Annotated in this window: 56 protein-coding genes and 1 pseudogene (1 of these 57 running past the window's edge); 56 read left to right on the top strand and 1 reads right to left on the bottom strand. The window is 51.3% G+C overall.

Features of this window, described 5'->3' with window-relative positions; genetic code table 11:
- From HMPREF1246_RS05865 to HMPREF1246_RS05655, 43 genes are all read left to right on the top strand, one after another.
- A protein-coding gene (locus tag HMPREF1246_RS05865; RefSeq protein ID WP_021736977.1) for a beta-ketoacyl-ACP synthase III crosses the window boundary here: on the top strand, positions 1 to 20 show its end. The gene continues 991 nt to the left of window position 1, outside the view; the window shows 20 of its 1,011 coding nt (coding positions 992-1,011); its start codon lies off the left edge, out of view; it ends in the stop codon at positions 18 to 20.
- Positions 17 to 964, top strand: a complete 948-nt coding sequence (gene fabD / locus HMPREF1246_RS05860) for an ACP S-malonyltransferase (RefSeq protein ID WP_009015763.1) — start codon at positions 17 to 19, stop codon at positions 962 to 964. The genes HMPREF1246_RS05865 and fabD overlap by 4 nt, the downstream gene beginning before the upstream one ends.
- Position 965: 1 nt before the next feature.
- Positions 966 to 1,709 carry a 3-oxoacyl-ACP reductase FabG gene (gene fabG, locus HMPREF1246_RS05855; protein ID WP_009015762.1) on the top strand — a complete coding sequence of 248 codons (744 nt, stop codon included), beginning with the start codon at positions 966 to 968 and terminating at the stop codon, positions 1,707 to 1,709.
- A 36-nt stretch (positions 1,710 to 1,745) separates the two neighbouring features.
- Positions 1,746 to 1,988 (top strand): acyl carrier protein, encoded by a 243-nt coding sequence (locus HMPREF1246_RS05850; protein WP_016459446.1) that lies wholly within the window; start codon positions 1,746 to 1,748, stop codon positions 1,986 to 1,988.
- A gap of 102 nt (positions 1,989 to 2,090) precedes the next feature.
- A complete protein-coding gene (locus HMPREF1246_RS05845; RefSeq protein WP_009015760.1) occupies positions 2,091 to 3,044 on the top strand; it encodes a nitronate monooxygenase family protein in 954 nt (317 codons plus the stop codon).
- Positions 3,045 to 3,056: 12 nt separating this feature from the next.
- Positions 3,057 to 4,304 (top strand): beta-ketoacyl-ACP synthase II, encoded by a 1,248-nt coding sequence (fabF, locus tag HMPREF1246_RS05840; protein WP_009015759.1) that lies wholly within the window; start codon positions 3,057 to 3,059, stop codon positions 4,302 to 4,304.
- Positions 4,305 to 4,310: 6 nt separating this feature from the next.
- Positions 4,311 to 5,027, top strand: a complete 717-nt coding sequence (gene rnc / locus HMPREF1246_RS05835) for a ribonuclease III (protein WP_009015758.1) — start codon at positions 4,311 to 4,313, stop codon at positions 5,025 to 5,027.
- 66 nt (positions 5,028 to 5,093) lie between these two features.
- The gene (locus HMPREF1246_RS05830) at positions 5,094 to 6,092 is read left to right on the top strand and encodes an elongator complex protein 3 (protein ID WP_021736949.1); all 999 of its coding nucleotides are present in this window, start codon (positions 5,094 to 5,096) and stop codon (positions 6,090 to 6,092) included.
- Positions 6,073 to 7,281 carry an alanyl-tRNA editing protein gene (locus HMPREF1246_RS05825; RefSeq protein WP_021736953.1) on the top strand — a complete coding sequence of 403 codons (1,209 nt, stop codon included), beginning with the start codon at positions 6,073 to 6,075 and terminating at the stop codon, positions 7,279 to 7,281. The genes HMPREF1246_RS05830 and HMPREF1246_RS05825 overlap by 20 nt, the downstream gene beginning before the upstream one ends.
- Before the next feature lie 148 nt (positions 7,282 to 7,429).
- Entirely contained in the window at positions 7,430 to 8,161 is a 732-nt protein-coding gene (gene rpsB, locus HMPREF1246_RS05820) for a 30S ribosomal protein S2 (RefSeq protein ID WP_009015755.1), read from the top strand.
- A gap of 39 nt (positions 8,162 to 8,200) precedes the next feature.
- Positions 8,201 to 9,082 carry a translation elongation factor Ts gene (gene tsf / locus HMPREF1246_RS05815; RefSeq protein ID WP_021736966.1) on the top strand — a complete coding sequence of 294 codons (882 nt, stop codon included), beginning with the start codon at positions 8,201 to 8,203 and terminating at the stop codon, positions 9,080 to 9,082.
- 280 nt (positions 9,083 to 9,362) lie between these two features.
- Positions 9,363 to 10,088, top strand: a complete 726-nt coding sequence (gene pyrH, locus HMPREF1246_RS05810) for a UMP kinase (RefSeq protein ID WP_021736968.1) — start codon at positions 9,363 to 9,365, stop codon at positions 10,086 to 10,088.
- On the top strand, positions 10,088 to 10,651 hold the full coding sequence (gene frr, locus HMPREF1246_RS05805; protein WP_009015752.1) for a ribosome recycling factor: 564 nt from the start codon (positions 10,088 to 10,090) through the stop codon (positions 10,649 to 10,651). Before pyrH ends, frr begins: the two co-directional genes overlap by 1 nt.
- A complete protein-coding gene (locus tag HMPREF1246_RS05800; RefSeq protein WP_009015751.1) occupies positions 10,651 to 10,899 on the top strand; it encodes a hypothetical protein in 249 nt (82 codons plus the stop codon). Before frr ends, HMPREF1246_RS05800 begins: the two co-directional genes overlap by 1 nt.
- On the top strand, positions 10,883 to 11,056 hold the full coding sequence (locus HMPREF1246_RS05795; protein WP_009015750.1) for a 4Fe-4S binding protein: 174 nt from the start codon (positions 10,883 to 10,885) through the stop codon (positions 11,054 to 11,056). The genes HMPREF1246_RS05800 and HMPREF1246_RS05795 overlap by 17 nt, the downstream gene beginning before the upstream one ends.
- 66 nt (positions 11,057 to 11,122) lie before the next feature.
- A complete protein-coding gene (locus HMPREF1246_RS05790) occupies positions 11,123 to 11,911 on the top strand; it encodes an isoprenyl transferase (protein ID WP_009015749.1) in 789 nt (262 codons plus the stop codon).
- A gap of 3 nt (positions 11,912 to 11,914) precedes the next feature.
- Entirely contained in the window at positions 11,915 to 12,715 is an 801-nt protein-coding gene (locus tag HMPREF1246_RS05785) for a phosphatidate cytidylyltransferase (RefSeq protein WP_009015748.1), read from the top strand.
- Between the two features lie 34 nt (positions 12,716 to 12,749).
- Positions 12,750 to 13,910, top strand: coding sequence for a 1-deoxy-D-xylulose-5-phosphate reductoisomerase (locus HMPREF1246_RS05780; protein WP_021736957.1), 1,161 nt, complete (start codon positions 12,750 to 12,752; stop codon positions 13,908 to 13,910).
- On the top strand, positions 13,911 to 14,927 hold the full coding sequence (rseP, locus tag HMPREF1246_RS05775; RefSeq protein WP_009015746.1) for an RIP metalloprotease RseP: 1,017 nt from the start codon (positions 13,911 to 13,913) through the stop codon (positions 14,925 to 14,927). It abuts the gene before it with no gap.
- Between the two features lie 11 nt (positions 14,928 to 14,938).
- Positions 14,939 to 16,009: a flavodoxin-dependent (E)-4-hydroxy-3-methylbut-2-enyl-diphosphate synthase gene (gene ispG / locus HMPREF1246_RS05770; protein WP_014128721.1), complete on the top strand. Its 1,071-nt coding sequence runs from the start codon at positions 14,939 to 14,941 to the stop codon at positions 16,007 to 16,009.
- A complete protein-coding gene (locus tag HMPREF1246_RS05765; RefSeq protein ID WP_021736975.1) occupies positions 16,009 to 17,724 on the top strand; it encodes a proline--tRNA ligase in 1,716 nt (571 codons plus the stop codon). The genes ispG and HMPREF1246_RS05765 overlap by 1 nt, the downstream gene beginning before the upstream one ends.
- 25 nt (positions 17,725 to 17,749) lie before the next feature.
- Positions 17,750 to 18,436: an MgtC/SapB family protein gene (locus HMPREF1246_RS05760; protein ID WP_016459447.1), complete on the top strand. Its 687-nt coding sequence runs from the start codon at positions 17,750 to 17,752 to the stop codon at positions 18,434 to 18,436.
- 8 nt (positions 18,437 to 18,444) lie between these two features.
- Complete coding sequence (locus tag HMPREF1246_RS05755) at positions 18,445 to 22,077, top strand: PolC-type DNA polymerase III (protein ID WP_021736971.1); 3,633 nt, start codon at positions 18,445 to 18,447, stop codon at positions 22,075 to 22,077.
- A gap of 152 nt (positions 22,078 to 22,229) precedes the next feature.
- A complete protein-coding gene (locus HMPREF1246_RS05750) occupies positions 22,230 to 23,837 on the top strand; it encodes an MBL fold metallo-hydrolase RNA specificity domain-containing protein (RefSeq protein ID WP_021736969.1) in 1,608 nt (535 codons plus the stop codon).
- A 218-nt stretch (positions 23,838 to 24,055) separates the two neighbouring features.
- Positions 24,056 to 25,876 carry a translational GTPase TypA gene (gene typA, locus HMPREF1246_RS05745; RefSeq protein WP_009015245.1) on the top strand — a complete coding sequence of 607 codons (1,821 nt, stop codon included), beginning with the start codon at positions 24,056 to 24,058 and terminating at the stop codon, positions 25,874 to 25,876.
- A gap of 156 nt (positions 25,877 to 26,032) precedes the next feature.
- Complete coding sequence (locus HMPREF1246_RS05740) at positions 26,033 to 27,331, top strand: metallophosphoesterase family protein (RefSeq protein ID WP_035224435.1); 1,299 nt, start codon at positions 26,033 to 26,035, stop codon at positions 27,329 to 27,331.
- A 127-nt stretch (positions 27,332 to 27,458) separates the two neighbouring features.
- Positions 27,459 to 28,403, top strand: coding sequence for a hypothetical protein (locus tag HMPREF1246_RS05735; protein ID WP_009015243.1), 945 nt, complete (start codon positions 27,459 to 27,461; stop codon positions 28,401 to 28,403).
- A gap of 259 nt (positions 28,404 to 28,662) precedes the next feature.
- Positions 28,663 to 29,124 carry a ribosome maturation factor RimP gene (gene rimP, locus HMPREF1246_RS05730; RefSeq protein WP_009015242.1) on the top strand — a complete coding sequence of 154 codons (462 nt, stop codon included), beginning with the start codon at positions 28,663 to 28,665 and terminating at the stop codon, positions 29,122 to 29,124.
- A 15-nt stretch (positions 29,125 to 29,139) separates the two neighbouring features.
- The gene (gene nusA, locus HMPREF1246_RS05725; RefSeq protein ID WP_009015241.1) at positions 29,140 to 30,219 is read left to right on the top strand and encodes a transcription termination factor NusA; all 1,080 of its coding nucleotides are present in this window, start codon (positions 29,140 to 29,142) and stop codon (positions 30,217 to 30,219) included.
- Entirely contained in the window at positions 30,216 to 30,482 is a 267-nt protein-coding gene (gene rnpM / locus HMPREF1246_RS05720) for an RNase P modulator RnpM (RefSeq protein WP_014128714.1), read from the top strand. The genes nusA and rnpM overlap by 4 nt, the downstream gene beginning before the upstream one ends.
- Positions 30,479 to 30,772, top strand: coding sequence for a ribosomal L7Ae/L30e/S12e/Gadd45 family protein (locus HMPREF1246_RS05715; protein ID WP_014128713.1), 294 nt, complete (start codon positions 30,479 to 30,481; stop codon positions 30,770 to 30,772). Before rnpM ends, HMPREF1246_RS05715 begins: the two co-directional genes overlap by 4 nt.
- 22 nt (positions 30,773 to 30,794) lie before the next feature.
- Positions 30,795 to 33,359, top strand: a complete 2,565-nt coding sequence (infB, locus tag HMPREF1246_RS05710) for a translation initiation factor IF-2 (protein ID WP_021736960.1) — start codon at positions 30,795 to 30,797, stop codon at positions 33,357 to 33,359.
- An 11-nt stretch (positions 33,360 to 33,370) separates the two neighbouring features.
- On the top strand, positions 33,371 to 33,730 hold the full coding sequence (rbfA, locus tag HMPREF1246_RS05705) for a 30S ribosome-binding factor RbfA (RefSeq protein WP_009015238.1): 360 nt from the start codon (positions 33,371 to 33,373) through the stop codon (positions 33,728 to 33,730).
- A complete protein-coding gene (locus HMPREF1246_RS05700) occupies positions 33,723 to 34,679 on the top strand; it encodes a bifunctional oligoribonuclease/PAP phosphatase NrnA (protein ID WP_021736955.1) in 957 nt (318 codons plus the stop codon). Before rbfA ends, HMPREF1246_RS05700 begins: the two co-directional genes overlap by 8 nt.
- Position 34,680: 1 nt before the next feature.
- Positions 34,681 to 35,547, top strand: a complete 867-nt coding sequence (truB, locus tag HMPREF1246_RS05695) for a tRNA pseudouridine(55) synthase TruB (protein WP_021736972.1) — start codon at positions 34,681 to 34,683, stop codon at positions 35,545 to 35,547.
- Positions 35,548 to 35,556: 9 nt separating this feature from the next.
- Positions 35,557 to 36,495 carry a bifunctional riboflavin kinase/FAD synthetase gene (locus HMPREF1246_RS05690; protein WP_021736973.1) on the top strand — a complete coding sequence of 313 codons (939 nt, stop codon included), beginning with the start codon at positions 35,557 to 35,559 and terminating at the stop codon, positions 36,493 to 36,495.
- Positions 36,496 to 36,604: 109 nt separating this feature from the next.
- Complete coding sequence (gene rpsO / locus HMPREF1246_RS05685) at positions 36,605 to 36,871, top strand: 30S ribosomal protein S15 (protein WP_009015234.1); 267 nt, start codon at positions 36,605 to 36,607, stop codon at positions 36,869 to 36,871.
- Between the two features lie 132 nt (positions 36,872 to 37,003).
- Positions 37,004 to 38,182: a M20 family metallopeptidase gene (locus HMPREF1246_RS05680; protein WP_021736959.1), complete on the top strand. Its 1,179-nt coding sequence runs from the start codon at positions 37,004 to 37,006 to the stop codon at positions 38,180 to 38,182.
- Entirely contained in the window at positions 38,179 to 38,919 is a 741-nt protein-coding gene (locus HMPREF1246_RS05675; protein WP_021736967.1) for a YoaK family protein, read from the top strand. The genes HMPREF1246_RS05680 and HMPREF1246_RS05675 overlap by 4 nt, the downstream gene beginning before the upstream one ends.
- Before the next feature lie 106 nt (positions 38,920 to 39,025).
- Positions 39,026 to 39,631: an ATP-binding cassette domain-containing protein gene (locus HMPREF1246_RS05670; protein ID WP_231368248.1), complete on the top strand. Its 606-nt coding sequence runs from the start codon at positions 39,026 to 39,028 to the stop codon at positions 39,629 to 39,631.
- On the top strand, positions 39,628 to 40,419 hold the full coding sequence (locus HMPREF1246_RS05665) for an ABC transporter permease (protein ID WP_021736952.1): 792 nt from the start codon (positions 39,628 to 39,630) through the stop codon (positions 40,417 to 40,419). Before HMPREF1246_RS05670 ends, HMPREF1246_RS05665 begins: the two co-directional genes overlap by 4 nt.
- A 209-nt stretch (positions 40,420 to 40,628) precedes the next feature.
- Positions 40,629 to 42,086, top strand: coding sequence for a nicotinate phosphoribosyltransferase (locus HMPREF1246_RS05660; protein WP_021736965.1), 1,458 nt, complete (start codon positions 40,629 to 40,631; stop codon positions 42,084 to 42,086).
- 721 nt (positions 42,087 to 42,807) lie between these two features.
- Positions 42,808 to 43,791, top strand: coding sequence for a gamma-glutamyl-gamma-aminobutyrate hydrolase family protein (locus tag HMPREF1246_RS05655; protein WP_009015228.1), 984 nt, complete (start codon positions 42,808 to 42,810; stop codon positions 43,789 to 43,791).
- 70 nt (positions 43,792 to 43,861) lie between these two features.
- On the opposite strand, the gene HMPREF1246_RS05650 is transcribed toward HMPREF1246_RS05655, so the two are convergent.
- On the bottom strand, positions 43,862 to 44,812 hold the full coding sequence (locus HMPREF1246_RS05650) for a LysR family transcriptional regulator (RefSeq protein WP_021736974.1): 951 nt from the start codon (positions 44,810 to 44,812) through the stop codon (positions 43,862 to 43,864).
- Positions 44,813 to 45,089: 277 nt separating this feature from the next.
- Between HMPREF1246_RS05650 and HMPREF1246_RS05645 the strand changes: the two genes are divergently transcribed.
- From HMPREF1246_RS05645 to HMPREF1246_RS05585, 13 genes and pseudogenes are all read left to right on the top strand, one after another.
- Positions 45,090 to 46,418: an enolase C-terminal domain-like protein gene (locus HMPREF1246_RS05645; RefSeq protein ID WP_021736956.1), complete on the top strand. Its 1,329-nt coding sequence runs from the start codon at positions 45,090 to 45,092 to the stop codon at positions 46,416 to 46,418.
- A gap of 106 nt (positions 46,419 to 46,524) precedes the next feature.
- Entirely contained in the window at positions 46,525 to 47,940 is a 1,416-nt protein-coding gene (locus tag HMPREF1246_RS05640) for a GntP family permease (protein WP_009015225.1), read from the top strand.
- Positions 47,941 to 48,003: 63 nt separating this feature from the next.
- A complete protein-coding gene (locus tag HMPREF1246_RS05635; RefSeq protein WP_009015224.1) occupies positions 48,004 to 48,960 on the top strand; it encodes a hydroxyacid dehydrogenase in 957 nt (318 codons plus the stop codon).
- A gap of 50 nt (positions 48,961 to 49,010) precedes the next feature.
- Positions 49,011 to 49,214, top strand: a complete 204-nt coding sequence (locus HMPREF1246_RS05630) for a ferredoxin family protein (RefSeq protein ID WP_026385389.1) — start codon at positions 49,011 to 49,013, stop codon at positions 49,212 to 49,214.
- The gene (locus tag HMPREF1246_RS05625) at positions 49,215 to 50,363 is read left to right on the top strand and encodes a 2-oxoacid:acceptor oxidoreductase subunit alpha (protein ID WP_021736978.1); all 1,149 of its coding nucleotides are present in this window, start codon (positions 49,215 to 49,217) and stop codon (positions 50,361 to 50,363) included.
- A complete protein-coding gene (locus tag HMPREF1246_RS05620) occupies positions 50,363 to 51,178 on the top strand; it encodes a thiamine pyrophosphate-dependent enzyme (protein WP_009015221.1) in 816 nt (271 codons plus the stop codon). Before HMPREF1246_RS05625 ends, HMPREF1246_RS05620 begins: the two co-directional genes overlap by 1 nt.
- Positions 51,179 to 51,180: 2 nt before the next feature.
- Entirely contained in the window at positions 51,181 to 51,711 is a 531-nt protein-coding gene (locus HMPREF1246_RS05615) for a 2-oxoacid:acceptor oxidoreductase family protein (RefSeq protein WP_016459453.1), read from the top strand.
- A gap of 83 nt (positions 51,712 to 51,794) precedes the next feature.
- Positions 51,795 to 53,489, top strand: coding sequence for a dihydroxy-acid dehydratase (gene ilvD, locus HMPREF1246_RS05610; protein WP_014128704.1), 1,695 nt, complete (start codon positions 51,795 to 51,797; stop codon positions 53,487 to 53,489).
- Between the two features lie 100 nt (positions 53,490 to 53,589).
- On the top strand, positions 53,590 to 53,937 hold the full coding sequence (locus HMPREF1246_RS05605) for a VOC family protein (RefSeq protein WP_016459454.1): 348 nt from the start codon (positions 53,590 to 53,592) through the stop codon (positions 53,935 to 53,937).
- A 111-nt stretch (positions 53,938 to 54,048) separates the two neighbouring features.
- Positions 54,049 to 54,282: a nitroreductase family protein gene (locus HMPREF1246_RS11095; protein ID WP_016459455.1), complete on the top strand. Its 234-nt coding sequence runs from the start codon at positions 54,049 to 54,051 to the stop codon at positions 54,280 to 54,282.
- Positions 54,243 to 54,542 (top strand): annotated as a pseudogene (locus HMPREF1246_RS05595) (nitroreductase family protein); the annotation flags it as partial. The gene HMPREF1246_RS11095 and the pseudogene HMPREF1246_RS05595, both read left to right, overlap by 40 nt.
- Positions 54,543 to 54,568: 26 nt before the next feature.
- Entirely contained in the window at positions 54,569 to 55,888 is a 1,320-nt protein-coding gene (locus HMPREF1246_RS05590; protein ID WP_009015216.1) for an acetyl-CoA hydrolase/transferase family protein, read from the top strand.
- 355 nt (positions 55,889 to 56,243) lie between these two features.
- Positions 56,244 to 56,789, top strand: coding sequence for a flavodoxin family protein (locus HMPREF1246_RS05585; RefSeq protein WP_009015215.1), 546 nt, complete (start codon positions 56,244 to 56,246; stop codon positions 56,787 to 56,789).
- The last annotated feature ends 882 nt before the right edge of the window (positions 56,790 to 57,671 follow it).

Below are 57,671 nucleotides of genomic sequence, written 5' to 3'. Positions count from 1 at the left end.
CAGAGGAGGCCAAAAAATGAGTAAGATTGCGTTCATGTTCCCTGGTCAGGGTTCCCAGAAAGTAGGGATGATGAAAGACCTTTATGATAATTACAGTGTCGTAAAGGACGTTTTCAAGGAAGCTGACGAAGCCCTTGGCTTTTCCATGACGGACCTTTGCTTCAAAGGCCCGGAAGAACAGCTGCGCCTGACCTATAATACACAGCCTGCAATTTTGACGTGCAGTGTCGCTGCGATGAAAGTCCTGGAAGAAAATGAAATTATTCCCTCCGTTGTAGCCGGTCATTCCTTGGGTGAATATTCTGCCCTTGTCTGTGCCGGTGCCATGAGCTTTGCCGATGCGGTCCGCACGGTCCGCAAGAGAGGCCAGTTCATGCAGGAAGCCGTCCCCGTTGGGGAAGGTGCCATGGCTGCCATCATTGGCCTTGATACAGATAAAATCAAGGAAATCTGTGCAGAAACGGCAAACATGACGAATCAGTGTGTCCAGGCAGTCAACTTCAACTGCCCTGGCCAGATTGTCATCGCTGGTGCGACGGAAGCTGTCCATAAAGCCTGTGACAGGCTGAAGGAAGCCGGTGCCAAACGCGCCATCCTCCTTCCTGTCAGTGCTCCCTTCCACAGCACGCTCATGCAGCCTGCTGCAGATCGTCTGAAGGAAGTCCTTGACAGCGTAGAGATCGTGGATGCCAAGATTCCCGTGGTGGCAAACGTCAATGCCAAGCCGGAAACAAAGGCGGATGAAATCCGCTCCCAGCTCGTCCTGCAGGCCGCAAGCCCTGTATTATGGGAAGATTCGGTCCGCCGTATGATGAATGACGGCGTCGATACCTTTGTGGAAGTTGGCCCTGGCAAAGTCCTCTGCGGCTTCATCAAGAAAGTGGACCGTTCCTATGCACCGCTCAATGTGGAAGACATGGAATCTTTGGAAAAATCGCTTGCTTATTTAAAGGAGGTTCGATAAAATGACGTTATTCGGCAAGGTAGCGCTTGTAACCGGCGGTTCTCGCGGCATTGGCCGTGCCATTGTCCTGACGCTGGCAAAAGCAGGGGCTGACGTGGCCATCAATTATGCCGGCAATACAGCCGCCGCTGAAGAAACCGCAGAAGCTGTCAAGGCAATGGGCCGCAAGGCCATTGTCCTTAAAGGGGATGTTGCCGATACAGCTGTCTGCGAAGACATGATCAAGCAGGCAGTCGCTGAATTGGGACGCCTCGATATCCTTGTCAACAACGCCGGAATCACCCGTGATGGGCTTCTGATGCGTATGAAGGAAGAAGATTGGGATGCCGTTATTGCAACGAATCTCAAGAGCATGTATAACTGTTCCAAAGCCGTTATGCGCACCATGATGAAGCAAAAGGCAGGCCGAATCATCAATATGGCCTCCGTGGTGGGCGAGACGGGCAATGCCGGTCAGGCCAACTATGCCGCTGCCAAAGCGGGCGTCATTGGCTTTACCAAGGCTCTTGCCAAGGAAGTGAGTTCTCGCGGCATTACAGCAAACGTCATTGCACCGGGCTTTATTGCTACGGACATGACGAAAGTCCTCGGAGAGTCCGTTCAGGAGGAAATGCTCAAGACCATTCCTCTGGGACGCCCTGGGGATCCGCAAGATGTTGCCAATGCAGTCTTATTCTTCGCCAGCGAAGAAGCTGCTTATATAACCGGCCAAGTTTTAAATGTGGACGGTGGCATGGTAATGTAGTATGATTGTATGAAGAAGGGGAAGGAGGTGAAAGGTATGAGCGAACAGAGCACTTTCGAAAAAGTAAAGGCAATCACCGTTGACCAGCTGAGCGTTGCTCCGGAAGACGTAAAGATGGACTCTACTTTCATCGATGACTTGGGAGCTGACTCTCTCGACATTGTTGAGCTGATCATGGCATTTGAAGAGGAATTCAACACGGAAATCCCCGATGATGTTGCTGAAAAGATCCGCACCGTAAGAGATGCAGTAGAACTCCTGGATAAAGCTGACAAATAATCGGATATCCATCCAGTCGGAAGGTCCCTTTTCGGGACTTTCCGAGCTTTATCCTATTTTTTATTGATTTGATTTCCATGATCCTGAAATGGGGGATTTTAGTTGAAATTGCCAGAACTGAAGATTGGTGAAAAAGTTGCCACTGTGCCGATTGTGCAGGGTGGTATGGCGATCCGTCTTTCAACGGCCCGCCTGGCAGCTTCAGTAGCCAATGAAGGCGGTGTAGGCCTCATTGCTGCTTCCGGCCTGCCGTTTGATGAACTGCGCAAAGAAATCCGCCTTGCCCGGAAACTTTCCAATGGCAAGGGTATGATTGGCATCAATGCTATGGTAGCCGCTCGTGAATTCAAGGGGCTCATTACTACGGCAGCACAGGAAAAAGTCGATTTGATAGTGGCCGGCGCCGGCTTTTCCCGAGATATGTTTTCCGTCGGCAAGGAATATGGGGTTCCCATTGTTCCAATTGTTTCCTATGCCAAACTTGCGAAAATTGCTGAACGCTTGGGCGCTTCCGCTATTGTTGTGGAAGGAACAGAGGCCGGTGGCCATCTGGGGACCCAACGTTCGATTAAAGATATTCTGCCGGAAATCCTTTCGGTTGTTAAGATCCCGGTCATTGCGGCCGGCGGCGCCATCACGGGCAGTGATGTAGCCGATCTCCTTCATATGGGTGCCAGCGGCGTCCAGATGGGGAGCCGTTTTGCTGCGAGCGAGGAATCCAATGGAGCACCTCAGCTTAAGGAATTTTACTTGAAGATGACGAAAGATGATGTGATCCAGATTGATAGTCCCGTGGGATTCAAGGGTCGCGCCGTCCTCAGTCCGTTTTCCAAGGCTGCCTTGGAAGGGCATCCGCCAAAGCCGCTTACTTGTGACAGCTGCCTCAAGCACTGTTCTCGAAGCTTCTGCATCATCAAGGCCCTGACACGGGCCCAGCAGGGAGATCTTGAAACAGGTCTCGTCTTTACGGGCGCCAATATGTGGAAAATCAAGGAAATATTACCTGTTCATGAAATTTTCAGGAGACTGAAAGAAGAATTAAGCAAATCTTACTAAGAGGTGATCCCTTTGAAACGAAGAGTCGTCGTAACAGGCGTCAGTGCCATTACCCCGATTGGTATCGGTAAAGACGAATTTTGGAAGAACCTGACGGCAGGTAAAAGCGGTATTGGCCGCATTACCCTGTTTGATCCGTCCCGTCTGAACTGTCAGATTGCTGGGGAAGTCAAGGACTTTGATTTCGGTCAGTATGGGGATAAGAAAGAAGCCAAGCGGATGGACCGCGTGACCCAGTTTGCCGTAGCCTGCGGCAACATGGCATTTGCTGATTCAGGGCTCAAGCTCGAGGACGAAAATCCCAAGCGCATCGGTGTCTGCGTTGGCTCCGGTATCGGCGGTATGCAGACTTTTGTTGATGTGGCCATGAAGTACGCTGAAAAGGGTCCAAGCCGCATCAGTCCTTTCTTCATCCCGATGGAAATCCCCAATATGCCGGCCGCCCAGATTGCCATTGCCCTTGGCCTTAAAGGACCGAATACGGCCATCGTTACGGCTTGCGCAACAGGGACCAACTGCATTGGTGATGCCCTGCGCACCATTCAATACGGTGATGCCGATGTCATGCTTGCCGGGGGCAGTGAGGCTGCCATTACTGAAATGGCCATCGCTGGCTTTGATAACATGAAGGCATTGTCCCGCAATAATGAGGAACCGGAAAAGGCATCTTGCCCCTTTGATAAAAAAAGAAGCGGTTTTGTTATGGGCGAAGGCGCGGGTGTCATTGTCCTTGAAGAATTGGAACACGCCAAAAAACGCGGTGCCCATATCTATGCCGAAGTCATCGGCTACGGCTATAACAGTGATGCCTATCACATCACGGCTCCGGATCCGAGCGGGGAGATGCCGGCAGAATGCATGCTTGCTGCCATTTCTGACGGCGGAATCACGCCGGACGATGTCAGCTATGTCAATGCCCATGGGACATCGACCCATCGCAATGACCTTAATGAAACGCTGGCCTGCAAAAAGATTTTTGGGGACCGTGCCAAACAGGTGCCCATCAGCTCCAATAAATCCATGACGGGTCATCTGCTTGGGGCTGCCGGCGGCATGGAAGCCGTTGCTTCCGTCCTCACTATTGAAACCGGCATCATTCCTCCGACCATCAATTACGAAGATCCGGATACAGAAGATGAAATGGATCTTGACTACGTCCCCAATGTTGCCCGCAAGGCAGATGTGGACGTTGTCCTTTCCAATAATTTCGGCTTTGGCGGCCATAATGCCTGTGTCGCCTTCCGGAAATACAAGGACTGACCTTACATGCGCAAGGAACGTAAAGAGGCCCTGGAAAGCTTCCTTGTCCGTCTGGGCGTCACGATGCAGGATCTGTCCCTCATGGATACGGCCCTGACCCATTCTTCCTATGCCTATGAGTGCAAGGAAAAAGTGGTTCCGGAGTTCAACCAGCGCCTTGAGTTTTTGGGTGATTCCGTTCTCAGCCTTGTTGTCAGTACCCATCTGTACCTTGCCTACCCGGAGATGGATGAAGGAGCGCTTTCCAAGTTTAGGGCATTCCTTGTTTGCGAAGAGACCTTGGCGGAACTGGCTCAAGACCTTGCCATTGGAGACTATCTCCTCCTTGGCCGAGGGGAATGTCACATGGGTGGCCGTTACAATCCTTCCATCCTGGCAGATGCCTTTGAATCCGTTATGGGAGCGTACTACCTTGATGCAGGATATGAAAAGGTGAGGGATCTCCTTACAAGGGTCCTCATCGACAAGATCCCGGAACTGACCGCGGATGGGATCGATCGGGACTATAAGACCCGCTTCCAGGAACTCATCCAGGCACAAGGACAGACGGATATCCATTATGAAGAAGCGGGCTTTGACGGACCGCCCCATAACCGGACCTTTTTTATGAAGGTCATTGTAGGGGAAAAAACCTACGGAACCGGTTCGGGAAGGACGAAGAAGCTTGCTGAGCAGCGCGCTGCCCGTGAGGCACTGCGCCTAGTAAAGAAAAAGCAGGGGTGACCCTGTAAGAAACCTGTCACAAGGAGATTCTCCTTATGGCGGGTTTTTCTTGTACGAGGAGAGGCTATGATCATTCCCCTTTTTGTTTCCTTTAAAGGCTGTCCCCATCGCTGCCTTTTCTGCAATCAGCCCATCATCAACGGTACTGCCTATCATGGCGTGGAAGATGTCAAGAGTCAGCTCAGGACCCTTGCCGGCTGGGTCAGAAAGGACCATCGCAATGAGCTTGCTTTTTATGGCGGTTCCTTCACAGCCCTTCCGTTGGCGGAACAGGAAGCCCTGCTGGAACTTGTCATGCCTTATCGTAAGGCTGGCTATTTTACGGACCTACGCCTTTCCACCCGGCCTGATGCCATAAGTCCAGCCAGCTTAAGTCTGCTTAGAGACTACGGCGTCCGCACAGTTGAACTGGGCGTCCAGTCTCTTGACGATGTAACGTTGACGCTTCTTGACAGGGGACATGACGCGCACTGCGTCTATGAGGCCACGGCACAGCTTCAAGCAGCAGGCTTTGCTGTCATCCATCAGCTTATGGTCAATTTGCCTGGGGAAACGGAAGAAACCCTGAAAAAGACCCTTCGCGGTGTTACGGCCATGCATCCAGAGGGATGCCGTATCTATCCGCTCCTTGTGATTGAGGGAACCAAACTTGCCGATTGGTACCGCAAGGGGTGTTATACGCCCCTTGACCTTGCTGAAACGGTTCGCCGCTGCGCCTATCTTTACGAAGGGCTCACAGCAGCTGGCATCCCCGTCATCCGGATGGGGCTTCAGCCCGATGAGGATCTTAGGGCGCCGGGCAGGATTCTCGCCGGTCCCTTCCACCCCTCTTTTGGGGAACTCGTCCATTCCTATGTCTGGCAAAAAAAGATTGACGCCCTTATTGCAGAGCAGAAAAGGGGGAATTATAATATGGTTATTACGGTGCCAGACCGCCTTTCTTCTATTGTACGGGGGCAGCATCGTTCCAATATTCGGCACTGGGAAGCTTCCGGAAGGATCAAGGTCCAAGTGGAAGCTGGGTGCCAATTCGAGGTGACCTTCCATGACCAAAAAATGGTATGAAAATGATTCACTCCGCAAGGAGTGCAGCGCGACGGTTCTGTCGACAAAGGAAGTGGGGGACCATTTTGAAATCGTCCTCGATGGAACCGTGATCTTCCCCGAAGGGGGCGGGCAGCTTTCCGACCGGGGCTGGATTGATGATATTCCCGTCTATTACGCGGCTGAATCAGGAGATGACGTGCGCCATTTTACCCACAAGGCCCTGCCGGTGGGGAAAAAAGTGACCGTTCGCCTCGATTGGGATGTCAGGCTTGACCGCATGCAGCAGCACTGCGGAGAGCATATGTTGAGTTATGCTTTTTGGAAGACCTGCGGCGCCAATAATGTAGGGTTTCATATGAATGAAGAGAGCGTGTTCATTGACCTTGATAAGGAAGTAGACGAAAAAACCGTCAAAGAAGCGGAACTTTCAGCCAATGCCGCGGTTTGGGAAAATCATCCCATTACCCTTCATTATGTTCCTTACACGGAACTCGGAAAGTATGGCCTTCGTAAGAAAAACGATAAGCTGCGGGGCATCGTCCGCCTCGTCGATATCAAAGAGGGCGATACCTGTACCTGCTGCGGGACCCATCCGCCCTTTACGGGCATGGTGGGGCTCATCAAGGTCATCCGCTTCAGCCGCTATAAAGGCGGCAGCCGCATAGAGTTCCTCTGCGGCAAACGAGCCGTGGAAGCCATCCATGAACGCAGTCGCATCCTGGAAGAAACGAGCAATCTCCTTTCTGTCAAAAGTGAAGAAGTCCTGCCAGCTGTGGAAAAACTCCATCAGGAAGTCCTAGACCTCAAGGCTAGCCTGCGGGAAAGGACCCAGGACCTTTTCCAGGCTGAGCTGCCTGCCCTTTTGGAAAAGGCACCTCTTCTTGCGTCAGGTACACGTTTTGTCTTCGTCCTGACCGAAGGAACCCCAAGGGACGGGAAGAGCCTCATGAAACTATTGACAGGAAAGGAAAAGATCTTGGCGGCCCTTATCCTTAAAAATGGCGATAAGGTCATGTACCAATTTGCCGCGACAAAAGGGGCAGAAGAGCGCTGCCGTGACTTGTGTACCATGGCAGGAAACGTCTTTCATGGCCGCGGTGGGGGCAGCCCGACATCGAGCCAAGGCGGGGGTATAGCCGGGTCTGATTGGAAGGCACAGGCAAAGGCTCTTGAAAAGGCCATGCTGGAAGCGCTTAACAGCAAATAACAAAAAGCTTGCTTAATCAGACATTGGTATGCTATAATGCTATCCGGTGCGCACAGCACCCCTAACAACACACGTAGCGTTTGACGTACCTGTCCTTTTTAGGAGATTCGGAAAATAGCTGCGGAGGAAAAAACAGGAGGAAATAAAAATGGCTATTGTATCGATGAAACAACTTCTTGAAGCAGGCGTACACTTCGGTCATCAGACTCGCCGCTGGAACCCTAAGATGGCTCCTTACATCTTCACGGAACGCAACGGAATCTATATCATTGACCTGCAGAAGACCGTCAAGAAAGTAGAAGAATGCTACAACTTCCTGCGTGAACTGGCGGCCCAGGGCGGTAAGGTTCTCTTCGTTGGAACGAAGAAACAGGCCCAGAGCGCAATCAAGGAAGAATCCACCCGTGCTGGCATGTTCTATGTCAACGAAAGATGGCTCGGCGGTATGCTGACCAACTTCAAGACCATCCAGACCCGTATCAAACGGCTCCATGAACTCGAAAAAATGGAAGAAGACGGCACCTTTGCCCTGCTTCCTAAGAAAGAAGTCATTGTGCTTCGTCATGAAATGGCGAAACTTGAAAAATACCTCGGCGGTATCAAGGAAATGAAGAAACTTCCGGATGCCATCTTTGTTATCGATCCCCGCAAGGAACACAACACAATCCTGGAAGCCCGCAAGCTCCATATCCCTGTTGTTGCCACGGTTGATACCAACTGCGATCCGGATGAAGTGGATTACCTGATGCCGGCTAACGACGACGCTATCCGTGCCGTCAGACTGCTCACCAGCAAAATGGCTGATGCAATCCTCGAAGGCAAGGCCAGTGCTGTCGACGAAGAAGCTGCTGAAGCAAAAGCAGAAGACGCTGCTGAATAATCATCAGCATTAGCAACATCACTTGAGGAGGAAAAACACATGGCAATTACTGCAAGTCAAGTCAAGGAACTGCGTGAACGCACCGGCGCTGGCATGATGGACTGCAAAAAAGCCCTGACTGCTACCGACGGCGATATGGATAAAGCCATCGACTACCTGAGAGAAAAAGGCCTGTCCAAGGCGGCTAAGAAAGCCAGCCGCGTTGCTGCTGAAGGTCTTGTTGATATCTATCTGGACGAAGCAAACAAAGTGGCAGCCCTCGTAGAAGTCAACTGCGAAACTGACTTTGTCGCCAACACCGATGATTACAAGAACCTTGTTCATTCCATTACCAAACATGTTGCCCTGACGATACCGGCTGATATGCAGGCCCTGCTCGATTCCACTTTCACTGGTTCTGATAAGAAGGTCAGTGAAATCGTGACGGAAGCCATCGCTAAGATTGGTGAAAAAGTTGATATCCGCCGTTTCTCTGTCTATGAATATGGCAGCCATACCCTGGGTCACTATATCCATGGCGCAGGCAAGATTGGCGTCCTCGTTGAACTCGAAGGCGGCGATGAAGAACTGGCCAAACATGTTGCCATGCACATTGCAGCTGCTAACCCTGGCTACATGGATCGCACTGTTGTGCCGGCTGATGTTCTGGACCATGAAAAGGAAGTCCTTGCTGAACAGGCCCGCAACGAAGGCAAACCGGAAAAGATCATCGAAAAGATGGTCATGGGCCGCATCCAAAAATTCTATAAGGAAAACTGCTTGGTTGATCAGGAATTCGTCATGGATCCTGATAAGACCATCAGCGGTCTCCTGAAAGAAAAGAATGCCAAAGCCATTCGCTTTGTCCGCTATCAGCTTGGCGAAGGCATTGAAAAGAAGCAGGAAGATTTTGCTTCTGAAGTCCAGAGCTTCATTAAATAAGAAATAAAGTATGGAAAAGGAGGAGGCTGTACCGAAAATTGCGCCATGCGTTTTTTGGGCAGCTTCCTTTTTTGCGGCCTGAAATGGTGTAGGAGGCAGAATCCGTGACAAATTTGGATTCTGTCTTGCATGTACCCTTTTTTTTCATATAATGAATGGAAGTGGATAAAGGGGGAAGTGCCCCCCTTTTGCTGAGAAGGAGCCCGCATCCATCCTTTGGGTTGGGATGCCTTCTTGCTTCTTCCAAATGATAGATGACTCATGGGAGGAATGTAAGCAGATGTCAGCAAAACGAAAATTCAAACGCGTCATTCTTAAACTCAGTGGAGAAGCCTTAGCAGGAGAAAAAGGCTATGGTATCGATCCTGTAACGGTAGACAGCATTGCCGGTCAGATCCAAGCCGTCCGTGAAAGCGGATTGGATGTCGCCATCGTCAACGGCGGCGGCAACATCTGGAGAGGTCTTTCAGGCAGCTCCAAGGGTATGGACCGCGCGACTGCTGACTATATGGGAATGCTCGCAACGGTCATCAACTCCTTGGCTCTCCAGGACGCCTTGGAAAACCGCGGCGTGCCGACTCGGGTACAAACGGCCATTGAAATGCGTCAAATTGCTGAACCCTACATTCGCCGCCGTGCTGTACGGCACCTTGAAAAGGGCCGTGTCGTGATCTTTGCGGCTGGAACGGGGAATCCTTATTTTTCAACGGATACGACGGCTGCCCTGCGCGCCGCTGAAATCGAAGCCGACGCTATCCTGATGGCTAAAAAAGGCGTCGATGGGGTTTATGACAGTGATCCGAAGAAGAACCCTGAGGCCAAGAAGTTCGATCATCTTGAATACCTTGAAGTCATCCAAAAGAATCTGGGTGTCATGGATTCCACGGCAATCAGTCTCTGCATGGATAATGATATTCCTATTGTTGTATTTAATATTGACCGCCCGGGCAACATTGCAAAGGTGGCCGCGGGAGAAGAAATTGGAACCATAGTAGGAGGACTCTGATGGCTACGATTGAAGAACTGAAAGCGGACAGCGAAAGAAAGATGACAAGTGCCCTTAAGGCCCTGCATACGGAACTTGCTGCCATCCGCACGGGAAGAGCAACACCGTCCCTGCTAGATCAAGTCAAAGTAGATTATTACGGAACGGCGACCCCTGTCAACCAGCTTGCCAATGTTTCCGTTCCGGAACCCCGCATGATTGTGATCCAGCCTTGGGACAAGAGCCTGATGAAAGAAATTGAAAAGGCAATCATGACGAGCGACCTTGGTCTGAATCCCAATAATGATGGGACTGTCATTCGTCTGAGCCTGCCTATTTTAACCGAAGAAAGACGTAAGGAACTCGTCAAGGTTGTTCATAAAAAGGGTGAAAGTGCCCGTGTTGCCGTCCGCAACATCCGTCGTGAATACAATGATGCCGTGAAGAAACTGCTGAAAGGCAAGGAAATCACGGAAGATGATTCCAAGGATGCTATGGATGCTTCCCAAAAACTGACTGACCAGTATATGAAGCAAATCGATGACATCCTTGCGAAAAAGGAAAAGGAAGTCATGTCCATCTAATGGAATGTGAGATGATTGTTCCCGACCTGGTCGCCCGTCCCCTTGCAGAAGCCGTCTTGATGGCCAAAGAGGCGGGACTTTCGGTGACGCTTGTGAAGGCTGAACCGGCCTTCCATCGTGATACGCTAGTCTGGCGCGATGATTTTGCTTACGTGTTGAAGCAAATCAATGCGCTTGACCATAAAGTAACATTGATTATTGGTTGTCAATTTGAAGGGAGGTGTACACATAATGGCACACAAGATTGATCAAGATGCATGCATCGGTTGTGGTTCCTGCGCTGGTACCTGCCCGGTTGGTGCTATCTCTGAAGACAATGGCAAGTACAAGGTTGATGAAGCTAGCTGCATCGACTGCGACGCTTGCACCGGCGCTTGCCCGGTTGGCGCTATCGCTGCTGAATAAGCAGGAGGCGCGTTGCGCAGCTTGCAATGATGCAGGCTGCGCTAATTTTTTTATAGGGGAACGCTTATGTTAACTCATCTTTTTCGCTCCGAACCGTCCACTCCTTCGGCACAAACCCATCCTGCCAGTGAGGAACTGGACCTTAAAAAGATTCCCCGCCATGTTGCCATGATCATGGACGGTAATGGCCGCTGGGCCAAACGGCAGGGAAAACCGAGAACCTTTGGTCATACCTATGGGGCCAAAGCGCTGCGCGAAATTGTGCGCTATGCTGATTCCATCGGGATAGAGGCCCTCACAGCCTACGCGTTTTCCACGGAAAATTGGAAGCGCCCCGTGACGGAAGTCAGTTTCATCATGAAGCTCCTTGTTGAATATCTCACCAATGAGCTTGAAGAATTCAAGAAATACCAGGTCCGTATGCGTTTCATTGGCTCCCGCAAGGAGCTGCCCGACCTTGTCCTTAAGAAGATGGAAGAAGCCGAGCAGGAAACAAAGGACAATCAAGGAATTCTCTTAACCATCGCAATCAATTACGGCGGACAGGCGGAAATCCTTCACGCGGCAACGGAGATTGCCCGGCAGGTGAAGGCTGGTACGCTGCAGCCGGATGACATAACAAAGGCTCTATTTGAGGACCATCTCTATACACGGGGCATCCCTGCTCCGGATCTTTTGATCCGCACGGGCGGTGACCTCAGGGTGAGCAATTTCCTGCTCTGGCAGATTGCTTATTCGGAACTGTGGACGACAGACGTCTGCTGGCCCGATTTTACGCCGGAACGATTCAAGGAAGCGCTCCTCAGCTATCAAAAACGGGACCGCCGCTTCGGCGGCCTGACAAAGAAGGCGTAACTCATGGGACAACGAATCCGTACGGCACTCATTGCCATTCCAATTGCTCTCCTTTTGATCAAACTGGGAGGTCTGTTTTTTTCACTGGGGACTTTGTTGCTTGCTGCCGTAGCATATAAGGAATATCGGGATATGATTCACGCGGCAGGTTATGACCTTTATGGAAAGGCCGCCTTTTTAGGCATTGTGCTCCTTGTAGCAGCAGCTTCCCTTGTTTTTTTGGATAGCTCCTTATCCCATGCACTCCTTGTGCCTGTGACCATCCTTTTTTCCCTTCTGATCATGCTGGATGGTCTGTTTCATCATGGGGAGGGCCAGTTTCTTGAAAAAACTGCTTTGAGCACGCTTTCCCTGCTTTATATTGGGCTTCCTTTTGCCCATTTCATCTTTCTTCGCTCTCTGGGGGAAGGTCTCCTCTGGACAGTCATGGTAGGAACCTGGGCCAGTGATACGTTTGCCTATTTTGGTGGCAGGATGTGGGGAAAGACGCCGCTGGCACCGACGGTCAGCCCCAAAAAGACTCGGGAAGGCGCTCTTTGCGGTTTTTTGGGAACCCTTGCCGTTATCTATCTCATTGGGCATACCTATCTTGGCTATCAAAGCGTTCGTGTCCTCATCCTTGCGCTCCTGGTCGGTTTCTTTGCCCCTTTGGGCGATCTTGTGGAATCCATCATGAAGCGTTGCTGTAAGATCAAGGATTCAGGCACCTTCTTTCCCGGTCATGGCGGTGTTCTTGACCGCTGTGACAGCTTGATTTTTTCCATTCCAATTGCTTATTACTTCGTGGAGTTCTTCCTTTTTTGACGGAAGGATCTCCATCTATCGATAAGGAGACGCTATGAAAGGTCTATCCATCTTAGGGTCGACCGGGTCCATTGGAACCCAGACCCTTGAGGTTGTGGCGGCAAGCCCTGAAAGGCTCAGTGTTGCAGCCCTTGCTGCCCATACCAACGATGCGCTTTTGGAAGCGCAGATCCGGAAATTTCGGCCGCACGTGGCCGCCCTCAGCGATGAAAAGGCTGCCGCAAGGCTGCGGGCCCGCTATGACGGACCTACGGAAATCCTTTCCGGTGAAGAAGGCATCCTTGCCTGTGCGACGGTTGGAGAGGCGGACACAGTTCTTGGAGCCATGGTCGGTTATGCAGGCTTGAAGCCAATCCTTGCCGCCATTGCAGCCCATAAGAACATCGCCCTTGCCAATAAGGAAACCCTTGTTGCAGCCGGAAGCCTTGTCATGGACGCGGTTAAAAAAAATGGCGTGCGCCTGACCCCTGTCGACAGTGAGCACAGTGCCATCTTCCAATCCTTGGAAGGCAATGACCACAAGGCCTTGAAACGCATCCTGCTTACGGCTTCGGGAGGTCCTTTCCGTGGCAAGAAACGGGAAGAACTAAGGCACGTAACCGTCAAGGAATGTATGAACCATCCCACTTGGAGCATGGGAACGAAGGTTACGCTTGATTCATCGACCCTTGCCAATAAGGGGCTTGAGGTCATCGAAGCCCATTGGCTCTTTGAGGCTTCCTATGATCAAATTGTGCCCATCATCCATCCCCAAAGCATTGTTCATTCCCTCGTGGAATATCAAGACGGGGCTGTCATTGCCCAGCTTGGCGCGCCCGATATGCGGCTGCCCATCCAGTATGCGCTCAGCTATCCAGAGCGCTGGCCCGTTCACTTTGAAACCTTGGACCTTCTTTCCTGTGGGCCCCTGACGTTCTTTGAACCGGACCGGGAGGTCTTCCGCGCCCTGCCCCTTGCCATTGAAGCCGGTAAGGCAGGCGGCATCATGCCGACAGTTTTCAATGCGGCAAACGAAGTGGCAGACGATGCCTTTATCAAAGGACAGATTCCTTTTCTTGCCATGGCCGACCTCATTGAGGCCGTCCTCAGCAAAGTGGAACCTGTTTCCCCATTATCCTATGAAACAATCGTGGAAGCAGATCGTAAAGCGCGGGAAGTGGCCCGCACCCTTCTGTCCTCCATGGGGGAGGTCTAAATGACGACCCTCCTTGCCGCGCTTATTGTCTTTGGCGTGCTCATCACAGTGCATGAACTGGGCCATTTTGCGGCGGCTAAACTTGTCGGGATGCAGGTCGATGAATTTGCCATTGGCTTTGGTCCCAAACTTTATCAAACCGAGGAAAAGGGCACGGTCTATACGCTGCGGGCCCTGCCGCTTGGGGGATTTAACCGTATTGCCGGCATGGAGCCCGGCGAGGAAAACGTGGAAAATGGCTTTCATACAAAACCCCTGTGGGCCCGAATGGTAGTCATCCTTGCCGGTGTCACCATGAACTTTCTCCTGCCGCTTTTGCTTTTCTTCGGAATCTTCTTTTTCCATGGGACAGAGACCCCGGTCAATGAACCCGTCTTGGGCCGCGTTATGGATCATCAGCCTGCCAGCGATGCCGGACTGATGAAGGGGGACCGGATCATTTCCATCAACGGAACGAAACTATCGGCCTGGACGGATGTGTCTACCCTGATCCAAGAAGCAGGCAGCAAGAAAAGCACGCTTGTTATCCAACGAGGAGGGAAGACCCTCGAAAAGACCTTGATTCCTCAATTTGATCAGGAAGCGGGACGCTATCTGATCGGGGTCATGCCTACTTTGGAAAAACGGCCTCTAGGTCTTTCGGAAAGTGTCCGTTACGCCGTATTGACGGAAGGCCGTATCATGAAGGGAATGGTGGATGGCCTGCGTCAGATCCTTACCGGCAAAGCGGGAGTCAATGTGGCAGGCCCGATTGGTGTGGCGCAAATGGCGGGCAGTGTGGCCCAGGAAGGCATGATTCCCTTTTTGACCTTTATCGCCTTTTTGAGTCTGAACCTTGGTATTTTGAACCTCATTCCTATACCGGCCCTTGATGGGGGTCAGTTCCTCATCCTCGCTGTTGAGGGTATCCTTCGGCATCCCCTTCCTCCTAAGGCCAAGGAACGGGTTCAGCTCGTCGGTGTCGCTCTCATCCTGGGGCTCACGATTTATGCAACAATCAGTGATATCCTGCGCTAAGGAGATGTAATATGGAAAGAAGAAAAACGAGGGAAGTACAGGTCGGTTCTGTCACCATTGGCGGCGGCCATCCCGTCGTAGTCCAATCCATGACCAATACAAAGACGGAAGACGCGGCAGCCACCCTTGCCCAGATCCGTGACCTGCAAGAACTGGGCTGTGAAGTGATCCGCTGTGCGGTTCCTACCATGGAGGCTGCAGAGGCCCTTTCCGTCATTACCAAGGAAAGCCCCATTCCCGTCATTGCCGATATCCATTTTGATTATCGCTTGGCCCTTGCCGCTATTGATGCCGGAGTTTCGGCCCTGCGTCTCAATCCGGGCAATATTGGGGGACGGGACCGGGTAGAGGCCGTTGTCAAAAAGGCCAAGGAACGTCGTATTCCTATCCGCATTGGTGTCAATGCGGGCTCGCTTCCCAAGGACCTTTTGGAGGCCTACGGTCATCCTACGGCCCATGCCATGGCAGAAGCGGCTTGGCGGCACATCCGCATCCTTGAGGAGATGGATTTTCATGATATCGTCATTTCCTTGAAGGCCCATGATGTACCCCTTACGGTAGAGGCCTATCGAAAGATGGCGGCGGCCTGCGATTACCCCCTTCATGTAGGCATTACGGAAGCGGGAACCTATCATATGGGCATCGTCAAATCTGCCGTTGGCATTGGTACCCTCCTTGCTGAGGGTATTGGGGATACGGTCCGTGTATCCCTTACGGGGGATCCCCGCCCAGAAGTCGTAACTGCCTATGAAATTCTCAAGTCCTTGGGCCTCCGTACCTATGGGCCGACCCTTGTTTCCTGTCCAACTTGCGGCAGAACCTGTGTTCCCTTGGAAAAGCTTGCCTTGGAAGTGGAAAAACGACTCTCCGGTCTCCGCGATCCTTTGACCATTGCTGTCATGGGATGCGCTGTCAATGGTCCTGGTGAAGCCAGGGAAGCCGATGTGGGGATTGCCGGCGGAAAAGGGGAGGGTCTTTTATTCCGCAAAGGGGAGATCCTTCGCCGTGTCCCAGAAGATGAACTTGTCGATCAGCTGTTTGTTGAAATCCATAAAATCATTGAGGAAAGGAAGAACTCATAATGCTCGTTTCAAAACTCTATGCGCCGACCCTTCGTGAAGTGCCGGCAGAAGCTGTCCTTGAAAGCCACAAATTGATGCTGCGTGCTGGCTATATCCGTAAGATTGCTGGCGGGCTTTATACCTACCTTCCACTGGCGTGGAAAAGCATCAAGAAGATTGAACGCATCATCCGGGAGGAAATGGACGCCATCGATTCGCAGGAAATCATGATGCCGATTGTACAGCCTTCCGAAATCTGGAAGGAAAGCGGCCGTTGGGATGTCTATGGGGCGGAAATGTTCCGTGTGCGGGATCGCCACGGCCGAGAATTCTGCCTGGGCCCAACGCATGAAGAAATGATTACCACCCTCGTTAAGAATGAGCTCCATTCCTACCGTCAGCTACCGACGAGCCTTTATCAGATCCAGAGCAAGTTCCGTGATGAAAAGCGGCCCCGCTTTGGCCTCATGAGAAGCCGCGAATTCATCATGAAGGATGCCTATACCTTCGATGCGGATGAAGCGGGCCTTGATGAGTCCTATCAGAAGATGTATGATGCCTACGCCCGCATCTTTGACCGCTGCGGGCTCAACTACCGACCGGTTGAAGCAGACCCCGGCGCCATTGGCGGCAATGGATCCCATGAATTCATGGGAATCGCGGCAAGCGGCGAAGCTGGCATTGTGTACTGTGATACGTGTGATTATGCAGCCGATGTGGAAAAGGCTGAATGTGAAGCCCTGCCCAGCCAAGAGGAAGCTCCGCGCGAGCTTCATACCGTAGGTACCCCGGGCTGCAACACCATTGAAGCGGTCTGTGAGTATCTCCATGCACCGATTGAAAAGAGCGTCAAGGCCGTTGCTCTGACAAGCGATAAGGGCGGTCTGATCCTTTGTTTTGTCCGCGGCGACCATGAAGTGAACGAAATCAAGGTCACCAATGCGGTTGGGGCCAATGAAGTCATGATGGCTTCCGACGAGCAGATCCGGGCGGCAGGAACCGTTCCGGGCTTTATGGGCCCTATTGGCCTCGACCTTAATAAGTGCACCATCCTCATTGACGCCACGGTCATGAATATGCACAATGTCTGCTGTGGTGCCAATGAAGTGGATACCCATTATGTTGACGCCGAACCTTGTCGTGACTTTGTCTATACCAAGGTCCTTGACATCCGCACGGCCCATGAAGGGGACCAGTGCCCTCACTGCAAAGGGCATTTGAAAGAAGCCCGAGGCATTGAAGTGGGGCAGGTCTTCAAACTCTATACCAAATACTCCGAAGCCCTCCATGCCACGTTTCTTGACCCGGAAGGGAAGGAAAAGCCGTTTTACATGGGCTCCTATGGCATCGGTGTCGGCCGGACCCTGGCAGCTGTTATAGAACAGTACCATGATGCAAACGGAGCCATCATGCCCAAAAACATCGCCCCTTATGAAGTAATCGTTTTGCCTGTCAATGTAAAGGATGAAGAAAGCTTTGCCAAGGCAGGGGAAATCTATCAGGCCCTCAATGCCCAGGGAATCGATGCCATCCTTGATGACCGTGATGAACGGGCTGGCGTCAAATTCAAGGATGCCGACCTCATCGGTTATCCCGTCCGCGTCGTGGTTGGCCCCAAGACTTTGCAGCGGGGCGCCATGGAAGTCAAGGTTCGCTATACCGGTGAAATGTGCGATTTGCCCTTGGACGGGGATTACGTGTCCGCTTTGAAGGATATCCTTTCCAAGACGTTGTAAGCTGATCGTGAAGGAGGTTTGACCCATGTTTGACACTCAGTTCATGCATCTTGTGCTCCGGCTTCTCCTAACCGCTTTTCTCGGCGGGATCATTGGTCTGGAGCGCAGCGCCGGAGACCGTCCGGCAGGCCTTAGGACCCATGTGCTGGTGGCAACGGGGTCAGCCCTTTTGATGATTGTTTCCATTTATGGCATTGACGGTCATCCTCTGAACCGCGACCCGTCCCGGATTGCTTCCCAGGTTGTGACCGGTGTCGGCTTCTTAGGCGCCGGTACCATCCTGCATGAGGGACTTACGGTCAAGGGGCTTACAACCGCGGCCAGCGTCTGGATGGTTTCTGCCATTGGGCTTACCGTTGGCTGCGGTATGCTTGGTCTGGGGGTCGTGGCTACCATCGTGTCCCTCATTACCTTGATGGCCATTCGGGGAATCGAAAAAAAAGTCCTTCCTTCGGGACGCAATGTGAAAGTAAAGCTCGCCATCGTCTGTGAGAGCAATCCGGACAGTATGATGGATGTCATGGACTACTTTTCCCGTCATAACGTGAAGACCCGCGTCCTTGATATGGCAAGCCGGCCGGAAGAACAAACCTTACGGATCGTTGTCAATGCCAAGATCAGCAAATATGAAAATGCCAATGAAATCCTTGATGGACTCCTCCAACTGAGAGCCGTCAAAAAAATAAAGAATCTGTCAAATATGGAAGAATAGGAGGCATCATGCATTCTGAGAGTTATCGGATCATTCCGGACAGACATAACTTCCTTTCCTTCCTGCAAACGTTGGAACTGTCTCCGGAACAGAATGCCTGTATCAGGAAAATCCCGCTTGACTATGTTGAAATCAATGAGCGGACCAATACGTGGAAGATCTCCTATGGCGTAGAAACCAATCCTCTGGAAGAACAGAACCTCATGGCAGTGGCAAAGAAAATTGCCGCTGCCTGCTGCGTTGAGGAGGTCTCCTTCATCAATGAAAAGGCGAGGGATGTCTATCCTCCCTGTGAGGAAGATAAACCGAGGGATTCCGTGGACGTTGCTTTTTCTTTGCCCGAAATGCCGGAAATGGAAACTATTCCTCTTCCGGAAGAACCGCCGGAACTGCTGGACGAGAATGAAGAACCCATGGATGCGGCCGCGGAAATGACCTTTCAAAGCAAGGCCTATCAAAATGCCCTGCGCGCCCTTCAGCAGCAGGGCAATCAAAAAAGCGGCGGCAAGGATGTCGTCTATGGCCGTAAGATAACGAAAAAACCGCGGACCATGGATGAAATTGTCGAAGAGGAAAACGGCGTTGTCGTTGAAGGTGACGTTGTTGGCTTTGAAGAACGGGAACTGCGGACCAATGCTGTTATCCTCTCTATTTTGCTGCGCGATGAGACGAATGGACTCTTGGCCAAGATCCGGTTTGGGTCCTTTAAGGAAGAAAATGATTTGGTCAAGAACAAGAAGGAAGCAGAAGCTCTCCAGAAAAAGATTCCCAAGGGATCCCATGTCCTTATCCAGGGCAATGTGGAAGTGGACCGCTATGAAAACAGCGAACTGGTCATGACCATCGTCAAGGGCATCATGCTCCTGCCCAAAAAAGCACGGGAAGACAAGTCGGAAGTCAAGCGGATTGAGCTTCACTGCCATACCAAAATGAGCAAGATGGATGGCCTGACGCCTATTGAAGAACTTGTCGATACGGCGGCAAAATGGGGTCACAAGGCCCTTGCCATTACGGACCATGGTGTGGTCCAGGCTTATCCTTTTGCCTATGATGAGGCAGTGAAGTTCAAGGACTTCAAGCTGATTTTTGGGGTAGAAGGATACCTTTGCCACAGTAAGGAAGATAAGAAAAATTACCACATCATCCTGCTGGCAAAAAGCTTTGCTGGCCTGCGGAACCTATACCGCCTTGTGTCCCTTTCCCACTTGCAGTATTTTGGGGGAAAGCCAAAGCGGCCCCGTATGACCAAGGGACTCATTGAGCAGTACCGCGACGACATCATCATTGGTTCAGCCTGTGCAGCCGGTGAAGTTTACCGCGCAATCCTTTCGGGAGCAAGCCACGAAGAGCTCCTTCAAATTGCCGATTTTTATGATTACCTTGAAATCCAGCCCTGCGGGAACAACCAGTACCTGCTCCGCGATGACCGTTATCCGGAAATCAATACTTGGGAAGACCTGCAGACCATCAATAAAAAGATTCTCGCCTTGGGGGATGAATTGGGAAAACTCGTCGTAGCCACTTGCGACGTCCACTTCCTCAATCCTGAGGATGCCATTGCCCGCCGCATCCTGCAGGCCGGTATGGGCTATCCTGATGAGGAGCAGCCGCCCTTGTACCTGCGGACAACGGAAGAGATGCTTGAAGAATTTTCCTATTTGGGGAAGGAACGGGCCTATGAGGTCGTTGTCGAAAATACCAATAAGATCAACGACATGATTGAAAAGTTCAAACCTGTCCCAGACCGAGATCAGCTCTATTCCCCGATGATTCCCGGGGCGAAGGAAAAAGTGGAATCCATGAGTTATGGCAGGGCCCATGAATGGTATGGACCAAAACTGCCTAAAATCGTGGAGGACCGCCTTAAACTCGAACTGTCATCCATTATTGGCAATGGCTTTTCCGTCTTGTATTACATTGCCCACCTGCTCGTCAAAAAATCCAATGACGACGGGTACATGGTAGGGTCCAGAGGCAGTGTAGGTTCTTCTTTTGTTGCAACCATGCTGAACATTACGGAAGTGAATCCCCTTCCGCCGCATTATCGCTGTCCTCATTGCTACCATACGGAGTGGTTTACCGATGGCAGTGTCGGCTCCGGTTTTGACCTTGCTGACAAGGCTTGCCCGGAATGCGGGACCATGATGGTCAAGGATGGCCACAATATCCCGTTTGCCGTCTTTCTGGGATTCCACGGGGATAAAGTTCCTGATATCGATCTGAACTTCTCCGGTGAATACCAGCCGCGGGCCCATAAATACACAGAAGACCTCTTTGGTCGGGATAATGTCTTCCGCGCCGGCACGCTGGGAACCATTGCCGATAAGACGGCTTATGGCTACATTAAGAAGTACTATGAAAACCGCAACGAACCCAAACGGACGGCTTTTATCGAAGGACTCATCCCAAAGCTTGTCGGTGTCAAAAGGACCACCGGTCAGCATCCGGCCGGGATCATGGTTGTGCCGCGCGATCTTGACGTCCATTATCTGACGCCTGTTTCCTACCCAGCTGACGATCCGACCTGCGGCACCATCACGACCCATTATGATTATCATTCCATCAATGACCGTATCGTTAAGCTTGATATCCTCGGCCACGATGATCCGACCATGATCCGTATGCTTGATAACATGCTGGGGGAGGGCTACTGCAAGAATATTCCTGTAGGCGACCCTGATACGATGGAGCTTTTCCTTAGTACCAAATCCATTGGTGTGTCCCCTGAAGACATCATGACCGACGTTGCGACCTACGGCGTCCCGGAATGTGGGACCCGCTTTGTACGGCAGATGATTTCTGACGTTAAGCCAAAGAATTTTTCCGACCTCCTGCGTATTTCCGGGTACTCCCACGGAACCGACGTATGGCTCAACAATGCTCAGGACCTGATCAAGAACGGGACGCCAACAGAAGATACCATCTCAACTCGTGACGATATCATGAACTGGCTCATCAATAAAGGCATGGAGCCCAGCATGGCTTTTGGCATCATGGAATGGGCCCGTAAAGGAAAAGCCCATAAACAGGGCTTCAAGGCCGAGCAGGAAGAAGCTTTCAAGAAAGCCAATATTCCTGAATTCTATATCAAGAGCTGCAAAACGCTGCAGTATCTTTTCCCTAAAGCCCATGCCGTAGCGTATGTCCTGTCGGCTTACCGCATTGCCTACTGTAAGGTCCATCATCCAAAGGAATTTTATTCGGCCTATTTTACGATCCGGGCCCCGAAGTTTGACTTTGTGGAAGTCCATAAAGGCATCAATTTCATGCGTTCCTTCATCAAGAATGTAGGACAGCAGGGAACAAAGGCTTCTGTCAACGACAAGGAAACGGCCACCTATATGGAACTGGCCGTGGAAATGCTCGCCCGGGGATTTGAATTTGAAGACGTGGACCTGTACCGTTCTGATGCTCATCAATTCATTGTAACCGATAAAGGTCTTTTGCCGCCCTTGGGTGCCATTGGCGGAATTGGCGGTGTCGCCGCTGAAAATATTGTAAAAGCCCGCAGCAAAGGCCCCTTCATTTCAAGGGAAGACTTGCGGAACCGGGCCAAGATCAGCAATACCGCTGTAGAAGTCCTGGCCGACCTGGGAGTCCTTGAAGGCCTGCCTGAGACGGATCAGATTGAACTTTTTTGAGGGATTTCCCCTGCAAGGAGCCGCTACGGCTTGCTGCAGGGGTTTTTCTTTTTGAGTAAAAAAGGGGGAAATTTTTTCCTCTTTTTGTCACATATACATGGTATAATATAGGAAATAATCAGAAAATATTTCCGCTAAGGAAGGTGACTATCATGAAGATCCGGTTCCTCGGTGCCGATAAGGTCGTAACAGGTTCCTGCCACATGCTTGAAGTGGGCAGCAAGAAAATCCTGCTTGACTGTGGCATGTTCCAAGGGCCCAAACTGATCCGCAGCCTCAATCGCAAACCATTTGCCTTTCACCCTGGTGAAATCGACGCGGTTGTACTCAGCCATGCCCATGTCGACCACAGCGGGCTTTTGCCCCGTCTCGTCAAGGAAGGCTTTAAAGGCCCCATTTACTGTACCCATGTAACAAAGGAGCTGTGCGAGATCCTCTTGCCGGACTGCGGCCATATCCAGGAACAGGATGCGGAGATCGAGACCCGTAAAGGACTGCGTAAAGGCAAAGAAGCCGTGACGCCCCTTTATACCGTGGACGACGCGTATCTGGCATTAAAACAGTTTGTCTGCCACGATTATGATGAAAATTTTGAAATTTGTGACGGGGTGACCATTCGCTTCCGTGTTGCCGGTCATATCCTAGGAAGTGCCCTCGTAAATGTCATTGTACGCGAAAACGGCAAGGAAACAAAGCTCATCTATACGGGCGATATTGGCCAGCCAAACGTGCCTATCCTTGATGATCCCCATCAGCTTTCCGGAGCGGATTTCATCATCACGGAATCCACTTATGGCAACCGGGTCCATGAAACGGCAGACCGCGAGGCAGAACTTCTCGAAATCATCAAGGATGCCCTTTCCCGCGGCGGCAACATCATCATTCCGGCCTTTGCCGTTGGCCGTACACAGGTCATGCTCTACTATTTCCAGAAACTCATGTCAAGCGGTAAGCTTCCAACTGTTCCCATTATGGTTGATAGCCCTATGGCCATTAAAGCAACCAAGGTCATGCTCTTCAATCCGGATGAGTATGATGAAGAGGCACGGTCCATCTATCAAAAACAGGGGGGACGCCTCATCGACATGCCCAACGTCCATTATACGGAAACACCGGAAGAATCGCGGGCCATCAATGACATGCCAAGCCCAATGATCATCATTTCTGCCAGCGGCATGGCTGACGCGGGCCGCGTGCTCCATCATTTGAAACACAACCTGTGGCGTAAGGATAGTTCCGTCATATTTGCCGGCTATCAGGCAGAAGGCAGTTTGGGACGGCAGCTCGTGGATGGTGCCAAGAAAGTCAAGATTATGGGCGAAGAAATCGTCGTCGGAGCCAAAATCTATAATATGACCGGCTTTTCGGCCCATGCGGATAAACATCAGATGATAGACCTTTATAAGGGCATGATTCGGCGCCCCAACGCATTCTTTGTGGTCCATGGTGAATACGATTCTGCAGCCACCTTTGCTGAATCGCTTCGGACGGAATTGGGAACAGCTGCCTATATCCCCAATTATGGCGATACGGCTGTCATCGATGGGACGCAGTGGCATATCATCCCGACGGAGGTTGTCCAGATGGAACCGGCTGTCCAGGAATTGAGCGACCTGATGCACAGCCTCGAAAAGACCTACTTGGTCTACAAGGGGCGGATCATGCAGAAAGTGGTCCACAATGTGGCTCTTGTCCCGGATATCAAGGGACGCCTCATGAAGATCAAGAAATACGTCGACGACATCATGAAAAATGTGTAAGCCGTCTTTTCACCTAAAAAGCGCTTCCTTTACCTCTTTCCGTTGCCCGTGACTCTTTCTGAACGGCGGGAAATCAGGGAATAAGGATTTTCTGTTGACAGTATTCCTTTAAAAGAATATAATTGTTAAGTCGAATTTTGTAGTCTAAGGAGGATGCTTTCTATAAGCATCCTCTTGATTTATCTATCTGAATCAAGTGTAGAGGGGATAAGGCTTTTATGATTAGAAATGATTTGCGTAACATTGCCATCATCGCTCACGTTGACCATGGTAAGACGACTTTGGTCGATGCCATGCTGAAACAGAGCCATGTCTTCCGTGCCAATGAAAAGGTGCAGGAACGTGTCATGGACTCCAATGATCAGGAACGTGAACGCGGCATTACGATCCTTGCCAAGAACACGTCCGTCATGCATGAAGGCACCAAGATCAATATCTTGGATACGCCGGGCCACGCTGACTTCGGCGGCGAAGTGGAACGTGTGCTCAACATGGTAGACGGTGTATTACTGCTCGTAGATGCATATGAAGGCCCGATGCCCCAGACCAAATACGTGCTCCGTAAGGCTTTGGAACATCATCTGAAACCAGTTGTCGTCATCAACAAGATCGACCGTCCGGATCAGCGCGTGGATGAAGTTGTTGATGAGGTCCTTGACCTTTTCATTGAACTGAATGCCTCCGATGATCAGCTTGATTTCCCTGTTGTCTATTGCTCTGCCAAGAAGGGCATTGCGAAACTTTCCATGGATGATGACAGTGATAACCTCGATCCGCTCTTTAAGGTCATCATGGACACCATCCCGGCTCCTGATGTTGATGTGGACGGCCCGCTCCAGATGCTTGCCAATACCCTCGACTATGATGACTATGTCGGCCGCATCGTTGTCGGCCGTATTGTCCGCGGGACCATCAAGAATGGCCAGATGATCTGTCTTATGCACGACGATCAGCGGACCAATGAAAAAATTGGCCGTCTGTATACCTATGAAGGCCTGAAACGGGTCGAGACCCAGGAAGCCAAAGCCGGGGAAATCATTGCTCTCATAGGGCTGCAGGATGTTGAAATCGGCGATACCATTGCTGATTCGGAAAATCCGGAACAGCTCGCTGGCATCAAAGTTGACGAACCGACCCTGTCCATGACCTTTTCGGTCAACGACAGTCCTTTTGCCGGTCAGGAAGGGGATTTCATCACAAGCCGCCATATTCGTGAACGCCTGTATAAAGAAGTGGAAACAAACGTGTCCATGCGTGTTGAGGATACGGATTCCCCAGATACCTTCAAGGTTTCCGGCCGTGGTGAACTCCATCTGTCCGTCCTGATCGAAGCCATGCGCCGTGAAGGGTTTGAACTGCAGGTTGGTAAACCGAGTGTTATCATGCGCCGCGACGAAAACGGCAAGCTCCTGGAACCAATGGAAGCTCTGACCATTGACGTCCCGCAGGACTTCATGGGTCCTGTCATGGAAGGTCTGGGCATTCGTAAGGCCGAACTCCAGAACATGACGGAAATGTCCGGGTATCTGCGCATGGAATTCATCATTCCGGCCCGCGGCCTCATTGGCTTCCGCAGCCAGTTCCTCACCGATACCAAAGGCAACGGCATCATGAATCACGTCTTTGCCGGTTGGGGTGCCTATAAGGGGGATATCCCCGGCCGTACGCGCGGCAGCCTTGTTGCTTTTGAAGCTGGTGAAACGACCGCTTATGGCATTGATAAGTGCCAGGCTCGCGGCACTATGTATATCAATCCGGGTGAACAGGTCTATGAAGGCCAGATTGTTGGGGAAAACAGCCGTGAGGATGATATGGATGTCAATCCCTGCAAGAAGAAGCATGTTTCCAACATGCGTGCCGCTGGCAGTGATGATGCCGTCCGGCTCATTCCGCCGCAAACCTTCTCTTTGGAAGGCGCTTTGGAACATATCAACGAAGATGAAACGGTGGAAGTGACGCCTAAGAGCATTAGGATGAGAAAGAAGATCCTTTCCCGTTTGGAACGCGCCCGTCAAAGAGCCCGCAATGCAAAAGCTTAATCCATATATCCATATATCGAAAGGGTACCGCTTCGGTGGGCCCTTTCTTTTTTATGCTTATGAGGTATGGACCGTCATGCATAAGAAATAGTTTTCTTCCGCCTGATTTTACAGTATGATAGGAGCCAGTAAAACGAAAGGACAAGGTTTTTCCCCATGAAAAGAAGAAAATACGTACTGACGGCCGTCATGTTTCTCATAGCTGCCTTGGTGATATGCTTCACATTGCCTCAGCTGGCAGAACCTCGCTTCCAAGTCGAAAATAAGATTCGTTCCCTTCTCCATCGCTATGATCTGACAAGCCGTGCTGATGCTTATGAAATCCGGCAGATCATGACCCAAGATCCTTCCACGAGTCGGACCTTGATGTGGCAGTCCCAGGATGAAGACAATAGAGCGCTTGCCGAAATCCGGAAAAAAGGGGAGAAGGCAAGCCAAGTTGTCCCGGCCACGTCTTCCGTCTTTACTGATAACGGAGTCACGCGTCATCTCCATACGGTCATGGTGACTGGCCTTACGCCCGGTACAAGCTATGAATACCGCGTTGGCAACGACCGGAAACGCAGCCCCTGGATGCCCCTTGAAACGCCGGCACAGGGCTCTTTTTCGGCGCTTATCTTTCCCGATTCCCAGTCCGCTGATTACAGCGGCTGGAAGGCCCTTGCTCAAAAGGCCTTTAAAGACCATCCTGACGTGTCCTTTTTTGTGAATATGGGGGACCTTGTGGATAACGGGGAGCATGCCTACCAGTGGGATGCCTGGTTTGATGCCCTTCAAGGCGTGATTGAACGGATCCCCGTGGCTCCCCTCCTCGGCAATCATGAGACCTATACCCTTGATTGGAAAGTGCGCCGACCTCTGGCTTATCTCCAGCTTTTTCAGCTGCCTGCAGGCGATGCCCGCTATGCCGGGGAATTTTATTCCTTTGATGTCGGGGAGGTCCATTTTACGGTCCTCAATACCCAGGACAGTGAACTCAAGGCGTGGGAACCGAATCTTCTTAAGGATGAGGCGGAATGGCTGCGGCGTGATCTGGCAGGAACAAAAAAGAAATGGAAAGTCGTTCTTATGCACCGTGATGTGCTGCAGTATGGATTTGCCTCAAGACCGACCCCGCGGGAGGAAGGTTTTTCTGATACAGGACGCTTTTTTATGCCCATTTTTGACGAGGCTCAAGTGGATGCCGTGCTTACGGCCCATCTCCATACCTTCCGGGACCGCGGGCATATCAAGGGGTTCCGCCGTGATGAAACAGGGCCCCTTTACCTTTTGACCGGGGTTGCCGGTGATGTGCAGTACCCGGGGCTATGGAAGCAGCATGCCCTTGACAAGATGGTGGCACGCCAACCGGAGGATAGGAATTATCTGCTTCTTCGGGCTTCAAATGAGGCCTTGGAGTTTATCTGTTATGACAAAAATGGACGAAAGATGCACGCCGTAACCGTTACAAAATAGCTGGAGGAAAGGAAAGCGCCGCGCTTTTCCTTATGCTGCCTTGAGGATAAATTGGCCTGACGGAGCGCTTAAAATATGGTAAAATAAAAAGGTTAAAATAAGTTTTTGGGGGAAAGGAAATTTAGCCATGAAAAAGCAAATCATCACCGTCCTGGTCCTCGGCGCGATTGCAGCCATGCCCTTTTCGGCAGCGGTAAGCGCCGCGGAAAGTGCCCAGTGGCGGAAATATACAACCAGGGCCAAACAAAGAGCTGCCGAGGAAGCGGCTGCTAAGGAAGAAAAAGATAAAGAAGCGGCTCTTGCCCGTCAAAAAGCAGAAGAAGTCCTTTCCAACGAGCCTCTGTGGAAACGCTATACGAGCCGCGGCAAAGCGGCACGAGAAGCGCTTGCGGGAAAAGGCCTGACTGGAGAAGCCCTTGGAACTTCAACCGGAGAAGAGGCTGCACCTAAAAAGACCGTGCAGCCTGAAACATCGGCCCAATCCGTGGCGGGGAGAAAAGAAATGGCAGCCGTCCCAGCAAAGAAAATGGATGTGCCCCAAAAAATGGCGGATCCTATCGCGGAAAAGGCCAAAGCAAAATCTGTGGCGGAACAGGAAGAGCCTTCCTGGAAAAAGTATTTGAGACGGGCGGAAGAAAAAAATAAAATGAGGCAGGAATCTACGGAAGAAGCGGCAACATCCTCCCAAAAAGGAAACAAGCTTTCAACCCTTGAGGAAGAATCTCTTCCCACCGTGCCGAGTGACAAGGAGGCTGCCTGGGAACTGGCTGCCATGAACTCCCACTATGAAGTCTATTTTGATTCCCGTTCCCTAAGCTATGATAAAGAGACGGGCATACTGACGGTCTGGAACAAATGGGTCCGCCGGGGAGGCAACACGACCTTTCTTTATTCCCGTTACGATGTGAGACTCAAGACCTATATGGACCTGTACCGCGCGGATTACAGCCGCCGGCAGGGCACCATGATCAGCGAGTCCACCGTCCGTGACAGCGCTTGGACGCCCTTATCTCCTCATACGCTGGGGATGGAGTTATCCCAGGCCTTAAACGCGTATCTGCTCAACCAATAAGGCGGGAAGCCGAAGAGAGCGCACAGTTCCTTGCCTTTCCTTGGCGTACGTGTTATAATGAACGATAGAAAACTGAGGCAAACCTTGGAGAGTGGGTATTTATACCCGCTCTTTCGTTTACAAGGAGCAAAAGGAGCATGCTCCCAGTCGGTTTTCCTTCTCCCTGGAAGTGGGGAGGGGGCAGCAAGGTGCGGACCGATGTTTTGCTCCAATATCCGGTGCTCTCCGGAATCATGAATGAAAAAGAAGCAGGTGCCAAATGGACAAAAAGAAAATCGTGGAACAGGTCAGCGAGCTCGCCCTTCCCATTTGTGAAGCGTGCGGCGTAGAACTTGTCGATGTGGAATATGTCCGGGAACGGGACTGGTATCTCCGGGTCTACATCGATAAAGAAGGGGGTATCGATATCGATGACTGCACGGCTGTAAGCGGTGACCTTGAAAAAGTATTGGATGAAAAAGACGTCATCAAGGAACAGTACTATCTGGAAGTCTCTTCCCCCGGGATTGACAGACCGCTTAAAAAGGACAGTGATTACGTCGATCACTATGGAAAAAAGATTGATGTATCCTTTTATGCCCCGTTTGAAGGCAAGAAGGTGCAGACCTATGAACTCGTCAGCCACGATGAAGCCCATTTGGTCGTGAAAAACTTCAAGAAACAGAAAGTGACCCTGGAGCGGTCGCTTATTTCATCTGTCAGACCACATTTGGATTTTTAAGGGAGGATTTTACAAGTGAATGCGGATTTTGTAAGAGCCATTGCGCAGCTGGCCAAGGAGAAGCATATTTCTCCGGACGTACTGTACAGTGCGGTGGAAGAGGCGCTCATCACAGCCTATAAGAAGAATTTCGGCTCCACTCAGAATGTCAGGGTTTCCATGAACAAGGAAAATGGGGAAATCCACGTCTATGCGCAGAAAAATATCGTAACGGAAGTGGAAAATCCCCTGACCGAAATCAGCCTTGACGAAGCGTTCAAGCTGAACCCGCGCTATCAGGCGGGGGACGTTGTGGAAGAAGAAGTGACGCCCAAGAACTTTGGCCGCATTGCTGCCCAAAATGCCAAACAAGTCATTGTCCAACGCATCCGCGAAGCAGAGCGAGGGATGGTCTACGAAAAGTATTCCGATCGGGAAAACGATATTGTTACCGGAACTATCCAGCGCATCGAGGGCCGCAACATCTTTGTCGATCTGGGCACGGCCGAGGGAACGCTCCTTCCCAACGAACAGATTCCGGGGGAAACCTATGAATACCATCAGCGGATCAAATGTTATGTGGTCGAAGTCAAAAAGACGACCAAGGGGCCGCAAATTATCCTGTCACGGACCCATCCTGGTCTTTTGAAACGTCTTTTTGAATTGGAAGTGGCGGAAATCCAGGATGGAACTGTCATCATTGACAGCGTTGCCCGTGAACCGGGGATGCGCAGCAAGATTGCGGTCCACAGCACCAATCCCAGTGTTGACCCTGTTGGTGCCTGCGTCGGTCCTAAGGGAATGCGTGTCCAGACCGTTGTTGATGAATTGGGCGGCGAAAAGATTGACATTGTCAAATACAGTGACAATCCGGAAGAATATGTCGCCAGCGCCCTTTCCCCATCGAAGGTCGTATCGGCAGCAGCCGATGCCGAACACAAGATTTGCCGTGTCGTCGTGCCTGACTTCCAGCTTTCCCTTGCTATTGGCAAGGAAGGCCAGAATGCTCGGCTTGCAGCTAAACTCACTGGCTGGAAAATCGACATCAAGAGTGAGACCCAGGCTCGTGAAAGTGCGGAAGCCGCAGCTGGTGAAGAAAACGGGGATGAAGCATGAAGGTCAAGAAGATCCCGCAGCGGAGCTGTATTGGCTGCGGCACCAAAAAGGACAAGAAGGATCTGATTCGCATCGTTCGGACACCGGATGGGGACATTGTCCTTGACCGGACCGGAAAAAAGGCGGGCCGCGGTGCCTATGTCTGTGATGATCCCAGCTGCATCCAAAAAGCCTTTGCTTCAAAGAGCTTGGAACGGGCTTTTGACATACCTGTATCCAAGGAATGCAAGGATGCCTTGTTAGAGGAACTGAAAAAATCATGAAGACCGATGAACAGCTCTATTTTGCTTTGGGCCTTGCCCAAAAGGCAGGAAAGACCGCATCTGGCGATATGGCCGTCAGCGAAGCCCTGAAAAAGGGAATGGGTTGCTATGCTGTCCTTGCCGAGGACGCAGCACCCCGGACGGTCGAAAAAGTGGTGGCTCTCTGCAAAGAGACCCATGTTCCTTTTACCAAACGTCTTACAGCCGCAAGGCTTGGCCAAGCCCTTGGGAAGGCCCCTCGCGCTGCTGTCGTGTTATTAGATAAGAACTTTATGAAAATGATGATATAGTCGTTTTACTGGAGGTGTGCGGATGACAAAATTTAGAATATATGAGATCGCCAAAGAAATCAATGTGGACAGCAAGGAAATCGTGTCTTTCCTGAAGGGCCGCAACATTGCTGTCAAGAGTAACCTGAGCTCCGTCGATGAAGGGGTCCGGCAAACGGTCCTCAAGGAAATGGGCCGCAAGGGAAATGGACCCAAAGCCTCGCAAAAGGTTCAGGCGCCTCAGCAATCTTCTGGCCAGCCGAAGGAACGAGTTGCTCCCAAGGCTGCTCCTGTTCATCCAGCGCAGCCTGCTCAGAAAGACCAGCAGCGGGAAGATCGCCGCAAGGAAGGCCACAATCAGCAGGGAAGCCAACATGGCGACCATAACGGTCATGGCGGGGAGAGCCGTCGCCCTGACAATCGGGACCGTCAAAACAGCGGCCGCATGAATCAGCAAAATGGTCAGCGCACTCAGCATAATGGAGCAAGCACTGCCCATAATGACCATAATGATCGCAGCCGCGGCAGCCAGCAGAACCATGGCAGAGCAAATGGGAATGGCCCCCGTCATAATGACAATCGGGATAACCGCGGCGGTACCAGCAATAACCGCCGCAGCCAGAACAATCCCCGCAATAACGGCGGCCGTCCGCAAAACAGCGGATTCAATATGAACAGCCCCCATGCCGGAAAGGATATGGGAAAAAGAAACCAGAACTTCGGACATAAGGAGAAAAAGGAAAAAATCAAGGGATCGTACGCAAGCCGCGATACACGCCCCTTACGCAGTGCAGATCATATGATGAAAAACCATAAACACAAAAACAACAACCAGGCCGCACCGAAAAAGCAGGCTGAAGTCGTTCGTCCGACGAGCATTGAAGTAGGCGAGAGCATCAGTGTCAAGGACTTTGCCAAACTTTTGTGCCGCGATGTCAATGAAGTCATCAAGAAGCTCTTCCTCTTAGGGAAGATGGTGACCATCAATCAGGAAATTGACCATGAAACGGCCGAGCTCGTAGGTATGGACTTCAACTGTGAAATCAAGGAACCGCCTCCTGAACAGGATCCGACGGAACTTCCGGAAGTCGAAGATGATCCGGCCAAACGCAAGCCCCGTCCCCCTGTTGTTACCGTCATGGGTCACGTTGACCATGGGAAGACGTCCCTTCTTGACGCTATCCGTAAGACCAATGTGACGGCCCGTGAAGCTGGCGGGATTACGCAGCACATCGGTGCCTACCGTGTTATTTGCCAAGGCAGGCCCATTGTCTTTTTGGATACGCCGGGCCATGAAGCCTTTACGGCCATGCGTGCCAGAGGGGCTCAGGTCACGGATATTGCTGTCCTTGTTGTTGCCGCGGACGACGGCGTCATGCCCCAGACACTGGAAGCCATCAACCATGCCAAGGCCGCCAATGTGCCTGTTATCGTTGCCATCAACAAAATCGATAAAGAAGGGGCCAACCCTGACTTTGTCATGCAGCAGCTGTCCGAACACGGTCTCATTCCGGAAGCTTGGGGCGGCGATACCATCATGGTTCCTGTTTCGGCCCGCCAGAAGACGGGAATTTCTGATATCCTTGAAATGATTCTCTTGGAAGCCGATATGCTCGAACTGAAAGCAAACCCCGACCTGCCCGCCCATGGTACCATCATTGAAGCTAAACTGGATAAGGGCCGTGGACCGGTGGCAACGGTCCTTGTTGACCGCGGGACGCTCCATATCGGTGATTCCATCCTTGCTGGAACAACTTATGGCAAAGTCCGTGCCATGGTCAACGACCGGGGTGAAAAAGTAAAGAAGGCCGGCCCTTCTACGCCGGTTGAGGTCCTGGGCCTCAACGATGTGCCAGAAGCCGGTGACTTCCTTGATGCAACGGATGAACATACGGCGCGCGTTGTTGCTGAAAAACGGCTGGATAAGCAAAAGATGGACGAGCAGAAGAAAGCCAAGGTTTCCCTTGATGATATCTTTAGCCGTATCCAGGAAGGGGAAATGAAGGACCTGAACATCGTTGTCAAAGCCGATGTCCAAGGAACCATCCAGGCCCTTGAACAGGCCCTTACGAATATCAAGAACACGGAAGTCAAGGTTGTGATTGTGCACTCCGGTGTCGGTACGATCAACGAATCGGACGTCATGCTCGCCAGTGCTTCCAATGCCCTCATCATTGGCTTCAACGTTCGTCCTGATGCCAATGCGCGCAAAGCTGCCGAGACCGAACAGGTCGATATCCGGACCTACCGCGTCATCTATGATGCCCTCAATGATGTTGAAGCGGCTATCAAGGGGATGCTGGCACCGAAGTTCCGGGAAAAGATCATTGGCCATGTTGAAATCCGTAAGGTTATTCCCATCAACAAGAACCTTATTGCCGGTGCTTATGTCAAGGACGGGAAGATTACGAGAAACGCCAAGATTCGCCTTGTCCGCGACGGAATCATTGTCCATGAAGGTGAACTTGATTCCCTGCGCCGCTTCAAAGATGATGTCAAGGAAGTTGCGGCCAGCTATGAATGCGGTCTCACCCTTGCCGACTATCGCGATATCAAGGAAGGCGACCAGCTCGAAGTCTACATCATGGAAGAAGTCGCAGCTGACTAAGGAGAAGTACTATGTCAAAATTACGGGCTGAAAAACTTCAGGCCCTGATCAAACAGGAATTGAGCAATATGCTGCTGCGTGAAGTCAAGGACCCGCGTGTAAAATTTGTTACCATTACGGGCGTTGAAGTCACAAATGAACTCAGCTATGCCAAGATTTATGTGAGCCTTTATGGCTCTGAAAAACAGCAGGAGGAGGCCTGGAAAGGCCTTCAGAGCTGCCTGGGATATTTCCGGACGGAAATTGCCAAACGCATCAAACTTCGGATGGCGCCCCATTTAAGCTTCCATAAAGATACGTCCATGGAATACTCGGCTCATATTGAGTCTATCCTGAAGGAAATCAAAGAGAAAGAAGACCATCATGAGTAAAAACGTGGGCTATCAGGAAACGTGGAATCTCATTATGACGGCTTCCCGCATTGCCATCGTCAGCCATATCGGCCCTGATGGGGATACGACGGGATCCGGGCTTGCCCTTGCTGAAGCACTCCGTCAAAAGGGAAAGACGGTGCACCTTCTTGTGGATGATGTCATTCCCCCGACCTATCGATTCATGCCCGGTGCGGATGGGTACCATCAGGTGGCGGAAGGGGAGACCATTCCCACGGATCTTACTGTTGTGGTTGATGCTAGCTCCAAGGACCGGATGGGGGCCAATGAAGCGGCCTTGTCATCTCCCATCCTCAACATCGATCACCATATTTCTAATACGCATTACGCCGACTACCTGCTCCTTGACCCAAAGGCAGCGGCAACCGGTGAGGTCATTTATCGGCTCTTTAAGGAAAATCACGTTCCCATCAATAAAAATATGGCCATCTGTCTTTATACGGCAATTGTCACGGACTGCGGCTTCTTTAAGTATGGAAATACGACGCCGGCGTGCATGATGGCTGCCGCAGAGCTTCTGCCTTATGGCGTCCATCCCGACGAGATTTCCGATATCCTGGAGATGAAATCAAGGGAGACCATCGAACTGCTGGCCAAGGTCCTGCCGACGCTGACCTTCTATGAAGGTGGAAAGATCAGCACCTTGGAAATCCATCATGACCTTTATCAAAAGGAGATTTCTACGGACAGCTTCATCTACTATCCCCGCTATATTGAAGGCGTGGAAGTGGCCGTGGTCTTCAAGGCTGTGGAAGAAGATGAGACGCGGGTCAGCATGCGTTCCCGTTCGGTCGATGTCAGTCAGATCGCCCTTTCCTTTGGCGGCGGTGGGCACGTGAAAGCTGCGGGATGTACCATCAAAGCGCCTCTTCCCGAAGCCAAAGAATCATCGATCAAGGCCCTTTCGAAGGCCCTGCAAGGAGCCTGACATGGACGGCATCTTCAATGTGCTGAAACCATCGGGGATGACCAGTCACGATGTTGTCGGCGCCATGCGGAAGATCCTCCAAATGAAAAAAATCGGTCATGCAGGGACCCTTGATCCCATGGCTGCCGGTGTCTTGCCTGTCTTTACTGGGCAGGCAACGCGCTTTTTGGAATATGCGGCCCATGACCGCAAGACCTACCGAGCGGAGCTGACCTTTGGCTTTCGTACCGATACGGGAGATTTGGAGGGAAAAGTCCTTGCGGAAAGTCCTGTTCGGGACCTTGATCTTGCTGAACTCAAGGAAACCCTCCAATCCTTTGTTGGGGAGGGCATGCAGGTTCCCCCCATGTATTCGGCAATCAGTGTGGGCGGCAAAAAGCTCTATAAACTAGCCCGACAGGGGATTGTAGTGGAACGGGAGCCTCGACCCATTACCATCCATGATCTATCCCTTTTGACTTATCGGAAAAAGACCCTGCTCTTTGAAGTCACTTGTTCCAAGGGAACCTTTATCCGGACCCTGTGTGAGGATATTGCTAAAAAGCTTGCCATGGAAGGAACCATGAGTTTTCTTTTACGCACAAAAGTGGGGGACTTCACCTTGGAAAACGCCCATACCTTGGAGGAAATCCAGCAGGACCCCTATGGGACCGCTCTTTCATTGGATGTGGTGCTGCGTCATTTTCCGCATCGTGAGGTCAATGACATCCAAGCCCGCCGCATTGCCCAAGGGGTCGCCACGACGGTTCGCGGCATTGAAGAAGGACAACTTTATGTCATCGAGCGCAACGGTCATGAGGTCATTGGCCTTGCCCGTGCTAAACAAGGACGGCTGTGTCCCCATAAAATCATCTACATTCCGGAGTGATGGCGTACCATGCAAATCATAACAACATTGGATGAACTGAATCAGGCGGTGCTGCCGCCCTCGGCAGCGGCACTGGGAACCTTTGACGGACTCCATAGAGGGCATCAGAAGGTCATCCATACGACCAGGGCCTATGCGAAGGAGCATGGACTTTCTTCCTTGGTCTTTACCTTCAGCAATCATCCCTTGGCTTTTTTGAAGCCGGAAAAGGAACCGCCCCGGCTTCTTTCCAATCCCGATAAGATTGCCCTTCTTGAGGAAATGGGAATTGATATTCTCTGTAACATTCCCTTCACCCGGGAATTGGCCGATCTTTCCGCAGACGGATTTCTCACGCTCCTTGAAGACAAGGGCGTACGGGCCGTTGGGATTGGGACCAATTTCAGCTTTGGCGCCGGCGGTACCGGGAATGTGGACTTTTTGAACAAAGTCCATGAAAAATATGAGCTCACCCTCTTGACCAGTCCTCTTTTGACCTTGGATGGCTGCGTGATTTCCAGTACGCAGATCAGACGGGCCATTGGGGAAGGACAGATCCATAAAGCCAATTTCATGTTGGGACGGCCCTACGTAATCCATGGAACCGTCGTCCATGGGGATAAACGGGGCCGTACCCTGGGGTTCCCCACGGCTAATATCAGCCTTATGAATGCAAAGATTGCCATTCCCCAATATGGTGTCTATGCTGGTCTTGTCAAGGCCAAAGGCGCATGGTACAAAGCCATGCTCAATGTGGGCAACAATCCCACCTTCGACACGGAGGACATCCGGTTGGAAGCCCATCTGTTCGGCTTTGACCGCAATCTTTATGGTGAGACCATCACCGTGAAGCTGATGGAAAAAATTCGTGATGAAATCCGTTTTTCCTCGGCAGAACAGCTGATCCGGCAAATGGAAAAGGATAAAAAAGCGACGCTGCTCATGGATTTTAGTTGCGGCGGCTTCTAAACTATGATATACTACCAACGTGCCCACAAGGGCGAGCCATGACGCTGCCATGCGATCTCCGACGCTGGCTGCAGTTATCGGCATGATCTGTATTGAGGAGGAATTTATTATGTTGACACCTGCAAGAAAAAAAGAACTGATCGAAACCTACCGCATCAACGAAGCTGACACGGGATCCCCGGAAGTCCAGATTGCCATTCTTTCTGAACGCATCAGCTATCTGACAGAACACCTGAAGAACAACAAGAAAGACCATCATTCCCGTCGTGGTCTTCTGAAAATGGTTGGTCAGCGCCGCGGTCTTCTGAATTACCTCATGAAGAAGGATATCGAAAGATACCGCTCCATCGTTGAAAGACTGGGTCTTCGCAAATAATTTCGTACCTGAACCTGAAGCGTCACTGCAAACGTCCGTTTGTGGTGACGTTTTTTTTTGAGGGTTTGACAAGCGGAAGCAGCCTTTCTATACTTAGGAAAGAAGTAACAAGGAAAAGAGGGGGATTTTCCATTGGATACACAAAAAGAAGCCCTTTGGCACCTCATTGATGAACAAAAAGGGGTACTTATTTCGACGGCTGACGACATTTATGACCACCCTGAATGGGAAGGAAAGGAGGTCCATGCAGCTTCGCTGCTGACGGACCTTTTTAAGGAAATGGGGTTTGCAGTGGAACTTGGCGTGGGCGGACTTCCAACCGCCTTTCGTGCACGGTACCAACATGAGGAAGGCGGGCCATCCATTGGCCTATTATGCGAATATGACGCACTTAAGGATTTTGGTCACGGCTGCGGCCATCATCTCCAAGGACCGGCCGTGATTGGAGCAGCCCATGCCTTGAAAGAAATCCTCACTGACCGTCCCTATCAGCTTGTCATTTACGGAACGCCAGCTGAAGAAAGCTTTGGCGGCAAGATCAATATGCTTGAAGCCGGTCTTTTCCAGGATATCGATGTCGCACTCATGATGCATGGCGGTCCTTACACCCAAACTGATGTCAAGAGCCTTGCCCTCAGTGAGATCCTTGCCACCTTCCATGGCAAATCCTCCCATGCGGCCATTGCGCCCCACAAAGGGCGGTCGGCACTGGACGCCCTGCTTCTTGCCTTTAACGGAATCGAATATCTGCGCGAACATGTGCCTGACGATGTCCGCATGCACTATACCATTGAAACCTTGCCCGGTCCCAATAATATCGTTCCCGATACAGCAGTCGGATCCTTCTGCCTTCGCTCTTATTCTCGGGAAGCCCTTGATGAAGTTGTAAGCCGCGTTCGCGATATCCTAAAGGGCGCGGCCCTTATGGCTGGTGTAACGGTTACTATGGTTGACCGTCCTTCTTTTGACGATAAACTGCCTGCACCAACCCTCAATGCCGTCATCATGGAAAATGCCAAGGCCTGCGGCGCTCCAGGGATTGCACCGCCTCGCGAAAAGACAGGTTCCACGGATTTTGGCAATGTCCTTCACCGTATGCCCGGCGCCTGCGCCCGCATCAAGTTCGTTCCGGAAGGCGCGGCAGCCCATTCCCAGGAATATTTGGATCATGGCAAGGATGACATGGGCCATGCCGCCATCCTATATGGTGCCAAGATTCTTGCAGGAACGGCTTATGACCTCATTTGCGGCAAGGATCTCATGGACCGGATCAAAGAAGATTTTCAAAAGGAGCTTACGAAACGCCAATGAAACCCAATAAGAACACAGGCGGCTATTTTGCCACCCATTATGATGAAATCATTCACTGGCTCATGGCCTGCTATGCTGGCTTTGGCGGGATGTATTCCGTAGTGCTCCATGCCCGGAATTTTGTCAATGCCCAGACGGGGAACCTCATGAGCATTACGGAAGATTTTTTGGGCGGTGATTTTTTCTCCGTCATGACAAGGGTAGGGGCCCTCATCATGTTTGCCGCTGGGGTTGTGGTTTCTTTCCTGCTTTCCCAGAAAATCCAAAAAGATATGCGCAAAATCGTCATCTGCGTCAATGCCGTTGCCATAACCCTCGTAGCGCTCATGCCTCTTACTTGGGACCCCATTATGACCATCTATCCCATGATTTTTGCGGCCAGTTTTCAATGGGGAACTTTTTCCGAAGCCCAGGGCTATGCCAGTGCGACCATCTTTCTTTCAAATAACACGAAGCAGTCTGTACTTGCTTGGACCCAGTTTTTCATGACGAAGGACTGGAAATATTTCCACAAGGCCATTCTCTATACAGGGACCATCCTTTCCTTTATGGCTGGCTGCCTGGCAGCCGGATTTGCTGTCCTGCGGGAAGGCGTCTATGGAGCCTTTTATGGGTATGCCCTTCTTGTCATTGCCATGATCCTTGTCCATCTTTCCGACCGGTATGGCGGAACAGAAGAGGAAGAGGCCATGGACCGGATCAAAGAAGTGGAAGAAGAAGAAAAGATGCCCGTATGACGGTTCTTCCTATTTTCGTGCTCACTTGCAGAAAAAAGGATCTATTAAAAGGGCATAAAAGGGGATGACAGCAATGAGCAATCCAATTTTATATTCTGATGATCAAATGACAGCTTTGGGAAGGATCGTGTACCCGGAAATCAAGATTGAACGAGGGTCCATGACCTTCCTCATCGGACCCAGCGGCTGCGGCAAAAGTACCTATCTGCGGCTCCTTAACGGCACCCTCCTGCCAGATAAAGGAACCGTCCGTTATGAGGGAAGGCCGCTTGCCAGCTATGACATCCTCAGCTATCGGAAAAAAGTACTTCGTGTACCCCAGGAACCTTTTTTATTTGAAGGGACCATCAAGGAAAACTTCGAAGCGTATTATGGGGTCGTGCGTGAAAAGCCGCCTTATCTGGATCAGATGCGGGAAGCCCTTCGGCGGGCCGCCCTTCCTATTTCCATCGAAACTGACTGCCGCAGTCTTTCTGGCGGGGAACGGCAGCGCGCTTATCTTGCCCTTTTTCTTTCTTTTTCCCCTGATGTTCTGCTGCTGGATGAACCCACTGCGTCCCTTGATGAAGATACAGCGCGAACCCTGTTTCATTCCTTAAAGGAAGAAAGCCATCAGACGGGAAGGACCCTCTTATGTGTGTGCCATGATACCCACCTCACGCATGAATTTGCTGATGCCACGATTTTTCTAGCAGGAGGCCATGAAAAATGAACCTGTTCCTGATGCAGTTTCTGCAATTTTCGACGGTTTATCTCTTGCTCCTTTTGATTCTTTTTATTATGAAGCGGTGCCGCATTGAAAAGACAGGCCTGCTTCTTACGGCAAGCGCGAAGATGACCATCCAGCTCATCCTTTCAGGATGGGTCCTGACCTATCTTTTTGATAGACCCAACTCGTTATGGACCGGTCTTTATTTATTTGTCATGATGGCTTTTTCCATCCACCGCGTCCTATCCAAAAATCCGGGCCTTTCTCCTTCTTTCCGTTTTGTGATTGGTCTATCCATGACTCTAGGCGGGTTTTCCATTTTAGCCTTCTTTGTCATGGCTGTCGCAAGAAGACCTTTTTTTGACCCGCAGTATGTCATCCCTTTGGGCGGCATGCTCCTCGGCAATGCCATGAACAGCGTTTCCCTAGGCATCAAGACCTTTCGGGAGACCCTGGTGGGGCAGCAGGCCCGTATGGAAGCCTTGACCTGCCTAGGCGCGGATAGTGGAGACATTCTCCAGCCATTTGTCATCAGGGCCCTTGAAACGGCCATGGTTCCGACGCTGAACTCCATGGTGGGCATGGGCATCGTGTCCCTGCCGGGCATGATGACCGGGCAGATCCTTGCTGGGGCGCCTCCGCTTTTGGCCATTCTCTACCAGATCTCCATCATGATTGCCATTGCTTCCGTCGTTACCTTGACAAGTTTTGCCTCCCTTTATGCAGGAGCGCGGACCCTTTACGATAAAAAGACACAGATGATTCGGCTCCCTGAAACAAAAGGGCACTGACTTGTCAGACGTGCAGTTTTTCAGATAATTGCCATGACTTTTTCTATGCAACATGATAAAATGAAACATATTGACGCTTGTCATGAGAACGGAATGGCCCACAGGCTGAGAGGGGACGCTTCTTCCCGCCCCCAAGACAAGCGGCGCATTATCAGAGGCCCACAAGGAATTCCCCTTCGTGGGCCAAAACCTTGGGAGGGTATGCACCAATGCAATCAGATGAACGAAATTTGTCCCTTGTTATGGATCTTTATGAAATGACCATGGCAAATGGCTATTTTAGTGATGGTCTGGACAAGATAAAGAAAGTCACTTTCGATGTCTTTTATCGAAACAATCCTGATAATGGCGGCTATGCCATCTTTGCTGGCCTGGAACAAGTGCTCGAACTGGTGAAGAATTTCCATTTCTCAAAGAGTGACGTAGCTTATTTCCGCAGCCTCCATCTGTTTAGCGAAGAATTCCTGACCTATCTTGAAAGCTATCATTTCCATGGCGATATCGATGCCCTGCTCGAAGGAACCGTCATGTATCCCCATGAACCCATCCTGACGGTTACCGCGCCCATGCTCGATGCCCAGCTGCTTGAAACCGCTATCCTTGCGGAAATCAATCATCAGTCCCTCATTGCGACAAAGACGAACCGGATTGTCCGCGCGGCCCAGGGCCGCGTTGTATCTGACTTTGGTGCACGCCGGGCCCACAACATGGATGCAGCTGTCTATGGAGCCCGTGCCGCTTATATTGGTGGGGCCAATGGGACCGCAACCGTCCTTGCAGGCAAGGAATTTGGTATTCCCGTAGGCGGTACCATGGCCCACAGCTGGGTGATGTACTTTGATGACGAATTTGAAGCCTTCAAAAAATATGCGGAGATCTACCCGGATAATGTGGTCCTTCTCATTGATACGTATGACGTCATCCATTCCGGTCTGCCCAATGCTATCCGGACGGCAAAGGAAATCCTTCATCCCATGGGCAAACGGCTCAAAGGCGTGCGCATTGATTCTGGGGACCTGGCTTACCTTTCCAAACGGGTCCGCAAGATCCTTGATGATGAAGGGCTCCATGACTGTCAAATTGTGGCTTCAAACAGCCTTGATGAATATACCATTCGGTCCATCCTTGATCAGGGAGGACGCATCGATTCCTTTGGCGTTGGTGAACGCCTCATTACTGCTAAAAGCGATCCGGTCTTCGGTGCGGTTTATAAGCTGGTTGCTGTCGAAAACCAAGACAAGACCTGGACGCCGCGCATCAAGGTTTCTGAATCCATTGAAAAGATTACGAATCCTGGCCGGAAGGACTTGTACCGTATCTACAACAGCAATGGCAAGGCCCTTTGTGATCTCATTGCCTGCGAGGGTGAAACGGTTGACCTTTCGGCGCCCTTCCGCTATGTCGATCCCAAGGAACCTTGGCGTCTCCGTCACTATACAAACTGCACGGCTAAAGCCCTCAAGGTTCCCGTTGTCCGTGACGGCAAGGTAATCTATCAAACACCAAGCCTTGACGCAATCCGTGAGTATGTGCGGCATCAGCTGACCGAAGAAATCTGGGAGGAAGAACAGCGCTTTGAAAATCCGCATCCTCACTTCATGGATATGACGCCAGCCTACTACGAAGAAAAGATGCAGGTCTTGGCTCAATCGAGAAAAGGCCGCTAAAAACGTTTCCCTGTCCTTATAAGGACAGGGTTTTCTTTTTTCTTTATCAAGCGACTTGAGGATAAAGAGGGGACTTCCCGAATTGGTTCTAAGACGGAGTCGGGGATAGGTCTATTGCAGTTCTGTCATTATAATGGCGATATCGCACCAGCCGCAAGATAAATGTCCCCGCTGATTACCATTCCCTTTATCATTTCTTCTTTCGTTCGGCCCACGAGAGAAAGGATTTCTTCGCGCGGGGCTGTAGGAGCCGGCGTGCTTCGGTGAGGATCAGGCCTTTTTTTGCCGCGCGGAAAAAGCGCTTCCCCAGTTCGTGTTCCAGTTCCAGAAGGGGCCTTGATAAGGTAAGCTCGTCAGATGATGGAATGATGCTGCTTTGGTTATGTTTTCTTCTCGGGTAGCCGCCAAGAAGCAGCGTAGGGATTGCGGCTTCATATACTTCATATACCTCTCTTAAGGATCGAAAAACGTATGATAAAGGACGTAACCATCATTTCGTCGATTATATCCTTTTCTTTTACTGAAACAAAGGGACGATGAGTGGGGGGGTAAGAGGTACCTTCAGCCGTGGGTATTAACGTTAGAAGCCAGTGAATCGATGAAATGATTTCAAGAATCGATGCAGATTGATTCAAAGCTGTCCTTTTTTTTGACTTCTTTTTAGCGTCTTGATACACTGAAATGAGTTACTTAAACGGAATACAGAAAGGAGTAGGAAAAGATGAAAAAATGGAGTCATGTTTTATCTGCGGCGATTCTTACGGTAGGAATTTGCCTGGGCTATGGGCAGGAAGCCCAGGCCATGGTGGGCGGGAAACCGGTCATTGGAATTTCCTGGAAAAGTCCTAAACAGGCAAAATCATATGAGGCTTTCAAAAAGATCATTACAATGGCCGGTGGGATTCCTGTCGAACTAGATCAGATCAAAAGCACGGACGTCACCTATGCCGCCGATGGAACGGTGGACAAGGCCTATGTGGAACCTTCTGGGATGCTGAAACAGGCGTATGCTGATAAAATTCGCCATGATGGATTCGAACGGACCAATATCCAGACTGTGATGCAGGGAATCGATGGTGTATTTGGAACGGGTGGGGAAGACATCAGTCCCTCCCTGTACAAAGTACCAGAGACAGAAAAAAATCACGGTGAAACAATCAATGCGGCCCGGGATATTTCTGACTACGCACTGCAGGATTACTGCCGCCGTCATGATATTCCCGTTCTTAACGTATGCCGCAGCGAACAGATGATGGGCATTGTGTACGGCGTCACCTTCATTCAGGATATTCCTGATTATTACAAGACACAGGGCGTCAAGGCCTATAAGGAAATCCATCGCATGGCACCGGGAACGCCCAATCGCGACTATACCCATCATGCAATCCGTATCCTGCCCGTGAACAGCAAGTTACGCAGCATTGTAGGGGACGATACGTTTGACAAGGTTTCTTCTTGGCATCATCAGAATATCCTTTCCGTTGCAGGAACGGGTCTCATCCAGACGGCAGAATATACCGATCAGGGACTGAGCCTTGTCGAGGGCGTTGAAGATCCTCATCGCAAATTTGCAGTTGGGCTTCAATTCCATCCGGAAAATGACATCAAGCAAGTTGTCCTGAACCATAAGGACCCGAAAGGCTATGCTGATGTTGACATCTGTCTTGCTTTCTTTAAGGCGCTGATCGCTGCTTCCCAAAAATAAGGACAATATAAAATGCCCGCTCCACTGAAATGTACCCTCTTTACTGGACACCCAGTAAGGAGGGTACATTTCACAAGGAGCGGTTTTGATTTGTCAGGAGCGGGTCTTTTTCAGTGAAATACCTAACAATCAGCTCTTTATAGCAGGCCATGGCCTTGCTGACGTAGGTATCTTTTTTGTGGACCGTACACATTTCCCACAAGGGATCGCCGGGAATTCGGTAAAACGCCACATCGTCCTTGCCGCGGATATAGCCCGCCGAGGTGATGGTACAGGCAAGACCGCTTGCCACGATCTTTAACAGGGCGCGGATGCTGCCTGATTCAAAAAGGACATAGGGACGGATCTTAGCTGCCCCGAGGATCCGGTTGATGAGGCTTCGCATGGTCGATTCCTTGTAGATGAGCACAAAGGGCAGCTCCTTGATTGCTGATAGGTCCATATAGGGAAGGTCTTCCAAATAGGTCCCCACAGGCGCCGCGTCCTTGGCCAGGGGATGCTTCCGCGGCAGGCACAGGAGCAGGGGCTCATAGCGGATGTGGTCATACTGCAGATCGGCCAGTTTCTGCTGCTCCGAAAGCGTGACAAGTCCCAGGTCAACATAGCCTTGGGCAATCTGGAGCTGCTGGTTATGGACGCGCATTTCGTGAGGCTCCACGATGATGCCGGGAAACTGACGGTGGAAGGCAGGGTATGTGGCAACAAACATATCAAGGCCGCGCTCCCGAGAAAAGGTAAAGGAAAGATGGCCTAAGTTGTCTTGAGCAAGGTCGTTGATGATGTTGTAGGCTTCCCTTTTTTCAATGAGCATCTGCCGGCCATATTTTAGATAGACCTTTCCTGCATCCGTTGGCGTAAGGTCGTGCTTTCTGCGGTAAAACAGCTTGATGCCCAAGGCATTTTCCAGTTTGAGAAGCTGCTGGTTGAGGGCGGACTGGGTCACAAAAAGTTGCTCGGCTGCCCGTGTGATATTCCCCGTTTCTGCAATCTTGACAATGTATTCAATCTGTTTTAGGTCCATGGATGCCTCCTTGGGCACGTATGCCCGCCTTTAAAAAGGGGAGAGCTGCCGACATGTATCGTTTCATGCAGGGTAGGCTCTTTTTTAGAAATTAGGTTAACTTTTAATTAGAATTTCTTAGAATAATTCTAAAAACAAACAATTTGAATTATAGTACCATGGACCGTACAATAAAGTCAACGAGAGAATCTTAAAAAGATTCTAAAATAACTGAAAACACTTATTTCAGGATGGGCATCTGTAACAAGGTGCATAACACGAAGGAGGAAAAAGCGTAATGGTTCCTGTGATTACCAAAATGGAAGTATATCCTGTTGCCGGTCACGACAGCATGCTGCTCAATCTCAGCGGAGGTCATGCCCCATACTTTACCCGCAACATCGTAATTCTGACGGACAGCGAAGGCAATACAGGGGTAGGGGAAGTTCCGGGAGGGCCCAAGATCACGACAGCCCTTGAAAATGTGAGCGATATTGTTGTAGGGACGAAAGTCTCGGATTACCGCAATACGCTTCTTAAGGTCCAGGCTGAACTTGATAAGAGCGGTGAAAAGGATGAACGCGGCGCCCAGACCTTCGACCTTCGTACAGGTGTCCACGTCCTGACGGCCATTGAGGCTCCTTGCCTTGACCTTTTGGGCAAAGCACTCGATATGCCGGTCTGCCGTCTTCTTGGCGCCGGTCAGCAACGTGATTTTGTCCGCTTCCTGGGTTACCTGTTCTTTGTTGGCGACCGTAAGAAAACTGATCTGCCTTATCAGTCCGAAGAAGATTCCGACTGCGAATGGTATCGTCTCCGCAATGAAGAAGCCATCGATGCCGAACATGTTGTGGCCTTGTGCAAAGCCGCCAAGGATAAATATGGTTTCAAGGATTTCAAACTAAAAGGCGGAGTCCTGCGCGGTGACGAAGAGATGAAAGTCATCAAAGCCATGAAGAAGGCTTTCCCTGATGCCCGTATGGACCTTGATCCCAACGGCGCTTGGCATCTTGATGATGCCGTCCGCTATGTAGCGGATATGCACGGCATATTGACCTACTGTGAAGATCCCTGCGGAGCCGAAGACGGTTATTCCGGCCGCGAAATCATGAGCGAATTCCGCCGCCGCACTGGTTTTCCGACGGCAACGAACATGATTGCTACGGATTGGCGTCAAGTCGGTCACTCCCTGGAAAGCCAAGCGGTCGACATTATCCTTGCTGATCCCCATTTCTGGACCATGAATGGTTCCGTCCGTGTGGCCCAAATGTGCCACGAATTCGGCTATACCTGGGGCAGCCACTCCAACAACCACTTCGATATTTCCCTTGCCATGTGCGTCCATGTCGGTGCTGCCGTACCGGGTGAATACAATGCCCTGGATACGCACTGGATCTGGCAGGAAGGTCGTGAACGCTTGACCAAGGAGCCGCTCAAGATTGCGAACGGCGGGATCAAGGTTCCGGATAAACCGGGCCTGGGCGTTGAAATCGACCGTGACCAGGTGATGAAAGCCCATGAACTTTACAAGAAACATTGCTTGGGCGCTCGCAATGACGCCATCACCATGCAGTACCTGATTCCGGGCTGGAAATTTGATGCCAAGTCTCCGTGCCTTGTTCGCTGATTAAAAAAGACCTGCCGAGGTGAGGCGGCAAGTCGAACGGGAAAAGAGTGAGGCCTTTCCCGTTTCATCCAAGTAAAAAAGAAAATATGTGAGGGAGTTTCAAAAAATGGCAGAATCTACACGGATGCTCCTGGGCTTAAGCCTTGGCATCATAACCATGATCATCTTGGTTGCCAAAACCAAGGTCCATAGTTTCATTGCAATGCTCTTAGCTGCCCTGATTACAGGCATTATCGGCGGCATGCCGATCGTGACCGTCAAAGCAGCTGATGGAAAGACCATCGTTGGTGTCATCAATGCCATTACCACGGGCTTTGGCAACACCCTGTCAAGCACGGGCATCATCATTGGCCTTGGCGTCATGATGGGCGCCATTCTGGAAAAATCCGGCGCAGCCGAACGTCTTGCTGTAAGCTTCATCAAGGCCGTAGGCAAGGGCAATGAAGAATGGGCCCTAGGCGTAACGGGCTGGGTGGTTTCCATTCCAGTTTTTGCTGACTCGGCTGTCGTTATGCTCTGCCCGCTCTGCAAGGCCATTTCCAAGGTGACGGGCAAATCCGTCATCGGCTTGGGACTAGCCCTTGCCTGCGGGCTCCAGCTGACCCACGTCCTTGTACCGCCCACCCCAGGACCTTTGACGGCGGCGGGCATGCTTGGCGTTGACGTTGGTCAGATGATTGCCGGCGGTGCGCTCTTGACGATTCCCATGCTGATTGTGGTCGTACCGTATTGCATGTGGATTGGAAAGAAAATCTATCAAGTCGTCAATGAGGACGATGAATATGTTCGCCCCAGTAAAGATGGCGACGTGAAACGGGCATCAACGGATCTTTTGGACCAGTTCCTGAATCGGGACGACCTGCCCGGTTTCTGGATTTCCGCAGCGCCGATTGTGGTTCCACTCTTCCTGATCCTCTTAAAGACCGTTCTTGACCTTGCTGGCGTCGATAAGGCAGCTGCTTATTATCCGGCCCTGGCTCTATTTGGGAGTCCTATCGTGGCGCTGATGATTGGCTGCCTGATCGCCATCTATGGATTGATGCCGGAGCGAAAGACCAAGGAAGTCCTTGATATCATGAATGAAGGCATCAAGGATACAGGGCTCATCATGCTCATTACGGGTGTGGGCGGCTCCCTGGGCTATGTTGTCCGTGCTTCTGGTATTGGCAGTGTCCTCGGTAAGATGGTTGTGGGACTTCCCATTCCGGCTGTCCTCATTCCCTTTTGCATTGCAGCCCTGATGCGAATTGTCCTGGGCTCTGCCACGGTTGCCATCGTCACGGCGGCTTCGCTGACCATGCCGCTTATGGGCCAGCTGACCATCAGCCCGCTGCTTATGGCCATGAGCTGCTGCGTCGGTGCCATTTCCTTCGGCTATTTTACGGATTCCGGATTCTGGGTATGGAATGGGATGTTTGGTGTTTCTGACCTTAAGGAACAGCTTGCCTGCAAAACGGCTGTTTCCATGATCATGGCGGGTGTGGGGCTTGTAGAGCTGCTCGTCATCCAGTTCTTTCTGTAAGTCAAATCAAGGGAAAAGCATTTGCTTTTCCCTTTCCTGTAAGACAGGGGAGGCGATTTATCCATGTATAAGATCTTGATTCCAAAAGCCCTGAAAGAGTCGGCGCGTACGTTCCTTACGGATAAAGGCTATGAACTCGTCGAACTTCAAGGCACGGATGAAGAAACCATGAAAAAGGCAATCAGCGACGTTGATGCCGTCATTGCCCGTACGGAAAAATATACACCTGCTGTCATTAAAGCCGCTAGGAACCTCAAGATCATTGCCCGTTACGGCATTGGCTACGAAAACATCAATCTTGAGGCCTGCGACAAAAAAGGCGTTACCGTGACGCTCGCCCGTGGGTGCAACACCTATTCCGTGGCTGAGCATGCCATTACGCTCATGCTCGCCGCCCTGCGCCAGATTTCACAGCTTGACCGGGAAGTCCGCAAAGGGGATTGGAAGAGCCGTGACCGTGTAGAAACTCACGAAGCCCGCGGCAAGGTCTTTGGTTCTATTGGCATTGGGCCCATTGGTATGGAGGCCGTCAAGATTGCTCATTTTGGGTTTCAGATGAAGATCCTTGTCTATGATAAATTTGTGGACCAGTCGAAGTTCCCGGATTGGATCGAATTTACGAACACCTTGGACGACCTGATGGAGCGCAGCGATGTGGTATCGCCCCATCTGCCCCTTAACAAGGGAACGTTCCATATCCTAAATGAAGAGAGTATTTCCCATATGAAACGCGGCGGTATACTCCTGAATGTTTCCCGCGGTGCCATCTGGGATGAAAAAGCTGTCTATCAGGCTTTGCAGGAGGGACGGATCGGAGCCGCGGCCGGAGACGTTTTTGAAACGGAACCGCCGACGCCGGACAATCCACTTTTTGCACTGCCAAACTTCATCGGGACGCCGCATACAGCGGCCCTTAGTGAAGAAGCTGTTACTGCGGTTGCCATGAATTGTGCTCATGCCATTGATGATCTCTTTTCTGGTAAAGAGCCGCTTTATATCATCAATCATCCGACCCGCTGAGGGCTGGGGTGCTGTTAACTGTCCTCTAGGGGGACAATCTGTATGGAGGGATGACCATGGAAGGAAAGTTTCTCATCAAGATCAACACAAAGTTCTGCAAGCAATGCGGAATCTGCTCTGCCCTGTGTCCGAAACAGGTCTTTGATCAGGAAGTAGGCAAACCGCCTGTTGCCGCGCGTGCTGACGTATGCATTGGCTGCAAGATGTGCGCCATGCGTTGCCCGGACTTTGCTATTGATGTGGAGGGAAAGTAAATGGGAAAAACTGTCAAGAAATTTATGGAAGGCAATGATGCCATGGTGGCCGGCGCCATCGCTGCCGGTGCTCGTTTCTATGCGGGCTATCCGATTTCCCCGAGTTCGGAAGTCGCTAAGGGAGCTGCCAAGGAACTGCCCCGTCACGGCGGTGTCTATATCCAAATGGAAGATGAAATCAGCTCCATGGCTGCCCTGTGCGGGGCTTCCCTTGCTGGGAAGAAAGCCTTTACGGCAACCAGCGGTCCTGGCTTCTCCCTGATGCAGGAAAACCTCGGCCTTGCTGTCATGAGTGAACTGCCCTGCGTCGTTTATGATGTACAGCGCAGCGGTCCTTCGACGGGGGCTGCCACGAAACCGGCCCAAGGGGACCTCATGCAGGCCCGCTATGGGACCCATGGGGATCACAGCATCATTGCCCTGGCTCCGTCTTCCGTCCAGGATTGCTATGATCTTTCCATTACGGCGTTCAACCTTGCTGAGAAATATCGCACGCCGGTCATTTTCTTGGCTGATGAAGTCATTGGCCACCTCCGTGAAACGGTCCGCATCCGCAAACCGGAACCGGAAGAAATCATTGACCGCAAAGCGCCTGCAAAGGGAACGGCTCAAAAAGACTTCCATCCCTATGACTATTCCTCCGATGTGCCCGCTCCCATGGTTGGTGCCGGAGACCGAGACCTCCTTATGAGAACGACGGGTTCCACCCATGATGAAAAAGGTGAATTCAGACCGACGCCGGAAAATATTAACCGCGTAACCCATTATCTCATTGATAAGATTGAAAATCATACTGATGATATCACCATCACCCGTGAATATCAGATGGAAGATGCAGATACGGTCATCATCTCCTTTGGCTGCTCTGTCCGCAGCTCCCGTACAGCCGTCGATCTGCTCCGTAAGGAAGGCGTCAAAGCAGGGATGCTGCAGCTTGTAACCGTGTGGCCCATGCCGGAAAAAGCCATCCGCAAAGCCCTTCAGCAGGCAAAGACCGTTGTCGTTGCCGAACTCAACATGGGTCAGCTGGCTGGTGAAGTCCGCAAATACAATGACTATGGTGCCAGGGTTGTTCAAGCAAACCGCACCGATGGCGTCCTCATTACCCCGGAGGAAGTTGTAAGCACTGTTAAAGGAGGTCGGGAATAATGAAGTCCTACAAGGATTATATGCTCTTTGATAAATTGCCGCAGACCTGGTGCGCCGGCTGCAGCCACGGCATTGTGCTCCAGTCCATTGCCGCTGTCATGGCTGAACTGGAAGTGGATAAGCACGACATGGCCCTTGTCAGCGGGATTGGCTGCTTTGGCCGTGTTGATGACTACCTGGACATCAACTGCATGCACGTGACGCACGGCCGTGCCCTTGCGGCCGCAACCGGGGTTGCCCTTGGCAATCCGAACCTCAATGTCCTTGTCACCATGGGTGACGGCGACGGCACGACCATCGGCGGCAACCACCTCATCCATGCGGCCCGCCGCAACATCAATGTGACGGCCATCATTTCCAATAACTATAACTATGGCCAGACCGGCGGCCAGTATTCCGCCACGACGCCGACCCACAGCATTACCCAGACCTCTCCTTATGGCCATGTTGAACAGGCTTTTGATATCTGCCAGCTTGCCATTGCCGCAGGAGCCAGCTACGTTGGCCGTGCCACGGCCTATAACCCCCTCATGATCCGCAAGCTCATCAAGGAAGGAATGCAGGTCAAAGGGTTCTCCCTCATTGAAGTCATGAGTGCCTGCCCGACCCACTATGGGAAATTCAATAAACTAGGTGAAGCTTCCCGCATGCTCAAGCTCATGAACGAGCAGAGCGTCACCGTCAGCCAGGCGGCGAAACTGTCTCCGGAAGAGCTGAAAGGGAAACTCGTTGTGGGCTGCCTGAAGAACGAACCGCGGGATGATTACTATACGGAATATGCCCGGATCATTGAAGCCCAGAAAGTTGAGGATTGAAGATGAAAAAAGAAATCGTTTTGAGTGGTGTCGGCGGACAAGGGGTTGTTTCTGTTGGCGAAGTCATGGGTCTTGCAGCTTCCCTTTATGAAGAAAACCTGAACGCAACTATGTCGGCGTCCTATGGTTCCGAAGCTCGCGGAACCTTCACGAAAACGGATGTCATCATAAGCGATGGGGAAATCGGCTATCCGAATGTTGCTTCCCCGGATATCATCCTCTGCCTGGCCCAGGTTGCCTACGACCGTTATGTTGACGCTTTCCGTGATGACACAATCGTCTTTTATGACAGCGAGGAAGTTACGCCAAAGGCGGGCGCCAAAGGTGAACATATCGGTTTTCCGTATCGCAGTGAAGCCATTGCCCTTGGCAGTATCCAAAGCGCCAATTTCGTTGCCCTGGGAACCATGAGCAAAAAGACGGGACTTTTGGGTGCTGAAGGCTGCCTTAAAGCTATCGAAGACCGTTTCGGCGGCAAGAAGAAAGTGGTAGAATCGAACCAAAAGGCCTTCAAGCGAGGCCTTGAACTGTAATCGCTGATCAAACAAGCGGCGATCGAGCAATTAGAAAAGGAAGAGGAAGGGCATGCGCCTTTCCTTAGAAAGAGGGATTCCCCATGAGTGACAAAGAAGAATTGCGTTACAAGGACGAGCGAAGCGGTATCCTTGTCAATGGAGTGGGGCGCAGCGGAAACCGGGCACTGCTTTACAGCATGGGTCTCGAGGAAGATGATTTCCGCAAACCCATGATTGGGATTGCTAACTCCTTTAGTGAACTCGTCCCTGGCCATATCCATCTCCGTGAACTGGCCCGGGATGTAAGCGATGGTATCCTTGAAGGCGGCGGGATTCCCCGCGAATTCGACACCATTGCCCTTTGCGATGGCCTCTGCCAAGGCCACTGCGGTATGCGCTACTCCCTGCCGAGCCGTGAGATCATTGCCGACTCCGTAGAAGCTGTTGTCGAAGGCAACCAGCTTGACGGTGTCGTGCTCATCGCCAGCTGCGACAAGATTGTACCGGGGATGATGATGGCGGCAGCCCGCTTGTCCATCCCGGCTATTGTCGTAACGGGCGGCCCTATGATTGCCGGTAAATGCAATGGCAGGACCAATATCTGCCTGAGCAACCTGCGCGAATTTGTCGGTGAATATCAGGTCGGCAAGATGACCTATGATGAACTTCGCAAGATGGAAATGGCATCGCTTCCGACGGTGGGTTCCTGCTCCATGTTCGGGACGGCCAATACCATGAGTGCCTTGGCCGAAGTCCTGGGCCTCACCCTGCCCTTTATGGGTACTTGCCCGGCTGTCGCGTCGGAAAAACGGCGCCTTGCCCGTGCCAGCGGCAAACGCATCGTAAAGATGGTTAAAGAAGGCCTTTCCACGGATAAGATCCTTACCAAAGAAGCTTTCCTCAATGGCATCAAGGCTGTCATGGCCCTTGGCGCTTCTACAAACTCCGTCCTGCATCTGATGGCCATTTCCCATGAAGCCCATGCGGACATCACCCTTGATGACTTTGACCGGATCAGCCGGCAGGTACCCTATCTGTGCAACCTGCGTCCGTCCGGCGCCTATGCTGTGGATGTGCTCCATGATAACGGCGGTATTCCTGCCGTCCTAAAGGCCATCCAGGATAAGATTGATGATTCCCAGATCACGGTCACGGGTCACTCCATCAAGGAAGTGCTGGAAGCCCAACCCCTTGTGGAAAATGATGTCATTTATCCTCGGTCGGCACCGAAAAACAAGCAGGGCGGCATTGCTATCCTCCATGGCAACCTGGCTCCTGATGGCGCTGTCGTCAAGGCCAGTGGTGTCAAACCGTCCATGCACCAGTTCACGGGCAAGGCCCGCGTCTTTAACAGCATGGAAGACTCCATTACGGCCATTGAAAACGGCGAAATCCATGCTGGCGAAGTCATTGTCCTGCGCTATGAAGGCCCGAAAGGCGGCCCTGGCATGCGGGAAATGTTCCTTGTCACGGCCCTTCTTGTGGGACGCGGCATGGATGAAAGCACGGCCCTTATTACAGACGGGCGTTTTTCCGGGTCGACCCGTGGGCCCTGCATTGGTCATATTTCTCCGGAAGCGGCCGCTGGCGGTCCCATTGGCCTTATTGAAGACGGCGATATCATTCACATCGATATCCCGAACCGCTCACTGACTGTGGATCTTTCTGACGAGGAACTGGCCGCGCGGCGTAAACACTTTACCCCTGTTGTGAAGGCAACGTCTCCGCTCCTTAAGAAATACTCAGCCCTTGTATCTTCTGCGGATAAAGGAGCCATCCTCCATACCCATGATTGATTTTGATCAGGGACTTTCCTTACGGCCTATGGTACAATAGGGGAGTACCTTGTCATGACAAGGCCCAATGACTATGCTCAAATGAGGAGGAATGCCCACCATGGCAGTAACCTATCGACTGAAACATGTTGGCATCAATTGTGAAAATGAGGCCGAGGCCAAAAAGCTTGTCAGTCTTTTGTGCCATCTCTTCAACATGGAAACCGGCCACGAAAACGATACCCATACCTTTGTTTCCACGGCTTTTGAAGTGATGAAGCATAACCAGATCGGAACGCACGGGCACATTGCTCTCCAGACCGATGATGTTGAGGCGGCCATGAAAGACCTCGCCTCTAAAGGCATCACCTTCAAAGAAAATACCATTCGAAGAAATGAAGAAGGAAAGATTACCTTTATCTACCTTGATGGTGATATTGCAGGTTTTTCCTTCCATCTGACGGTCTAAGCCATCCCCCTCTTATCCTTGGACCGTCTGAAACCCTTCTTTACACGCAACTCTAGGCAGCATGCTGTCTAGAGTTGCGGCGTATCTGGGAAAAGCAAAAAGGAGACCTTGATGGACATTTTTGAGAGTCGGACCAGTGTCCGGGCATTTACGGACGAACCTGTGGCCAAAAGTCAGGTGATGGCACTTCTTCGCGCCGCCATGCTGGCGCCTTCGGCGTGCAACCAGCAGCCTTGGCGGTTTTACGTCATTTATGACAAAAGCTTCAACAGGCGCTTTGTGATACCAGCCCCTACGCGGCATTTGGCGCAAAGGCCCCGGTCCTTATTGTCATCACCTATGTGACTGACTGCATCGTTTCTGAATTTGCTCCCATCGATGCCTCCTGTGCCGCGGAAAACCTCTGGCTCAAGACCGCAGAACTGGGGCTTGGCGGAACATTGATGGGCGTTTATCCAAGACGCGAGCGAGCCCTTGCCGTAAAAAAACTCCTTGGCCTTCCTGTTAAGGAAGAGGCCTTTGCCCTTTTTGCTTTGGGGCACCCTCAAAAGACGCGGAGCGCCGAAGACCGTTGGCATCCTGAATGGATCCATGAAAGAAGGTAAATTCAGTTCCTGAAAGGAGTATCGTTATGCTTGAAAAATATCGCAGTAAAGTTGTGACCGCTGACAAAGCGGCAGAAGCCATTAAAAGCGGCGACTGGGTTGATTTTGGTTTTGGCTCCGGCTTCCCGGAACTGATGGATGCCGCCCTTGCTAAAAGAAAGGGGGCCGTAACGGATGTCAAGATCCGCGGCGGTCTTGTCTACCGGCCATCCATTGCCGTCGTTGAATGCGACCCGGACCACGAAAGCTTTGATTACTACAGCTGGCATTTGGGAAACGCGGAACGCAAGTACTTCTCGGCTGGACAGATCCATTTTGCTCCCATGTTGCTTCGCCTTTTGCCGCAGATGTACCGTGAATACCTAACCGTTGACGTCGCCTGCATTCCGGTCTCCAAGCCTGATGAAAATGGCTGCTGCGGATTGGGTCTTGCCAGCTATGCCTGGAAGACCATCATGAAAAAAGCCCGGACCGTCATATTTGAAGTCAATGAACACATGCCGACTCTTCAGGGTGTGGATGGTTCTCACCGCGTGAGCCTTGACGACGCTGATCTCATCGTCGAAGGGGAACACGCACCGCTTGCTGCCAACAAGTACCGTACACCGTCGGAAGCGGACATCAAGATTGCTGAATATGTCGTCAATGAAATCCCAAATGGCGCCACCTTGTCCCTTGGTGTGGGAACGGTTCCCTTTACCATTGCCGAGATGCTCGCAAAATCCGATAAGGAAGATCTGGGCTGCCATACGGGAACCATCAGCGATGCCTTCCTGATGCTCTATCAAGCCGGGAAACTGACGGGTCGCAGGAAGGAAATCAATACCGGTCTTGCCGCATGGAACCTTGCAAGCGGCAGTGCGGAACTTTATCAGTGGCTGAACGATCGCCCGGATCTTTTCTATCCTGCCGATGTGGACTATATCCACAACCCGCGCAACATGGAAAAACTGTCAAACTTCATTAGTATCAATGGCGGTGTCCAGCTTGACCTCATGGGACAGGAAAATGCTGAATCTGTCGGAACCCGCCAGCTTTCCGGTACGGGCGGCCAGCTGGACTTTCTCGAAGGGGCTTTCCTTTCTCCGGGCGGGGCGGGTTATATCTGCATCAATTCGGCCCGCAAAGATAAGAAAGGGCAGCTTCATTCCAATATTCTTGCTTCCATTCCTGCCGGAAGTACCATTTCCGCACCGCGCGGCCTCATCCAAAATGTCGCTACCGAATACGGCGTGGCCCATCTCACAGGCCTTACCTTGAAAGAAAGGGCCTATGCCATGATTTCCGTCGCTCATCCAGCCTTTAGGGACGAACTGAAGGCTTATGCCGACGCAACCTTTAAATAAGAAATAGCAAAAGGCACGGGGCCGATAAGAAGTGATTCTTATCGGCTCCTTTTGGATGTCGTCTTGCAGAACATACTCCTGATAACACAGCTTTCACACTGTCGTTAGGGCCTTACGGTGTTTTCCCTTCTGGTCTTTTAGCCTCACAGCATCCCAGCTTCACGGCATCAAAGCAGTGCCTTTATGGCTTTAGCAGCATGAGCTTTTTCGTGCATTTTTCGTCGAATCGGAGCGATTTTGGTTCTGATAAAAAATATCATAGCTTTTACGCATGGAATTCCCTACATCATAAGTATTGGAAGGGATGTCCCTTTCTCGTTATACTGAAAGAAAAGAAGAAAGGAAGCATGCCCTTATGACGAAAAAAGTCCTCATCATTTCAAGTTCCCTTCGCAAAGGGGGAAATTCTGAAACGCTTTGTGATGCCTTTCAAAAAGGCGCGGAAGAAGCGGGATATCAGGTGGAAAAAGTGAGCCTTGCCGGAAAGCAACTGGCATTTTGCCAAGGCTGTCTTTCCTGTCAGGAAACGCGGCACTGCATCCTTCATGATGATGCGGAAGCCATTACGGCAGAAATGAAAGCAAGTGATGTGATTGTCTTTGCTTCTCCTGTCTACTACTATGGCCTGACAGGTCAGCTAAAGACCCTTCTTGACCGGGCCAATCCGTTATTTGCGTCAGATTACAAGTTCCGTGACATTTATTTTCTTGCAAGCGCTGCGGAAGAGGGAGCAAAGACGCCGTCAAGATCCATCACAAGTCTGGAAGGCTGGATTGAATGCTTTCCCAAAGCGCACCTTACAGGCACCGTCTTTGCGGGCGGCGTAACGCGTGTCGGCGACATTAAAGGTCACCCGGCCCTAAAAAAAGCCTATGACATGGGACGTTCCCTTGGAGAATAAGGGATGGGGAGAGGCTGTGAAAAATGATTTGTTCATTTTTTCACGGCTTTTTTTTGGAAAAATGGGAAGAGGTGGCACATGGGGTTCTTAAAAAAGTACAGAAAACACGTAGGAATTGTTTCACAATCGCGGTACGATTTTCTTTTGTGCTAACAAGGGACGTGCACGATAAAAGTTATTGCGGCATTTGGTCATTTTTCCTACGTGTTTTGCCTTAGCGCTCGGTGCGCAGCATCAATCCGCCTTACCAAGGCGGGGAACCATCAAGTGGGATCATGACATGACCTCCTTTATGGTGGTGGATGATGAGACTGGTTTTTGCCCGACGTTTCCTTGCGAGCGGGAACAAGGCAGATTCGCCCGGAGTTTCGAAGGATGCTTTTGGAGCGAAGCGGAATGACGATGAACATGTTTGAGGGCGAATTAAGTTTTAGCTTGATAGCTAGAGCCGTAGGCTCGTGACAGCTGGACCGCTTGCTACCCTGTATTAACTCGGCGTGATTTATGTTACGTAGACTGCGCTTTTTTCCTCACGATTTTTTATTTCCATTTGCTTTTTTTAAATAGGGCATAGACGTGGTCAGCGGCTAAGAGCACCCGGCTTCATCGACGACGGCATACGGTTTGTGTATAGCGAGGAGATTGAGGTTGTGGGCGACAACGCTGCTGGCTGCGTATAGGTCCATAGGCTGAAAAAGCCTCTTGCCTGATAAGCTGGGCGCTGGAAGTGACGACACGTGGTTAGGAGGAAAAGCACCCAGGCACCAACTGTCCCCAAACGTGAGATGGCCCATTGTACGATAGGCCATGAGCCCCTTGCCTCAGATCAATATGTCCTATAGCAAAGGGTTCACGTATGTTCAACAAATCAGAGCGATTTTT

The organism is Acidaminococcus sp. BV3L6 (assembly GCF_000468835.1).
Classification (GTDB): domain Bacteria; phylum Bacillota; class Negativicutes; order Acidaminococcales; family Acidaminococcaceae; genus Acidaminococcus; species Acidaminococcus intestini.
This window is presented reverse-complemented; position numbering and strand designations above follow the sequence as displayed.

Coding starts and splice junctions, on each gene's coding strand:
- fabD (WP_009015763.1), top strand. CDS start 17: ATGAGTAAGATTGCGTTCATGTTCCCTGGTCAGGGTTCCCAGAAAGTA.
- fabG (WP_009015762.1), top strand. CDS start 966: ATGACGTTATTCGGCAAGGTAGCGCTTGTAACCGGCGGTTCTCGCGGC.
- HMPREF1246_RS05850 (WP_016459446.1), top strand. CDS start 1,746: ATGAGCGAACAGAGCACTTTCGAAAAAGTAAAGGCAATCACCGTTGAC.
- rnc (WP_009015758.1), top strand. CDS start 4,311: ATGCGCAAGGAACGTAAAGAGGCCCTGGAAAGCTTCCTTGTCCGTCTG.
- HMPREF1246_RS05830 (WP_021736949.1), top strand. CDS start 5,094: ATGATCATTCCCCTTTTTGTTTCCTTTAAAGGCTGTCCCCATCGCTGC.
- HMPREF1246_RS05825 (WP_021736953.1), top strand. CDS start 6,073: ATGACCAAAAAATGGTATGAAAATGATTCACTCCGCAAGGAGTGCAGC.
- rpsB (WP_009015755.1), top strand. CDS start 7,430: ATGGCTATTGTATCGATGAAACAACTTCTTGAAGCAGGCGTACACTTC.
- tsf (WP_021736966.1), top strand. CDS start 8,201: ATGGCAATTACTGCAAGTCAAGTCAAGGAACTGCGTGAACGCACCGGC.
- pyrH (WP_021736968.1), top strand. CDS start 9,363: ATGTCAGCAAAACGAAAATTCAAACGCGTCATTCTTAAACTCAGTGGA.
- frr (WP_009015752.1), top strand. CDS start 10,088: ATGGCTACGATTGAAGAACTGAAAGCGGACAGCGAAAGAAAGATGACA.
- HMPREF1246_RS05800 (WP_009015751.1), top strand. CDS start 10,651: ATGGAATGTGAGATGATTGTTCCCGACCTGGTCGCCCGTCCCCTTGCA.
- HMPREF1246_RS05795 (WP_009015750.1), top strand. CDS start 10,883: ATGGCACACAAGATTGATCAAGATGCATGCATCGGTTGTGGTTCCTGC.
- HMPREF1246_RS05790 (WP_009015749.1), top strand. CDS start 11,123: ATGTTAACTCATCTTTTTCGCTCCGAACCGTCCACTCCTTCGGCACAA.
- HMPREF1246_RS05785 (WP_009015748.1), top strand. CDS start 11,915: ATGGGACAACGAATCCGTACGGCACTCATTGCCATTCCAATTGCTCTC.
- HMPREF1246_RS05780 (WP_021736957.1), top strand. CDS start 12,750: ATGAAAGGTCTATCCATCTTAGGGTCGACCGGGTCCATTGGAACCCAG.
- rseP (WP_009015746.1), top strand. CDS start 13,911: ATGACGACCCTCCTTGCCGCGCTTATTGTCTTTGGCGTGCTCATCACA.
- ispG (WP_014128721.1), top strand. CDS start 14,939: ATGGAAAGAAGAAAAACGAGGGAAGTACAGGTCGGTTCTGTCACCATT.
- HMPREF1246_RS05765 (WP_021736975.1), top strand. CDS start 16,009: ATGCTCGTTTCAAAACTCTATGCGCCGACCCTTCGTGAAGTGCCGGCA.
- HMPREF1246_RS05760 (WP_016459447.1), top strand. CDS start 17,750: ATGTTTGACACTCAGTTCATGCATCTTGTGCTCCGGCTTCTCCTAACC.
- HMPREF1246_RS05755 (WP_021736971.1), top strand. CDS start 18,445: ATGCATTCTGAGAGTTATCGGATCATTCCGGACAGACATAACTTCCTT.
- HMPREF1246_RS05750 (WP_021736969.1), top strand. CDS start 22,230: ATGAAGATCCGGTTCCTCGGTGCCGATAAGGTCGTAACAGGTTCCTGC.
- typA (WP_009015245.1), top strand. CDS start 24,056: ATGATTAGAAATGATTTGCGTAACATTGCCATCATCGCTCACGTTGAC.
- HMPREF1246_RS05740 (WP_035224435.1), top strand. CDS start 26,033: ATGAAAAGAAGAAAATACGTACTGACGGCCGTCATGTTTCTCATAGCT.
- HMPREF1246_RS05735 (WP_009015243.1), top strand. CDS start 27,459: ATGAAAAAGCAAATCATCACCGTCCTGGTCCTCGGCGCGATTGCAGCC.
- rimP (WP_009015242.1), top strand. CDS start 28,663: ATGGACAAAAAGAAAATCGTGGAACAGGTCAGCGAGCTCGCCCTTCCC.
- rnpM (WP_014128714.1), top strand. CDS start 30,216: ATGAAGGTCAAGAAGATCCCGCAGCGGAGCTGTATTGGCTGCGGCACC.
- HMPREF1246_RS05715 (WP_014128713.1), top strand. CDS start 30,479: ATGAAGACCGATGAACAGCTCTATTTTGCTTTGGGCCTTGCCCAAAAG.
- infB (WP_021736960.1), top strand. CDS start 30,795: ATGACAAAATTTAGAATATATGAGATCGCCAAAGAAATCAATGTGGAC.
- rbfA (WP_009015238.1), top strand. CDS start 33,371: ATGTCAAAATTACGGGCTGAAAAACTTCAGGCCCTGATCAAACAGGAA.
- HMPREF1246_RS05700 (WP_021736955.1), top strand. CDS start 33,723: ATGAGTAAAAACGTGGGCTATCAGGAAACGTGGAATCTCATTATGACG.
- truB (WP_021736972.1), top strand. CDS start 34,681: ATGGACGGCATCTTCAATGTGCTGAAACCATCGGGGATGACCAGTCAC.
- HMPREF1246_RS05690 (WP_021736973.1), top strand. CDS start 35,557: ATGCAAATCATAACAACATTGGATGAACTGAATCAGGCGGTGCTGCCG.
- rpsO (WP_009015234.1), top strand. CDS start 36,605: ATGTTGACACCTGCAAGAAAAAAAGAACTGATCGAAACCTACCGCATC.
- HMPREF1246_RS05675 (WP_021736967.1), top strand. CDS start 38,179: ATGAAACCCAATAAGAACACAGGCGGCTATTTTGCCACCCATTATGAT.
- HMPREF1246_RS05670 (WP_231368248.1), top strand. CDS start 39,026: ATGACAGCTTTGGGAAGGATCGTGTACCCGGAAATCAAGATTGAACGA.
- HMPREF1246_RS05665 (WP_021736952.1), top strand. CDS start 39,628: ATGAACCTGTTCCTGATGCAGTTTCTGCAATTTTCGACGGTTTATCTC.
- HMPREF1246_RS05660 (WP_021736965.1), top strand. CDS start 40,629: ATGCAATCAGATGAACGAAATTTGTCCCTTGTTATGGATCTTTATGAA.
- HMPREF1246_RS05655 (WP_009015228.1), top strand. CDS start 42,808: ATGAAAAAATGGAGTCATGTTTTATCTGCGGCGATTCTTACGGTAGGA.
- HMPREF1246_RS05650 (WP_021736974.1), bottom strand. CDS start 44,812: ATGGACCTAAAACAGATTGAATACATTGTCAAGATTGCAGAAACGGGG.
- HMPREF1246_RS05645 (WP_021736956.1), top strand. CDS start 45,090: ATGGTTCCTGTGATTACCAAAATGGAAGTATATCCTGTTGCCGGTCAC.
- HMPREF1246_RS05640 (WP_009015225.1), top strand. CDS start 46,525: ATGGCAGAATCTACACGGATGCTCCTGGGCTTAAGCCTTGGCATCATA.
- HMPREF1246_RS05635 (WP_009015224.1), top strand. CDS start 48,004: ATGTATAAGATCTTGATTCCAAAAGCCCTGAAAGAGTCGGCGCGTACG.
- HMPREF1246_RS05630 (WP_026385389.1), top strand. CDS start 49,011: ATGACCATGGAAGGAAAGTTTCTCATCAAGATCAACACAAAGTTCTGC.
- HMPREF1246_RS05625 (WP_021736978.1), top strand. CDS start 49,215: ATGGGAAAAACTGTCAAGAAATTTATGGAAGGCAATGATGCCATGGTG.
- HMPREF1246_RS05620 (WP_009015221.1), top strand. CDS start 50,363: ATGAAGTCCTACAAGGATTATATGCTCTTTGATAAATTGCCGCAGACC.
- HMPREF1246_RS05615 (WP_016459453.1), top strand. CDS start 51,181: ATGAAAAAAGAAATCGTTTTGAGTGGTGTCGGCGGACAAGGGGTTGTT.
- ilvD (WP_014128704.1), top strand. CDS start 51,795: ATGAGTGACAAAGAAGAATTGCGTTACAAGGACGAGCGAAGCGGTATC.
- HMPREF1246_RS05605 (WP_016459454.1), top strand. CDS start 53,590: ATGGCAGTAACCTATCGACTGAAACATGTTGGCATCAATTGTGAAAAT.
- HMPREF1246_RS11095 (WP_016459455.1), top strand. CDS start 54,049: ATGGACATTTTTGAGAGTCGGACCAGTGTCCGGGCATTTACGGACGAA.
- HMPREF1246_RS05590 (WP_009015216.1), top strand. CDS start 54,569: ATGCTTGAAAAATATCGCAGTAAAGTTGTGACCGCTGACAAAGCGGCA.
- HMPREF1246_RS05585 (WP_009015215.1), top strand. CDS start 56,244: ATGACGAAAAAAGTCCTCATCATTTCAAGTTCCCTTCGCAAAGGGGGA.